Source organism: Streptomyces sp. NBC_00376 (genome assembly GCF_036077095.1).
In the GTDB taxonomy this organism is placed as follows: Bacteria; Actinomycetota; Actinomycetes; order Streptomycetales; family Streptomycetaceae; genus Streptomyces.
The window spans coordinates 1-57,545 of record NZ_CP107962.1; the positions used below are offsets into that span (position 1 = coordinate 1).

Sequence of the window (57,545 nt, forward strand, 5' to 3'; positions counted from 1 at the left end):
CCCGCAGACACGACGCGCCGCCACTACGCGGCGGAAAAGCGGGCACCGCGCTCCGCGCGGTATCGGCCTGCGGCCCGAGTTGCCGGGTCACTTCGTGACCCTTGGTCGTGGTCGGAGCTCCGCACCGACCACGTGAGCATCCACTCCGTGGCTGCTCAGGGCCCGCTACGCGGGCGGCTAGCTAGGAGGGGTGGCCTCGGTCGGAACGGGATGTGACGGAACGTGAGGAACGGGCCGGACACCCGAAACCCTCCCCCACCATGCCCACCCAGACAGTGCGTCAAAACCTGAACCCAGATGAGATTGGGAATCAGGACGCGCCCCCCTAAGCCACCTCACGGCCCCTCAAAAATCCCACTCCCCCGAACTCACCCACCATCAAAATGACAACTCTTGGACACCCGGAAAAGCAACTGAATGCAGCTCAACTAACCAGCAATTCCGCTCCCGAAGGTGCGTCAAAAAAAACCTGCTATCGGGCTCTTCGGACTTACGCTCGCGTGAACCCGTGACTCGAAGTGGTAGCGCCGCCGCAGTCGATCACCGACTTCACCTACGACGATCACCAGCACAGCACTCGCCGCACACCCCCGAGAAGTCCGTCGCGTGGCTTGAGCAGAACCAGCTCACACTCTGTCCTGGCCACTGTCGCGGCGGCGGCGGTACAGCGCATGCAGGCTAAGGACAACCATCGCACCGGCTATGACGGGCCACCACAAGGAAGCACCGTGCTGTGCCAGCGCTATGCCCTTTATCAGCAGTGTGGCCGAGACCAGGACGCCGAGCCATCCCATCGCGATGTCGACCGGACCGCCATTCCTGAGTAGATTCTGCATATTTTGCCTACCTCTACGCTGTGGCACCACACGATCACGGTCCGCGCGAGTGTACCCATCACGCGTCTCACACCAACACCTGGGCCGAGGTTGAGAAGCAGGTACTTATCAGGTCTTCCATGCGTGCGTTGGTCTCGCTGTAGCCGCTCTGGTCCTGGGTTCGCACCGCAGTGAAGACAGCCACGTAATAGGGGGGTTCATAGGCCTCGACGGGCGCGACAGGCGCTTCCGAGTGATCGCTCATGGCGCCACCGTAGGGCCGGATGTGCCCAACGATCCAGCGTCCTTCCTGAACGGGATACATGAGGGATCGGGTCGATGACCGAAGCCGTCTGAGCGAAACGGCCGGGCACCAGGCCCGGCCCGCGCGCGGCCCCGCCGACGCACGAGAAGGGACTGGCCGGCCGCCGATCCCCGAAGCGCTCCCGCCCGCCCCGCCCCCACCCTCTCCATTTCGGCAGTTCGGGCGGCAGGGGGTACGCAGAGGGGATGTCAGCACCCCGACCACACCTATACAGGCGCGGCGACCTGCGCAAACGCCCGACGCCGTGGAGAGAGGGTCCAACAGATACCGCAGGAGATGCTGCACGAGATCGTGCAAGGGATGACGCAGGAGATCCCAGGCCCGAGGATCCCGCCGGCCCTTTCGCGCGGGCAGCTGCTCGGCGTCAGCAGTGCCCAGGAGCGCATCGTGCTCGATCCGCTCGGCGGGCAGCAGCCGCGGGCGCGGTGCCGCCCTGGTCGGGGGTGTACGGGGTGTCGGGGCCACGCACGGGACGGGGCTGCGCTTCCGGGGACAGCGAAATAAAGACTCAGGGCGCTAGATCACTCCTTCGCCCAGTGCTGAGTCGACTTCGACGGCTCGCAGGACCCCACGACCGGCCAGCCGGACCTCTCCTCGAGACACAGGCTGCTGTCCAGGTTCACGACGGTGCTGCTGGTACCCGTGCGCCAGTTCTGGCGGCTGGAGCCGCAGTCGGCCATGGACAGCAGATTTCTGTTGACATGCAGGCATTGGTCGGCGGACTCGTTGTACAGCACGTAGGAACCGTCCGAACCGGCCTTTGCGGTCCAGTTGGTCGCCGGGGTGTCCGCGCAGGTGTCGAACACGACGCTGTAGGACACGGCCAGGCACTTGCCGTAGCCGACGTCCCTGAGCCGGAAGCGGCCGCTGGACGCGGGCGGTGTCGCCGGGTTCGACGCCCCACTGGAACCATTGCTTCCGTGGGAGCCGCCCGCGTCACCCGACCCGCCGGCTGCGCCTTTGGTGGGGTCCGTGCCGGCCCCGCCGCTGTTCGACGAGCTGCCGCCGTTCGACGAGCCGCCGCCTGTGGAGCCGCCGCTGGCTGTGGAGCCGCCCGCGGTTTGGTGAGGTGTTGCTGTGACGGAGGTGTGGGGGGAGCGGCCCGGTGAGGCAGAGCCGCCTGTTGAAGGCTTGTGGGTGGACGTCTGGTCCGGCTTGCCGTCCGCGTTGCCCTTGTGGTCGTTCTGGTCGCCAGGCAGCTGGGTGCCGGCGTAGACAGCGAGGGAGACGACCACGACACCGACCGCGATCAGGGAGAGGACGAGTCGCCGCCGCCGCTTGGTGTCACGGCCAGGGGGCGGCGGGAGCGGCGCAGGAGCGGGTGGGCGGGGCTGGTTCGTATGCGAACCGTCCTGCTCAGGGTCCGGTTGCTGCTTCTCCAGTTGCTGGTCGCGCTTGTACGCCGTGAGGTCGGGACGGATCCGGTCGAGCTTGGCAAGGGCTGTCTTCTTCTCCGCGGCCCGGTCCTGGTTCTGGCTCTTCAGCGAATCGATCTGCTGTTCCAGAGCGATCCGGTGCCGGCGTTCCTCATCCCGGTCGCCGCGCAGGGTCTCCAGTTCCTCGGTGAGCTCGACGATCTGTTTCAGGGCTGCGTTCGTCGCGTTGTTCAGCTCGCGGATCAGGAGGGTGTTCTGGTAGTCGATGAGCATCTGGCGGTGGACGTTGTGCGGGTTCGCCCGCGCGCAGTACAGCTGCAGCAGCTCGCCGTACTGGCGCAGGAACACCGCTGCGGCCCCGTCCTGCAGATTCGCGTGTTTCCGTGCCTCCTCGATCAGCGCCTCGACGAATTGCAGGGGCGGAATGTTGGGCTGTTCACGCTTTGCGTTCTGCCAGGTGCTGACCTTCCCCTTCCCGAAGCCGTATGTGTCCGCCAGTTCATTCGTCGACAGTCCGGTCATTTCGACGAGGCCGCGAACCAGCTTCTTGAAGCTGCTGAGCGCCTCCCACAGCCGCTCCTCCTCGTCCTCGCCGCCGAAAACGTCTAACTGCTGGTCAGCCACTGGTTCTCACATCCGAAGAGGGGACGGCATTGTGCCGCGCGTGCGTACCAGGATCCTCCTGGTCTCTAGTACTTCTCGTGACCGCATTCCGCTGGTCGCCCCCGCACCCTGTGCGGGGACAAGACGGGGGACGTCTCTCCTGGTGCTCGGCCGGTTCCAGGAGCGCGGACCAGAGTGTGAAAGGTCCTCACATGCACGGCCACGACCCACTGCTCATCGTCCTGCTCCTCGCCCTGGTCGGTCTGGGCATCGGCTGCGTCCAGCACCGCTGGCCCGCGATCGGGGAAGCGATCGACATCGCTACCAAAGTCCTCATCACGCTCATCGGCCTGCTCATCTTCGCCAGCAGCGGCACGACCGGACAGAACTCGCCCACCAGCCCCGTACCCGCGCCGTCCGTGTCAACAGCCCCAGCAGACCAGGGCCAAAGCCCCGGGGATGGGCAGTAGTTCACGTCCATACCTCGCACCCTGGCCCACCCACGCGCACCGCCGCCCTCCACTTGGGCCAAATCTGAGCATCGGAAACCGGTGCTGGTCGCGCTGCTCCAGTGGGCGGCGTCCGCGAGGACCAGGCTGATGGTCGCGCCGTACCAGGCCCCGGCCCGAGCGCGGCCCCGCCGACGCGCGAGAGGGACTGGCCGGCCGCCGATCCCCGAGGCGCTCCCGCCCGCCCCGCCCCACCCCTTTCTCTTTCGGTAGTCAGGCGGCAGGGGGTGCGCAGAGGGGATGTCAGCACCCCGACCACGCCTCTACAGGCATGGTGACCTGCACAAACACCCGACGCCATGGAGAGAGGGTGCAACAGGTGCCGCAGGAGATACCGCAAGGGATCGCGCAGGGGATGACGCAGGAGATCCCAGGCCGGGGCGGCCGTTGAGGCGCTGCAGCGTCTCAACGGGCTGGGAGCCCCACCCTCATCTACGTGGGCGGCGCCCTGCGCGTCCCAGCGGCCCGGGATGCGCTACCGAGACTTCCGTTGCCGCTCGCTCTACGTCATTTGCGGGAGGGTGCTGCCTCGGGCGCCAGGGCCGGTCGCGGGAGAACGGGGTCACAGGCAGTCGTTGGTGACGTCCCAGCAGGTCTCTTCCGGGAAGGGGTCCTCACTGGGTGACGGGGAGGGTGTGAAGATCGGCGGCGGAGGTTCGTAGACGGTCGATTCCCGATGGGATGGTTGCGGCCCGGGTCTGTTGGAAGGCTGCTTGTTCTTGGTCGGGGCCGAAGGCGTGGCTCGGGGGGTGGTGCCGGGCGGGGTGTGGTCTGCCGGGGCCTGTGCCTGCCTGTCTGGGGAGGCTGCGTTTGTGGCTGGGGTGCTGGGTGCGAGGGCCGGAGGTGTGCTGGACTTTGTTGACGGGGTTGGTGTGTGTGTCGCGGGCGTGTGTGGCTTGCTGATGTCATCGTCGGGGGCCAGAGATATCCCCGTTATGGTGGCTGTGACGAGAAGGATTACGGCACTTGCCCCGAGCACGAGCTTTGGCCGCCGGTGAAGGGGTGCCGCCCGCGCGGGAGTGGTTTCTTCCTCTGCTGGTTTCGAGGCCTCCGGTTGCGGGGGAGCCAGGTCGCCGTCGTCCGTTGAAGGAGCCGGTGCCGCTGCCGTGGCAGCAGACCCGTTCTTCCCGGTCCAGGAACGCTCTTGCGGGATCCTGCCGGGACTTGCTGCGGCGGGTGGGCCGCCGTTCTTGTCCTCCATGGCTGTGTCACTGAGGGCTTCGTCCACGCTGTACGCGGGCTCGCCTGCCGTCGCCGGCCTGGTGGACGTGGCGGCGGAGGAGTTCTCGGTCTCGACAGCCAGGCGTCGGCGGGCTTTCGCCCACGCGTCCACCATGTCCTCGTCACCGCCGCAGGCCCGGACGAAGGAAGCCAGGAGCTGTTCCCTGGGTAGTTCCGGCCGGTTCAGGGCGCCGGCGAGCGTGGTGCGTGGCAGTACATCCCCCGCGGTATCGGCCCGGCGCTCCAGCTGCCGGTAGCTCAGCCCCGCCCACAGACGTAACTGCCGCATTGCTGCCACGAGCTGGGCGGGATCCGTCGCATCCTGCGGCTGGGGTAATCCGTCGTCTGCCGTCGTGCCCCGGTGGTTTTGTCTGAGCTCCGTCACCTTCGGCAGCTTAGGACAATCTGAGAGCGTGGCGCCCTGTGGGTCAGGAGGCTCTCCGCTGTCGCGCGATGTCGTTCAGATCGCCGGAACAAGGCCTTCTCCGAGGCGCCGGCTGGCGTCACAGTGGCGGACATCGCTTGGTCACCGGCAGCGAACCCGGGCCCCGGGCCTGGATGTCCAGGCCCGGCGTCGGTCCGCAGGCTCAGGCTGCCGAGGCCTTGACGCCGCCCTTGCCCCGGTAGTCCGGAGTCTGCGTCTTCTTCTGGGACTGCTTGTGCTGCCCAGTAGGCGTCGTGGTCGTGGCGGAGGCTGTCTTCTTCTGGTCCCGAAGCTTGGCGACGCGGTCGGTGACGCAGGTGTCGTACCCGCCGCACTCGGTACGCGCCTGCTGATACAGCGGGTCCGCGTTCGACTTCTTCGCCTTCTTCGTCGACTCCGCGATCGCCTTCGCGTTCTGAGTCCTGCGCTCGTTCATCTGGCCGGTCTTGGCGGTCGTGGTCTTGTTCACGTCCGTGGTGCGGGGCTGAGTGCCCTTGGCGGTGGTCGCCTTCTTCTGGTCCCGGAGCTTGGCGACCCGGTCGGTGACGCAGGTGTCGTACCCGCCGCACTCGGTACGCGCCTGCTGGTACAGCGGGTCCGCGTTCGACTTCTTCGCCTTCTTCGTCGACTCCGCGATCGCCTTCGCGTTCTGCTTGCGGAGCTTGGCGGTGCGGTCGATGACGCAGGTGTCGTACCCGCCGCACTCGGTACGCGCCTGCTGATACAGCGGGTCCGCGTTCGACTTCTTCGCCTTCTTCGTCGACTCCGCGATCGCCTTCGCGTTCTGCTTGCGGAGCTTGGCGGTGCGGTCGATGACGCAGGTGTCGTACCCGCCGCACTCGGTACGCGCCTGCTGGTAGAACGGGTCCGCGTTGGACTTGTCGGCGACCGCTTTCGCGGTGTCGAGCGCTTTTTGGGACTTGATCAGCTCAGGAGCGACCTGGCGGGTGGCGTCCTGCGTGAATCCCTTGGAGGTGTCGAAGCCGCGGAAGAGGACCTCGATCTCGTTGTTGTCCTTGATCTCGTTGTAGTCGTCGATGATCCGTTTCGCCAGAGCCGGGTCCTTGCGTGCCTGCTCCAGCAGCTGCTGGTTCCTGCGGTCCAGGTGGGCTGCGTAGTCCTGGCTGATGCCGTCGGCGATGACCCCGGCGATGGCGTCAGCCATCTGGTTGGTGCCCGTGCTGCCCCGGAACCCGGCCTTCGGGGTCTTGAGACTGCCCCACCCCTTCCAGGACGTCATGGGGTCGGGGGCGGTCGAGCTGGTGGTCTTCTTCGACGTGACCGTGGGTCCGGTCACGGTCGTGCCGGTGGTCTTCTTCGACGTGACCATCGGCCCGGTCACGGTCGTGGTCGTAGTCCCCTTCGGCGTGGTCGTGGGCCTGGTCGCCGTCGTGCCCTTGGTTCCCTTCGATGTGGTCGATGTGGTCGATGTGGTCGGTGTGGCGGTCGGGTTGGTGGAGCCCGGTCCCTTCGGAGGCTGCTTCGGGTCGCGCGGTGTTGTACGCGTGCCGCCGGTGTCGCTGTCGTCGTCCGGCGGTCCCTGGAGCCGGCGGCGGTCGGCCTCGGCCTGGGCGAGGTGCGCGCGGGCCGTGTCCAGCTGCCGCAGCTTCTCCCGGCGGTCCGGACGGGACTTCTTCGTCTCTTCCTCGAGACTGGTGATCTTGTTCCTGAGGTCGGTGATCTTCGTGTCGAGGCCTTGGATCTTCGCCTTGACGCTTTCCGCGTCCGGCCGGGTTTCCATGAGCTTCCGGTACCGCTTGGCCACGTCCTTTTCCTGCTTGCGGGCCACCTCCCGGTCACTCTCGAGCTTCTCCCGCTCGGCGAGGGTCTGGGCCCGTTCGATCTTCTGGTTCAGATCGTGGATCTCGTTCCCGGCCTTGGTGAGCTGTCGCCGCAGCCCGTCGGGAGTCTCCTGCGACCGCCGTTTGAATTCCTCTACATCCTGCGCAAATTTCGGCAGATCGTCCTTGAACGAGAAGCCGGAGATGCCCCTTTCCAAGAGGCGCTTGGCTGCGATCTGCCGGGCCAGCTTCCACTGGTAGTACGGGTCGTGACCGTCCAGCGTGGCCGCGACCCAGGACTCGTACATGTGCCACTGCAGCCGTTCCCAGCGGCTGGGCTCACGCCCCGAGGAGTCCGAGGCCGGAGCCGGCGGGGGCGGCGCGGCCGACGCCGTCGCCGCCGGCCCGACCAAGGTGAAGCCGACCACGGCGATGACGGCCACCAGCACCATCCGCACAGACACCGGCCAGCGGCGGGGCTCACGAGCCAGCCACCAGCCGGCCCCTCTCCCCCGGCGGGAAACGGTCTTACGCAAAGAGACGTTCACGGGATTCCTCCTGAGACACGGGGCGCCGGGCGGCCGAACCCGCCGCGGCTTCGCATTCCGGGCCTCACCCCGCGGTCATGAACTGCTGGAGGAAGCCCCCGCACCGGGCACCGACGAACGGCAGCGGAGCGGTACGAGAAGCGTCGCGGGGCCACCGACCCCCGCACAACAGACCAAGGAGTCCGGGACAGTCCGGGCCTGTCCGCACAGGTCAAGGACCCTGTCCGACCGGACGGTCCCAGGCTGTCCAGGGCACTGCAAGATCTGGCGGGAGACTACTGAGCCGGACAGCCGCCTTCCGGCGGTGTGCTGCGGGCTCCGTCCACGTTCGTCATGCCGAAGGACTGCGGCGGGGTCGGCGGGTATCCGCTCGGGAGTGGATCGCCGACCACGCCTACACGGCCAGGACGCTGACGGCCGGGCGGGTGACCGAGCTGGAGCAGCTCGGGATGGTGGGGTCCGAGCAGGAAGCGGCCTGGGCGGACGGCACGGCAGTTCCACGCCCGCGAAGGACACCTACGACACAACGCCGGACCGACCTCGATGAACTCGGCATGCGTCGCCTGCGCGGTGATGGTCTGTAGGCGCTGTTGGAGTTGTGTGGGCCGTCGTGCACATCGGCCTGTCCTCCGTCACTCGCCGCAGGGGCTGGCGACAGCATCGCCGCCGTCGGCCCGTCTGACCTCATGACCGATCCCAGGCCCGACGGGATGGGAGGGGCACTCTTTGCTCAGAGTGTGGCAAGCGTCACGCTTTGCATTCTGTTGACGGAGGGGGCCGATTACTACCTCCAGCCGGGGCGGACAGTCCTGCGATTGGCTGCCCCCGTGTCCGAGGTGGCGAGCATTTGAAGGGATGCGACCTCGATCGCCTTACCCTCATGTGTTACTTACTGGTAGAGACAAAGTAGTTGAAAGTATTTTGGATCTGTCTCCCCATCAGGGGATGTCACTTTCCGTGGAGTTGAGGGTTTAGTCCAACCTCGAGAACACCTGTGTGTTGTCGCAACCCGGTAGAGTCTGTCTATCGCCTTTCCCTTTGGGTGCTTCGGTCGTCTTTCTCGATCGGGGTCGACCGCCCCGGGAGGGAGGTGATGCGAGATGGAAGCACCCCCGCCTACGCGCGGGGAGAGTCGGACCCGCAAGGTCGTTAAGCAGGCTCTCGGTTGGTTGGCGCTTCAGGGGCTCAGTGCCCTGCTGCGCTACCTGCTGGACCTGTAAACGGCGGCGGGCCCCCTGGTAGGACAAGGGGCCCGTGCGGAGCCGAAGCTCCCATTCGCCGGCCTCGTGCCCCCGGTATCGGTCTAGCTAACCACAGGGGGTACGGGGCCATTCTTCTGTGCGGGGTGAGCGCCAGAGTGCGTCCCTCACCGTGCGCTCAACGCAATCAAACTTCGCGTATTTACCTGCGTCCAGCTAGCTGTTTGGCCACTAAAAAATACCAACCAGCAGGTCAGGGGCTTCAACTACTCTTCGGAGTCACCAACTGGTGTAACGCTAATGTACCCCTAAAGGGGACCTGCCGGTAGCTGAGGAGGATGACCATGACTCGTGGCCTGGCGGATTTTGATCCAGCTGCTCTGCTTGCGTTCCGAACCAGCCACATGGGAGTGGACCAGGACGGAAAGGTTTGGGCGGTGCCTCTGACAGCTGCGGCTCTTGCGGCACGAGTTGGCACGACGAAGGCGCAGATCTTGGCCTACGAGAACGGGCACCAGACACCTGACCCCAAGCGCATCCGTGAGCTCGCGGACGCCTTGGACGTGGATCCGCAGATGCTGATGAACCAGAAGCGCAGAAAGAACTGGGACCTGGCAGACATCCGTCGTGCGAGCGGGCTCACGGCACGAGACGTGGTTGAGGCACTGGGCATCTCACCGAAGTCCTACCGCAGATTCGAGCAGCACGGGATCGTGCCCGCGCGGCGCCCCAAGTTCCTTGATGACGTGACAGATGCTCTGGGTGTGGCGCAGCGAGACTTACACGCGGCCATCGACAACGTCCCCGCGGTGAGGGAGCGGCGCCGGCAGACAGCGGTTCTCACCGAGACATTGGCGGACCGGTATGTAGCCCGGCCAGGAACCTGGAAGGGGCCGAACATCGACGACCCCTGTGTTCTACAGCTCTCTGCCTTGTACGGGCGTCCCCCGCAGCGGATACGGCGCCTCATGACACACCTGCTCGGTGAGCTGAGGCAGATGTCAGTAAGGATGCAACGCGAAAAGATCATCGCCGACTTCGATCCCGAGCCCATGCGGCAACAGCGTGCGTGGGCAGCGATAGAACGCTGGGGCGAGGTCTATGACCAGGAGATCGACAGGATCCCCAGACTGCTTGAGGGGTTTCATCGGGCAGCCCAGCCCTCTGACGCATGGCAAGTCCTGGTGAACCTGCACGATGCAGGCACGCAGCCTGACGGATCGTGGGTCTTTTCCGCCTTGCTCGGGAGTTCCGAGACCTTGCGTCTGCTGCCGCGCTCCCTGGCACGGCAGCAGACGTTCAACGAAGTGGCAGCAGCACAGCTGACACCCAGTGGTCACATGCACGTGCGGAGCTTTCAGGAGCTTTATGCGGCTCTCTACCCGGGCCTTCGGCGTCCACGTCCCCAGGTGTCACGGCACCCCCAAGGAGCCAATCGAGCAGCTCGACCTGAAGCGGCCTTCACTCTGCCCGGCCGACAGGAGCGATTCGTCATCCCGCACTATGTGTTGGATGAGCTGCTCCTCGCCGGCAAGAGCTCCCTTGAGCTGACGGTTGCGCCGAACCTTCGCTTCACTTTCGGCCTCAACGGAAGTTCCGTGACGTCTAGTGGTCCAACTCGTCCCTAGAGCGGCGCCCCTGATTCAGGCCCGGCCCGTGGTCGGGGCTGCGATCGGCCCGACCACGGGCCAGCGCCTACTCGCGGGAACGGCGACGAGGACCAGGCGGCTGCGGGCGAAGGCCGGCCACCGGGGCGCTGCCAACACTGAGGGCAGGACCTGTCCAGCGGTGGGACAACTGGAACAGGTGGAACGGCCCGGTTCTCCCGGTGGAACGCTGGAACAGCGATCCTCCCGCTGGGTCGCCTGTTTCAGTGTCCACAGCCGGACATGGGAGTGTCCAGGTATTTCCAGGTCTGGGGTCCGACCTGGCCGTCAGGACTAAGGCCGCTGCAGCGCTGGACGGCGCGTACGGCGGTGTCGGTGCTCTCTCCGAAGTTGCCGTCGACGGTGAGCGTGTAGTCGTAGTTGGAGTTCAGCAGGCACTGGATCTGCTTCACCTTCGAGCCGACCATGCCTTTGGCCATGGTCTGGGTGCGGTCCCAGTTGTAGCGGCAGTTGGCGCGGCCGACGGCGCCGGGCGAGGCGGCCGTACTGGGAGAGGCAGAAGCAGAGGCTGGGGAAGATGCCTCGCCCTTGGCTGAACTGCTGGGGCGCGGTGACTTCGTGTTCGTGTCCTCCCCGCCAGTGGAGTCCTGGTCCTGGTCCTTCTTCTTCTCGCCATCCTTCGGGGCCTTGGTCGGTGCGGTGCTGCTCTTCGAGGGCAGGGGAGTTTCGTCGACCACTGGCTGGTCATCGCCGGGACGGTTGTCGCCACCGGTCCCGGGCTGGGAGACAGCGGAGTCCTTCGTCTCGTGGACCGAGTACCAGCGCCCGACCAGCAGCAGCGCAGCGAGGACGGCGGCGATCAGCGCGAGGATTTTGACCCGGCTCCGGGAGGCAGCTGTTGGCTTTGCTGGTTCGGCAGGGCTGGACGTGGATGGTTTCTGGGGGGCAGCGGCCGGCGTTGCCGGTTCGACCGGGCCGGGCGTGGATGGTGCGGGGTCCGGGCTGGCCGCTGCGGGTTTCGGAGTTGCGGGGGCGGGTGTGGGGTCCGCGGCTGTCGGCGGTACGGGGTCCTGGGCTGTCGGCGGTACGGGGTCCGGTACGCCTGGGGCGGGGTCTGCCGGTGCGGGAGCGGACGTCGCTTCCGGCGGTGTCTCCTCTTGGGTGTCCGCGGCGCGGCGGGCTTGGTCGGCGGTGTCCCAGAGGCCGAGCAGGGTGTTCTTGTCCAGTCCGCGGCGGGAGCAGAGCCGTTCTACCGCTGTCCGGGGTGGGAACGCGGTGCCTTTGAGGACGCGGTTCCAGGAGGAGCGGGAGTAGCCGGTGTCGTGGGTGAAGGCGTCCAGGGAGAGGTTCTTGGACTCCTTGACCTGTCGCAGTGCCTGGAGCAGTGCGGTGACTTGTGGCAGTGGCTGCGCGGGTGGCATGTCGCCTTGTTCGGGTCGCACGGGTCTTCCCCCCTGTACCGATGATCGTCGTGTTCCGTGGCCGTTTCTTTTCGCAGGTCAGGGGCCTTGTGGAACGGCCGGGACGGCGCGGTACGGCTGGAATGGCGATCAGGCTACCGGTGGGACGGCGGTACCCCGAATCTTCATCTCGTCGACGCCGCAAAGGCGCGGCGCAAACTGCCTGCCGGGTGTGTGCCGGTGGGTCTGACGAGGGGTGAAGTCGTGCGGATCATCAGCAAGAAGACGGGTCTTCAGGCGGGTGCCATGGTGGCGGTCGCGGCCGCTGGATTTGGCCTGATCAGCTTCTCCGGGAACGAGCAGGCGCAGGCGAACAGCCCGGCCGCGTACAGCGTGAAGGGCTTCGACACCAGCCACCACAACGCCCACCCGATCCAGTGGTCGGCGTCCGTGAGCGCGGGGTACTCGTTCGTGTTCCAGAAGGCGACGCAGGGCACCGGTTACCGCGACCCGCAGTTCGCCGGCGACTTCGCGGCCGCGTCGCGGGCCGGGCTGATGGTCGCGCCCTACCACTTCTACGACACCGGTTCCGGCGCCGCCCAGGCCGACCACTTCATCCGCACAGCCAAGGCCGCCGGCTACGACGGCAAGCGTGCCGGGCAGCTGCCGCCGGTGGTCGACCTGGAGAAGATCCGCGGCCGGTGCCCGGCCGGGGTGAACAACACCCAGGTCGCCGCATTCCTCACCAAGGCCCGTCAGGCGTTCGGGGTAAACCCGATCGTCTACACGTCGAAGGACTTCGCCGACACCTGCCTGCGCGGCGATGTCAGTGCTCTGGCCAACAGCCCGCTGTGGCAGCCGAGGTACGGGAGCGGGACGCGTGAGCCCGCTCCGGTCGGCGGCAGGTACTGGTCGATCTGGCAGTACACCGAGAACGGGACGGTGCCCGGCCTGCGGGGCAGGGCCGACGTCAACGTCTACAAGGGCACGCTGACCCAGCTCCGCGCCCTCGCCCACCTCTCCCCCGGCCAGTCCCCCACGGGCCCCGGCACGGGTGCGGGGGCTAGCGCGGGCACCGGCACCGGCACCGGCACCGGCACCGGCACCGGAGCCGGTACGGGGGCTGGTGGTGGTGCGTCTGCTCCGGCCGCGGCCGTGTGGCCGCTGCTGAAGAACGGGGCGCGGGGCGTGAACGTCACCACCGCCCAGCACCTGCTGGCCGCGGCCGGCCAGTCCGTCACCGCCGACGGGATCTACGGCCCGAACACCCAGAACGCCGCCGCCGCGTTCCAGCGGTCCCATGGCCTGACCGCGGACGGCATCATCGGCCCGAACACCTGGAACAAGCTGGTCCGCACTGTTGGCCAGGGCGCGAACGGATCCGCGGTGAAGGCCGCCCAGGCGCAACTCGTCGGGTACGGGAACCGCATCGCGGTCGACGGTGCGTTCGGTCCGGCCACCCGGAACGCGACGGCTGCGTTCCAGCGGTCCCACGGCCTGACCGCGGACGGGGTCGTGGGTCCGAAGACGTGGAACAAGCTGGTCAACGGAACCAAGACGACCCAGCCCGCTCCGACCACGCCCGCTCCGGCGAACGGCAGGCTGACCCAGCGCCAGGCCCTGACGCAGCTCGCCGCGGCCGGGATCAAGGCCCCGGTCGGGCGGACCTCTCTGGCGGGTGTCCGTGCCCGCACGGTCCAGGGTGTCATCGCTCTGAAGAAGGCCAGCGGCGGGTGCACCATCGTCATCACCGGCGGCACCGAGTCCGGCCACAGCACCAGGGGCAACCACTCCCACGCAGGCGGTTACAAGCTCGACCTGCGCACCCGTGACGAGGGCAGCTGCGTGACCAACTGGATCAAGACCACCCAGCGCAAGGGCGCTCCCCGGGGCACCGACGCCCGCTGGCACGGCACCCTGGCCGGGATCTCCGCCGAGTACGTCTACGAGGTCCCGCGCAGCGGCGGCGTCCACTGGGACATCACCTTCATCTGATCCCCGCCCCCGCCCCCGGGCCACCGGCGGCCCGGGGGCAGCCGCCACCGCACCATCCCCCTCATCTCCTTCCCGGCCCCCGGGCCGCGCCACGCCCCTGCGCGGCCCGGCCGGCCGGACCCACACGACACGAAAAGGGAACTCCGTCATGAACCGCAGCACTCTCTGGGCCACCCTGACCACGACCGCCCTCGCCATCGCGGCCTTCGCCACGCTCGGTACGCAGGCCCCCGACACCGCCAGCGCCAACAGCAGCGACCCGGCAGCCTCAGCCGCCCGCTCCGCCGCCCCCGCTTCCCGGAACCAGCAGCAGTGGCCCACCCTGCGCACCGGCGCCCAGGGCAGCGCGGTCACCACCCTCCAGCAGCTCCTCACCGCACAAGGGCACCCTCTTACCGCCGACGGCGAGTTCGGCCCCCTCACCGAAGCCGCCGTGCGCGCCTTCCAGGCTCAGCACAGCCTCCAGGCCGACGGCGTCGTCGGCCCCAAGACATGGAACGCCCTGACCACCACCCTGCGCACCGGCGCCCAGGGCAGCGCGGTCACCGCGCTCCAGCAGCTGCTCACCGCCCGCGGACACTCACTGACGGCCGACGGCGCGTTCGGGGGCCTTACCGCGGCCGCCGTCCAGGCATTCCAGAAGAACCAGGGCCTCCAGGCCGACGGCGTCGCCGGTCCGGCCACCTGGAACGCCCTGATCACCGCACCCACCGGCGCCCGGCCCGACACCGGCCAAACCGCCCAGCCCGGCCCCACCGGGTACTCGTTGAAGTTCACCAAGAACCAGAACCACCCGATGTACTCGACCCTCGCTCTCGTCCATAACGGCAAGGCGGTCAAGACCTACCGCGCCGGCTCCGGCATGGGAGTCACCAACGAGTGCGCCAGCGGCGAGGGATGGCTGCCCAGCGGCACCTATCAGGTCAAGGCACACGAGAGGGACCGCAACAGCGGTCTCCAGACAGGGATCAAGGGATACGCCATCCAGCTCGCCGACAAGACCTGCACGCCCAAGGCCGGCCAGAAGCCGGTCAAGCGCGACGCCCTGTTCATCCACAGCGAGATGCTCAGTGATGGCACGCAGGCCATCGACGTCCCGCTCATGGACGACGACTACTACCGGTGGGACGGCGACATCGACTACCAGTCCTGGGGCTGCATCAAGATCACGCCCGCCGACATCAAGGACCTGTTCACCCGCCTCGACCGGGCCGGCTGGCCGAAGAACCTGACCCTCCAGGTCAGCTGACACCAACACCACCCACGCCTGGTGGGCGGCACCCCGTGTGGGGTGCCGCCCACCAGGCGTTTCGCAGGTACGGCACCACTCTGTACCCGCGCCGAGGCGATGTCAGGCGGGATGGCGGGGCTGTTCCTCGCCGGCACGGCCACCGGCCCCGAGGATCCGCCGCGGAGACGGGGGCGCAGCCGGACTGGAACCGAGCACGCCCCGGGCACGCAGTTCATCGAGGTCGGACAGGCGCTCTCCGGGGAGAGCGTCGAGCAGGTCGGCCTGGGCGACATCGAACTCGGCACGGCGGAAACAATCAGCGCCTCCACAGCGCGATCTGCGCCAGTTCAGCCCTTGACCCCGTGTCGGTCAGATGATCGCAAGCCTACCCACCGTGGTCGCCCTTGCCTTTGCCCTTGTCCTTGTCCTTGTCCTTGCCACCGTGGTCGCCCTTGCCACCACCGTGGTCGCCCTTGTCTTTGCCCTTGCCCTTGTCCTTGCCACCGTGGTCGCCCTTGCCACCACCGTGGTCGCCCTTGTCTTTGCCCTTGTCCTTGTCCTTGCCACCGTGGTCGCCCTTGCCACCACCGTGGTCGCCCTTGTCTTTGCCCTTGCCCTTGTCCTTGTCCTTGTCCTTGTCCTTGTCCTTGCCACCGTGGTCGCCCTTGCCACCACCGTGGTCGCCCTTGCCACCACCGTGGTCGCCCTTGCCACCACCGTGGTCGCCCTTGCCACCACCGTGGTCGCCCTTACCACCACCAGCACTGCCCGTCGGACCAGTGGGTCCGGTACTGCCTGTCGGACCAGTGGGTCCGGTACTGCCTGTCGGACCAGTGGGTCCGGTACCGCCCGTCGGACCAGTGGGTCCGGTACCGCCCGTCGGACCAGTGCCGCCCGTCGGACCAGTCGGCCCGGTACCACCCGTCGGCCCGGTGCCACCCGTCGGCCCGGTGCCACCCGTCGGACCAGTGCCACCCGTCGGACCAGTGCCGCCCGTCGGACCAGTCGGCCCGGTACCACCCGTCGGACCAGTGCCGCCCGTCGGACCAGTCGGCCCGGTACCACCCGTCGGACCAGTGCCGCCCGTCGGACCAGTGCCGCCCGTCGGACCAGTCGGCCCGGGCGGCCCGGTCGGCCCGGTCGGCCCGGGCGCCCCGACGCAGGACGGCACGGTGATGGCGTTGTTGTCCAGGGTGACCGCGCTAGTACGCGCCAGGGCCCGGCCCAGGATCTCCGTGCCGTTCTGTACTGTGATGGACTCCGAGGCCAGGATGCTGCCCTTGAAATTGGAGAACGTCCCGATCGTGGCGGAGCTGCCCACCTGCCAGAACACGTTGCAGGCCTGAGCCCCATTGACAAGTCTGACGCTGCTCGCCGAGCTTGTGATCAAGGTCGATGCCGCCTGGAAGATGAAGACGGCGCCGGAGTTCCCCTCTCCGTCGAGGGTGACGGTCCCAGTGAGGGCCATTGAGCTTGTGGAGTTGTAGACGCCAGTCGTAAGTGTCTGGCCTCCGAGGTCGACGCCCGTCACGTCCCCTGTCGGAGTCCGACCCGCCGCGTCGTTGTAGGCGATGCCCAGGTCGTTCTTCGCCGTGAGAGCGGGACCGTTGGCTACGTTCTGAGCGCCGAAGACGAGACCGGGCGGGAAGTTCGTCACAGAACTCCCCGGGCTGAGCCCGAGGTCTCCGTTGAGAACGGTGGGAGTGACCGTGTTGGTGACCGTTGAGCCGGCCAGCACGGCGTAACTGATGCCCGTCCCCAGTCCCACCGGAGCCTCCGCTGCATACGCGGCGGTGGTGAAGAACGTGGTCGTGCTCAGCAGAGTCACACCGGACAGCACAGCGAAGGACGCCCTGCGCCAGATACGCCTGCGTCGGACTCGCTTGCGCCCGTCTTCCGAGAAGGCAGACGGAGCGGCAGCCACAGCCATTGAAGGTGGTCCTTCCTGTTTCGGGGTGAATTGCGTCTGCCGACCTGCAGCCGCTGCACATCAGGTGACGAACGCCCGCCTGAGCACCGAGTCCGCTGGAGCGGGAGACCGCAGAACACGCAGCGAACACACAGTGACGAATCATCACGCAAGGTTCACCAAGTGCGAACCCATGCGAACATAAGATGGCAATAAAGCCAGGAGGCGCGAGGGTGAGTGCGCATCACCTGTCGCACCGTCACGCCACCAGCGGTCGCGCGTAACACCTCCGGCCCAGCGCCCCGGCCGACCGACTCAGCCCCTTCGACGAGCGGACGACCGCGAGTGCCGCCCCGCCGTCCCGCCCATGGACGACGACTACTACCGGTGGGACGGCAACATCAACTACAAGTCCTGGGGCTACATCAAGATCACGCCCGCCGACATCAAGGACCTGTTCTCCCGCCTCGACCAGGCCGGCTGGCCGAAGAACCTGACCCTCCAGGTCAGACACCTGCGCCACCTACGCCTTGGTGGGCGGCACCCCGTGTGGGGTGCCGCCCACCGGGCGTTTCGCGGGTACGGCACCACTGGGGTACCGCACCATCGCCGAAGAAGTGTCAGGCGGGCTGGTCGGGATGGTGGGGCAGTTCCTCGTCGGCGCGGCCGGTTCCGAGGGTCCGCCGCGGAGACGGAGGTGCCGCGGGGCGCGTGCCAAGTACGCCTCGGGCTCGTAGTTCGTCGAGGTCGGAAAGGCGCTCTCCGGGGAGAGTGTCGAGCAGGTCGGCCTGGGCGGCGCGGATGCTGGGCGCGGGAGCCTGGGGGCCTGCGCCAAGGGCACGGCGGACGGTCACGCCGGTCATCGTACGGGCAGCACATCACCGGCCGCCCCGGCCGCCGGGCTCCCGTGCAACGGGGTGCCGGAGCGGCGGCCGGGATCGTGGTCCAGGAGCAGGATGTTGGCCCTGGCCTGCGGTGGTCGGGTCTGTGGTCGGCCTACGCCGGCCCGTGGTCGGGTCTGTGGTCGGGGTGGGCCCGACCACGGGCCGCTAGTTGAGGGCTTGGACCTCTCCAACCGCAGCGGTGAACACGGCCGGCAGATTTGTCGCAGTACCGCTGGCGGGCCAGCACGCTCTTGAACAGACGGAAGCCGGGGGCGGCACGGGAAGTGCGGCACTCGCGGTGCTGGTGTGAGCGCTGTCACCGGCCTCAGACAAGGGTGTCGTGTCCGGCGACGTGTGGCGGTGTCGCGACGGTCGCGCAGGAACCAAGGTGTCGAAGAGTGCGTTTCCTGGTTCAGGCGAAAACTGCACGGGACAATATGAGGTGGCGGGCCGTCAACCATCCGGTGGCGGGCGTGTCGGGGCGAGGGGAATCGCTGTGTCGCAGGGATGGAAGATCACGGTCATCGTGCTGGCGGGGGTGGGGGTTGTGTCCACTCCGTTGATCTGGTTGCTGGACGGTCCTGACGGGGGGCAGTTGGTAGGGGCCTCGGTCCAGGCCGCTGTCGGTATCGCCGCCCTGGTCTGGGCCCTGTTCCAGCATCCGTCCCCCGCCATCGGTCCCAGGGACAGTGTCGGCCGGACCGGGAAGGCCACCCGCGGTGGTGTTGCCGGCATCAAGCGGCCGGGTGGCCGGGGGCGTGGCTCGGCCACGGCCACGCGGACGGGTGAGGCCGACGGGGAGAACTCGGTTTCCGGCATCGACTACTCGAACTAGGACCCACCTGCATGACGAAAGCATCATTACGCACGGCATGGGGCGAGGAGCCTGAGCCGTCAGTGACCGTGAAGGACACCGGCGATGCGAGAGCCGCCGGCGATGAGATGGTTGTGACCGGGTATCGCGGCCCGGCCCCGGGAAACGGTAGTGAGCCCTTCTCCTCGGTCAAGCTGGCCGGGACCGGGGATGCGATCGCGTCCGGCGGGATCTCCAACACCGGCTACATCGGCACGCTGACCGTGCAGCGCGTGCCGCGGGAGCCTGCTTCCTGGCCGCATCAGGTCGGTGTGATCCCGTCCGCGGCGCGGTCGTTCCAGCACCGGGCAGAGGTGGACCGGCTGCGGGCTGCGGTCGATGGCGGAGGTACTGCTGTGCTGTGCCAGGTGCTGACGGGGATGGGTGGGGTCGGCAAGACCCAGCTCGTCGCCGACTACGCCCGCGCCGCCTGGGACGAGGGTGGTCTGGACGTCCTGGTCTGGGTCACCGCCAGCGGCCGCTCGTCCGTGGTGAGCGGATACGCGCAGGCCGGCGTCGAGCTGTGCCGGGCCGACCCCGACGATCCCGAGCAGGCCGCGAGGACGTTCCTGGCCTGGCTGGCCCCCAAGCGCGGGCAGCGGCCGTGCCGGTGGCTGATCGTCCTGGACGATGTCACCGACCCCGGCGACCTGGTGGCCAACCCCGACGATCCCGGCAACCGCTACAGCCTGTGGCCGCCCGCCAGCCCATACGGTCGGACACTGGTGACCACCCGCTGCCGCGACGCAGCCCTGTTCGGCCAGGACCGCCGCCGGATCGAGGTCGGTCTGTTCACTCCCGCCGAATCGGCCGCCTATCTCACCGCGGCCCTCGGCGCCCAGGGCCGGACCGAGCCCGCCGGCCAGCTCACCGCCCTCGCTGCCGAACTCGGACACCTTCCCCTGGCCCTGGCCCAGGCCGCCGCCTACCTCATCGACTCCGGTGACACCGCGGCCGGCTACCGCGATCTGCTGGCCGACCGCGCCACACGCCTCACGGACCTCGCCCCCGAGGCCTTGCCCGACGGACAGCCCACTGCCCTCGCCGCCGCCTGGTCCCTGTCCATCGACCGCGCCGACACCCTGCGCCCCGCCGGCCTGGCCCGGCCCATGCTCCACCTGGCATCTCTGCTCGACGCCAACGGCATCCCCCAGACCGTCCTGACCAGTGAGCCGGCCCGCGCTCACCTCGCCGCACACCGCACCGCAACCAACCCCGCACGAGCGCGGCGACCGAAGTGGTGGCCGGGCAGACGGCGGCACCCCACAGCATCCACGCCACCGGTCACCCTCAAGGAGGCGGTCGACGCCCTGCGTGCCCTGGACCGGCTCAGCCTCATCGACCACCAACCCGGCACCTCTCGCCCGGCCGTACGTATCCACCAGCTCATCCAGCGCGCCACCCGCGACACCCACACCCCCCACCAGCACCACCAGGCCGCGCGCACCGCCGCCGACGCCCTGATGGCCGCCTGGCCCAGGATCGAACGCGACACCGATCTCGCCCAGTCCCTGCGCACCAACACCGCCGCTCTCACCCGCCACGCCGAAGACGCCCTCTACCGGCCGGACGCGCACGCGGTGCTGTATCACCTCGGCCGCAGCCTCGGCGAATCCGGACAGGTCACCGCCGCCCACGGCCACTTCGAGCACCTCGCCGAAACCACCAGCAGCCGCCTCGGTCCCGACCACCCCGACACCCTCAGCGCCTGGGGCAACCTCGCCGCCATGCGGGGGGAGGCAGGGGACGCGGCGGGGGCCGCGCAGGCCCTCGCCGACCTACTCGATCACATGGTGCGGGTACTGGGCGAAGACCACCCCGACACCCTCACCACCCGGGGCAACCTCGCCGCCATGCGGGGGGAGGCAGGGGACGCGGCGGGGGCCGCGCAGGCCTTCACCGACCTACTGACCGACCGGGCGCGGGTACTGGGCGAAGACCACCCCGACACCCTCACCACCCGGAACAACCTCGCCACCATGCGGGGGGAGGCAGGGGACGCGGCGGGGGCCGCGCAGGCCTTCACCGACCTACTGACCGACCGGGCGCGGGTACTGGGCGAAGACCACCCCGACACCCTCACCACCCGGAACAACCTCGCCACCTGGCGGGGACGGGCGGGGAACGCGGAGGGGGCCGCGCAGGCCTTCACCGACCTACTCGATCACATGGTGCGGGTACTGGGCGAAGACCACCCCGACACCCTCACCACCCGGAACAACCTCGCCGCCTGGCGGGGACGGGCGGGGAACGCGGAGGGGGCCGCGCAGGCCTTCACCGACCTACTCGATCACATGGTGCGGGTACTGGGCGAAGACCACCCCGAGACCTTCACCGTACGGGGCAACCTCGCCACCATGCGGGGGGAGGCAGGGGACGCGGCGGGGGCCGCGCAGGCCTTCACCGACCTACTGACCGACCGGGCGCGGGTACTGGGCGAAGACCACCCCGACACCCTCACCACCCGGAACAACCTCGCCACCATGCGGGGGGAGGCAGGGGACGCGGCGGGGGCCGCGCAGGCCCTCGCCGACCTACTCGATCACATGGTGCGGGTACTGGGCGAAGACCACCCCGACACCCTCACCACCCGGAACAACCTCGCCACCATGCGGGGGGAGGCAGGGGACGCGGCGGGGGCCGCGCAGGCCCTCGCCGACCTACTCGATCACATGGTGCGGGTACTGGGCGAAGACCACCCCAACACCCTCACCACCCGGGGCAACCTCGCCTCCTGGCGGGGGGAGGCGGGGGATGCGGAGGGGGCCGCGCAGGCCTTCACCGACCTACTCGATCACATGGTGCGGGTACTGGGCGAAGACCACCCCAACACCCTCACCACCCGGAACAACTTCGCCTCCTGGCGGGGGGAGGCAGGGGACGCGGCGGGGGCCGCGCAGGCCTTCACCGACCTACTCGATCACATGGTGCGGGTACTGGGCGAAGACCACCCCAACACCCTCACCACCCGGAACAACCTCGCCTCCTGGCGGGGGGAGGCGGGGGACGCGGCGGGGGCCGCGCAGGCCTTCACCGACCTACTCGATCACATGGTGCGGGTACTGGGCGAAGACCACCCCCTCGCGCGGATGGTTCGACACAGCCTCGACCGCTGGCGGAAGGAAGCGGAGAGGACGCCGGACGTACGTAGCGACCGTTCGTGAGACACCGAGATCGCCTCGGTGTTACCGCAAGATGCGACTGTCACGCAGGCCGTGTACGTGCCTATGTGATGGTCACCTTCTTCCGCGGCTGCCCGCAGGGCCAGGTCCTCTCGGCCTGGTGAGCTCGCACGGCGTGCCTCGGAGCATCGACCGCCCCGAGGCACGGCAGGGCCGTCCGAAACGGCCTCGGTGTCCAGTCAGCCGTCATTCCTGGGGATCTGTTCCCGCCGGGCGGCTGCCAGGCGGGCGCGGACGGTCGCGGGCTCGGTTCCTGTCACGGTGGCGATCTGGTCGATACTCAGCAGCAGTTTGTGGTGGAGGAGGTGGGTGTCCTCGATGGCGGTGGAGGTGCGGCCGCTGCGGCGTGCGACGGTCTGGGTGAACCGCTGCCATGCCCAGGCCGATGGGCGCTGCTCGGCGACCACGGAGGTCCAGGTGCTGGCCACGGTCTCGAAGAGTTTCGATGTTGCTATCCGGGCTTCCTCCGTGGGGAGGTGGGCGGTGGCGTAGGCGTGGTAGGTGGGTCGGTGGAGGTCGTAGAACGCGTAGTAGGCGTTTGTGAGGACTGTGGGCGACGGCTTCATGGTCAGTACTTCCTTGTTCTGCCGTTCCTGGTCAGCCGAAGGCGTCAGCGGGGAGGCTGCTGACTGGGCCGCGGTCGTGTGTGGCGTTGCGCCACAGGGGCAGGGCGATGTTGGGCTTGCTCTGCAGGGCGGTCGCGAGCCGGTGGTACACGGTCCATTCCGGTACTCCGGGGCCGTGGAAGGCCTGCCGGAGGTCGGCGATGGTGATGCCGCGCCGGGCGGAGCTGATGAGCCGGTCCTCGCGGGGGGAGCCTGCGGCGTAGTTCAGGGCTTGGAAGTAGGTGCGCAGGGTGTGCACGGGGTCGGTGGTGCTGACGGGGTCGTCGGCGGCGATCTTCCAGAGCAGTGTGGCGAACTCGGTCTCGGTGCTGCCGGCGCACTTTCTGGTGATCAGCTCTACGTAGGAGAGGGTGGCGTGCCGCTCGCCGGACAGGATGCGGGAGAGGTAGGAGCGGTGGATGTTCATGTGTTTGGCCAGTTCCCGCTGCGGGATGCCGGACTGCTTCCACATGAGGGTGAGCGCACAGGCCAGGCGCTGGTGCGGGTCGCGCAGCGAGGCTTTCTTCGGCATGGCCCGTTTGGCGGCCCGCTGTGAGCCGAACGCGAGCACGGGGCGTTTGCGGGTCGCGAGCTCACGGTCGACGGCTCGTGGCGGGTACTTCCTGCGTAACCGGTCCGCGCTGACCTTCATCAGGGGTTCGAGGTCGGTGAGTGGTTCGCCACGGGAGCGCTGGCGGACGACGAGTGCTGCGGTCGTGTCCTCCATGAGGCGGGTGAGCTGGACCGTGCATTCGAGCAGGTCGGTGGTGACCGCGCTGGGGTCGGATGCGCGTGCGGCGAAGGTCTCGGCGATCCGGACGGCGTCCACGGCCATGCCGTGTACCGCGGTACTGCAGCGGGCGGCGCGCTCGGGGTCGGTGGCCGACCTTGTGCGGGCCGGCTCGGGACTGGGGGGTGGTTTGTGCGAACTGGTGGGCACGGAGAACTCTTTCGGGGGTGCTGGAGCGGGTTTTTGGACCGCTTCATTCGTCGGGCACTGTGGTGACCTGGACGGCGGTCGCGGCAAGAGGAGCAGCCGCGACCGCGCGGTTGGTCGGGTCAGCGTCGACGCACCCACTGGCGGACCAGGGAAGATCCGTGAGCGGCTGTCAGGAGCAGCATCAGGACGGGCAGCACCTCGGGTGTGAGAACGCCCGGGATCACGAGCAGCGGCAGGGAAATCGCCACGACGGGCATGCTTCCGCGCACGGTGACAGAGGTGACAACCCGGCATGAGGTTTCAACCATGCGCGGGGCAGAAATGATAAGTTCGCGGCTTGTTTCCCCTGCAAAAGCATGTGCGGGGAGACGAGTTCGGCGTCGGTCGGCCATGGAGGGGCTCCTTTCAGGGTTCGACTGGACGTTGAGACAGCGACAAGAGACCCCGGCACCCGGCGACCAACCTGCGGCCGGGGTCTTTGCCTGCCCCGACGGAGAGTCGGGGAAAATGCAACCTACTACTAACGGCTCATGGTTGGTGCCGCAACGTAGTGCTCATGGGTACGCACACCCACCCCGCCCTCCCGGTCAAACAGTCACGTAACTGACCAGTAAGACTTAAAAGCCGACCAAAACCAGTCGGATGAAACGGACAACGGTAGCGAAGGGCTCGAATCCGCTGGAGCGGAACACCCCCGCGCCAACTCGCGCCACCCCCGCCCCCTTCTGCCGCGCCCCGACGGTTTCCACGGAACTTGGCACCAGACGCATAACTCGAACGGGTGAACGGCCTCACCCGCGACCGGCGAACCGGTCACCGACTCCCGGCGGCGCCACAGCCCTCGCCGGGAGCAGCCACTGGCACCATGAATGTGACGATGCGTCAAGCTATGTCGCGCTCTGAAATCATGAGGCTGTATCAGCCCCCGACTTCGGAGCATCGCCGTGACAGCACGCCGCCTCGCCCCCATCGCCGCCCTCTTCCTCGCGGCCTCGCTCGCCGCCTGCAACCCAAGCGGAACGAAGAGCGAGTCCGACTCGAAGCCGTCGGCCCCCGCCGCGGCCAGTGCTTCCGGCGCTCCGGCTGATGGCGCCGCCGCCGCCCCGGGCGCCCCCGCGGGTGGCAGCGACCTGCCCCTCGCCGAGGCCATCGCCAAAATTCCGTCCGGTACCGAGGACCGCGCCGGGTACGAGCGCGATTCCTTCCACCTGTGGGTCGACGCGGACAAGGACGGCTGCGACACCAGGAAGGAAGTCCTGATCTCCGAGGCGGTCAAGGCTCCCGAGCAGGGGGCCCGGTGCGCACTGAGCGGGGGCGAGTGGCTGAGCTACTACGACGAGGTCACCGTGAACGCGGCCACCAAGCTCGACATCGACCACGTCGTACCGCTCGCCGAAGCCTGGGACTCCGGAGCCTCGAAGTGGGACGCGGACCGGCGCGAGCAGTACGCCAACGACCTCACAGCCGACAGGTCGCTGGTCGCCGTCACCGCGAAGACCAACCGGTCCAAGGCCGACCGGGACCCGGCCGAATGGCTCCCGCCGGCCGCGTCCGCACAGTGCACCTACAGTGCCGACTGGGTGGGCACCAAGCTCCGCTGGAAGCTCACCGCGGACTCCAAAGAACGCGCAGCCCTGGAGAAGCTCGCCAAGGGCTGCACGGACACCGTCGTGAAGTACGAAACCGCCCCCTGACCAGCAGTCAGACACGGCACCCTCACCGCATCCGGATCACGGTGAGGGTGCTGTGCCGGCCGGACCCGGCCAGCACCTCCACGACCAGATCCGTCCCCACCCGTGTGTACAGCTCACCCTCCGCCCGCCGCTCCCCCACCGCCGCCGCGCCGCTCAAGGCCTCACCGACACGAGCCGCGAGAACGGGCTCCAGGCGTGCGGACACCCTGGCTGGCCCGCCCTCGTCCCCCACCGCCAGGACCAGATGGTGCGGTCTGAGCCGGGGCCGGTGAACCCCAGCACCAGGGCGTCGACCGTGTCCGCGTGCCGAACTTCGATTCCCTCGATTCCCTGTTCACGCAGGGTGTCGTACCAGAGCACGGCGACGTCCCGGTCGTCGGTGGCCGGGGTGGCCTGGATCGGCGGCCCGACATCGGCGAGGAGCTCCAGGAGGAAGGCGCGGCGCTCGGTGTACGGCAGGCTTCGGCAGTCGCCGATCGCTGGGTCCGGGTGCTGCAGAACGTCCCAGCAGATGTAGGGGCACTGTCAGGTTGAGTGAGTGGTCTCCGGGCTGGAATGGTAGCCGGGTTTGTGGATCGTTCGGGAGGAGCTGGTGGTGGAGGGCGCCGGGGAAGGGCCGTCGTACAAGGGGTTCCGGTTCCCGGCGGAGGTCATCTCCCACGCAGTATGGCTGTACCACCGCTTCCCGCTCTCCTTCCGCGAAGTCGAGGAGCTGCTCCTGGCCCGCGGGATCACCGTCTCCCATGATGCGATCCGCCGGTGGTGCGACCGGTTCGGCCCCCGCTACGCGGCCGCCCTGCGCCGCCGCCGGCCCCAGGCCGGCGACAAGTGGCTCTACCTTCTTGAACGGGTTGGTCCTCCCGTTCGTAGGGTGAGGACACCCAGGGGAGCTGGGTGTGGCTGACAAGTGGCTGCCGTTCGTGGCTTCAGGTGCTTGGCCGCCTGGCTCCCCACGACGACTCGGCCGCCGATTGGGAAGTGCGAACAAGTCGCTGTGTAGAGCAATGCCGGCGAGGTCGTCCGTGGTACGCAAGGCATGTACGACCGAATGGAGCACGATGAGCCGGATATGGGCGGGAACCGACTGCGGCAAGACCCACCACCACTGCCTGGTCCTGGACAGCGAGGGCGACACGCTGCTGTCGCGTCGGGTGGCCAACGACGAGCCGGAACTGCTGAAGCTGATCGGTGACGTCCTGGACCTCGCCGACGGCGGCAAGACGACCTGGGCGCTTGACATGACCGGCGGCGAGCCCGGCCTGCTGATCGCCCTTCTGGTCAACCATGGCCAGGAGCTCGTCTACATCCCCGGTATCGCGGTCAACCGGGCCACCGACAGCTACCGCGGCCAGGGCAAGACGGACGCCCGTGACGCCCGCGTGATCGCCGACCAGGCCCGGATGCGCCGCGACCTCCAGCCGATCCGCCCCGGCGACGAAGCCACGCTCGAGCTGCGGCTGCTGACCGACCACCGCGTCGATCTGGTCGCCGACCGCACCCGCACCACCAACCGGCTCAAGGCCCTGCTGAACAGCATGTTTCCGGCCCTGGAACGGGCCCTCGACCTGGGTAACGTCGGCCCGCTGGTGCTGCTAACCGGTTACCAGACACCGGCAGCGATCCGCCGCGCGGGCAGTCGGCGGCTGACCGCCTGGCTGCGCAACCGCAAGGTCTGCAACGCTGCTGCCCTCGCCGAGAAGGTGGTTGAGGCCGCCGAGCGCCAGCACACCGCCGTCGTGGGTGAGAAGGCCATCGCGAAGATGGTGCACACCCTCGCCAAGGAGGTGATGGTCCTCAACGAGAAGATCACCGAGACCGACAAACTCATCGAGGGCCGGTTTCGCGAACACGAACTGGCCGACGTGATCCAGTCCATGCCCGGCATCGGCACGATCCTCGGTGCCGAGTTCCTCGTCGCCGTCGGCGGCAGCCTGGACGCCTTCCCCACGGCCGACCGGCTCGCGGCCTTCGCCGGCGTGGTCCCCGCCCCACGCGACTCCGGCCAGGTCAGCGGTAACGACCACCGACCGACGAGATACCACCGTCGCCTGCAGCGCGTCTTCTACATCTCCGCGCTGGTCAGCGTCCAACGAGACCCCAACTCACGGAAGTTTTACGACCGCAAGCGCGCCGAGGGGAAACGGCACGTCCAGGCCGTCCTCGCGCTCGCACGCCGTCGCGTCAACGTCCTGTGGGCTCTGATCCGTGACCGACGGTGCTACCAGGTCATACCCTCAGTGACGACGGCGGCTTGACATCGGCATTGGGAAGCACCTGGACGAGGTTGTTCGTGAAGATCAACGGGGTGCGGCACTACCTGTGGCGGGCCGTGGACCAGGACGGCGCTGTCCTCGACGTCCTGCTGCAGTCCATGAGGGATGCGAAGGCCGCGAAGCGGTTCATGGCCTAGCTGATGAAGAAGCAGCGCAGAACACCCAGGGTGCTGGTCACCGACAAGCTCCGCTCCTACGGCGTCGGCCACAGAGAGTTGATGTCCTCGGCCGATCACCGTTCCCACAAGGGCCTGAACAACCGTGTGGAGAACTCCCATCAGCCGACGAGGCAGCGCGAACGCGCGATGAAGGGCTTCCGCACAGTCGGCAGAACCCAGAGGTTCCTGTCCGCGTTCAGCCAGATCTCACCGCACTTCCGGCCCCGCCGCCACCGGATGACCGCCACCGGCTACCGCACCGAGATGCGCCACCGCTTCGGAACCTGGAACGAGATCACTGGCACTACCGCCATGCCCACCGAGGCCTGAACCAGAGGTGGAAACCAAGCCCAGCACACCCCCGCACACCCTCAAGTAACCGCACACCAACAAGTTGGCAATGCCGTCGGCGGGGGCAGGAAGGGGGGCCAGAACTGCGATCTCCCGGCTTCGTGTCGGTGGTGGTGAACGGGCAGATCGCCACGGAGAGTAAAAGCGCCGCTTTTTCTTGGCCTTGCCGGTGAAGGCGGTGTACTCGACCTCGGCGACTTCCGCTGCTCCATCTCCCGGTATGGCATGGGGCCCGGTTGTCTCTGGCTCTGGTCTTTCAGCGACGGGTCCGCCGCCTTGTGGCGACGGACCCGTTGTTCTTCTAGAGCTGACGCCATTCGTCGCCGACCTGGTCGGTCTGGCGGATGATCCGTTCTCCGGCCGCGGGAGCGGGCCACACCTGAAGCAGGTATACCTCGACCGGGTCGTCGTCCGGGCCGAGACTGTCCTTGGCACGTCCCTCGTCACGGCCGCGGGCATGGACACGCACGCGGTAGCTACCCGGTCCGCTGGGGGCGAGGCCGGGCAGGTCCTCGGCTTCGCCGTCCTCCCAGGAGGTGACAAGAGCCGAGCCGGTGGTGGAGATGAACGACGTCTCCACCGCCTCGTCCCAGCCACCCTCGTGGAGCGATGGCTCGGACACGTGCGTGGTGACGGTGACCTCGACCGGTCCGACGGTCAGTCCGGTCAGAATGCTGGCCCCGTCCTCCTCGACGGCGATCAGCCCATTGCCGGCGTCCGCGATGTCCGGTGCCTGGTCGGTACCGAGGTCCGGGTCGACGATGTAGAACTGACGGGCATACACCCACACACGGGTACTCCCGCGTTCTTCCGGCATACCGGGTGCCTCCTCGGCGTCAGGAGATGGCGACCCAGAAGGCGTCGCCGTTCAGGATCCTATTGTCCTTGTACACCTTGAGCAGGTACTTGGATCCACCGGCGGTGCTGTTGTGCTTCTCGTTGATCATCCTGCGGCTGAAGACACCCGTCGCTCCGCCTTCCTTGGTCGAAGCGAAGGGGTACTCGTCGCAACTCTTGCCCGTCGGGCGGGGCAGACTGCTCGGGCAGGCCTTGCCACGATTCTTCTTAATCAGCGCCTTGTCAGTGGTGCGGTGCAGGGGCTTGCCCACGCCGGGCAGCCCCGGATGCCCCTTCAGCTTGCGCTGCGCGTCCCAGACATGCTGCGCCGCTTCCTTGACGTTCTTGTCGGTGCGGGACATCGCGAAGACAGGAACATACCCGGGGTGAACACACCCGCCTGCCTTGGTCGTGATCCCCTTGACAGAGTCACAGCGCACGGTGGCGGCCTGCGCGAGGCTGCCGGTGGCAGGTGACCCGACGGCCGCCTTCAGGGTGACGACGGGTGTTTCCTTGTGCTTGAGCGTCTTCGACCCGGGTGATTTCAGGGCGAACGGGAAGCTGGTTTCCTTCTTGACCGACAGCCCCTTGGCACCGGGAGCGGAGGTCACCGTGCACTTGGTCTTCGCGGACTTGCCGCAATTCAGCTTCAGGCTTGCGACCACGCCCCGCGCCGCCCCGCTGGCGCTGGTCGGGTAGAGACCGATGGTGTGCTTCCAGGTCCGTGAGTCCCTGGCCGCCAGCGACGTGCGCTGAGTGACCCGGATGTTCATCGTGCCCAGAAGCTTCCCGCTGGGCACCTCAATGATGTCGAACCGCAGGCTGCTCACCGAGCACGCCTTGTGCCGGTCATAGGTGAGGTAGCCCGCCCTGCAAGTCAGCCCGGCCGCCGCTGACATCGCGGTAGACGTGACGGCCGTTGTCCCGGTCGCCTGGGTACAGGTGACGGTGTGCTCGCCGCGCGCGGCGGCGGACTGAACGGCCTTGTGGCAATCGGCATTCAGTGCTTGGGCGGTTGGCTGCGCATGGGCGGGTGCTGTGCCGGTCATGAGGGCAGCTGTGATGCCTGCCGCGCCGATGCCCGCCGCGATCCGTTGACGTGTGATGCTCAATTGATTCCCCCTCCTGACGGCCCGGAACGCAGCAGGGCAGGGCTGGAGGTGTCAACTGGCTCCCCCGAGCGATGCGCTGTGCTGCGGCCAGGCACACGTACGACCGACGCAACAACCTTGGCTGCTGCAACGTGAGCAAACGTATAGACAGACCCCCTCCCCATCAAGCGAATTGCAAGTTTCCAGACAATAGGCTTATCGAGCCGACCGAAAGTCACCTGAGGAGCCAGGTCGCAATCGAACTCTAGAAGCACTATTGCAAAGTTGCTGGCGACTCGAACGGCATCGCGGGGTAGGCGGCGAAAGCCTGCTGACGCCGGGCGCCGTGGGCTGCAGAGCGCCGTGCGAGGAGGGCCCTTCCGTACCGCGCCTCGTGTGCCTGGTGCAGATCCACGCACAGGATCCGCCCACCATCCCCAGAGGGCGGAAGGCGGGCGCGGTCTACTTGGAGGCCGCCGCGCGTGGCGGGTACGGCCCCGCCGTACCGTCGGCCGGTGAACCTACTTGAACCAGTAGCGGACGCCGCCGTGGCCGCTGCACGTGCCGCGGAAGGTCTTCGAGTAGCTGGGGGTGCCGTCCTTGCATTCCGCGGTCGCGCCTGCCGGGTGGGGGCTGCCGGCCCTGCACACACCGGTGGTGTGCGGTGCGCATCCGGCGGTCGCCCCGGCACGGGCGGCCGGGACGAGGAACGCGGCGGCGACGGCGAGCACGGTGACCGCGACGCGGGCGATGCCGCCGCGGTCGGGTGCTGTGAAGGTGAGGGACACGGTGTGATGTCTTTCGGGGTCGATTCCCGCGCCCGCTGTCACATGGTCCGGGCCCGGGGACGGGTGGGCGCCGCGGGGGAAACGGGCCGGGGAGCGGGTTCCTGCGTCGCCTCCCCCGCGGCGGGTCAAGCGCGGGCGGGCGCGGCTGGGTCCGTCCGGCGCTTCGGCGGCGGTTCACCGTGGGCCAGGTGCCCGGTCGGTGCCGCCCGGTGTGCGGCCTGGTGGGGTCAGGTGGCGCAGGTGTCGAGCATCTCGGCCAGGGCAGCAGCCTCGGCGGGGTTGGCGGTGAGCTGGTAGGTGGCCTTCACGCTGATCCAGGCCCGGCTGTAGGTGCAGTGGTACGACTGCAGCGGCGGCTTCCAGCTCCCCGGATCCTTGTCGCCCTTCGACCGGTTGCTGGCGGCCGACACCGCGATCAGCTGCGAGTCGGTCAGGTCGTTGGCGAAGGCGCGGCGTTCGGGCGTCGACCACTCGGACGCCCCGGAACGCCAGGCTTCCTTCAACGGGACGACGTGGTCGATGTCGATACCAGAGGCGGACTCAATCGTGCGGCCGTCGTACTCCGAGTACCAGGTGCCGCTGGTGGCGCGGCACTGGTCGTCCTGGACGACGTCCTGGCCGTCGCGCTGGAGCACGACCTCGCGGGTCTCGCAGGTGCCGGACTGGGTGATCCAGTGCGGGAACTTCGCCCGGGAGTACCCGGGGACATCGTCTTCGTCGGCCACCACCAGGTCCGCGAGCAGCTCGCGGGCCTTGACCGCGTCCGGCGGTTCGGGGAGTTCACGCAGGGACGGGGCCTGGCCGGTGGAGGCTTGGGGGCCGGCGTCCGGGGTGGCGGTGGCGGGGGCGGCGGTCAGCGCGAGCCCAGCGAGAGCCGAGAGGGCTGTGAGGAGCGCGGTTCGGCGCAGATGACGAATCACGCTGATCATGCTCCGGCCCCTGATCAGCGCAGAATCGTTGCTGCCTGGCGGGTGTCACCCGCGTGGGTGGGAAGTCGTACCGGGTGCGTGCATGGCGGGCCGCGGGCGGTTCTGGTCCACCCGGCCCCCCTTGGTCCCTGCTCGTACACAAGGCCGCCCACGGCCCCGGCCGGCGTCTTCGTGATGCGATCACTCCCGCCCCGCACAAGGATCGGACTACGGGCGGTGGCCCGGCCGCGCGCTGCCCCCGGTCTCGATCGGAGGCAGCCTTCTCCTGGCGCGCCGGTCCGCTTCCCGGCCATGCCCGTCAGGGGGGCCTGGAGGTGCGTATGCCGCGGCCCTTGTGGACCGGTGCCATTTCGTTTGGCCTGGTCACGATCCCGATCAAGGTCGTCAGCGCGACCGAGGACCGCTCGGTCCGCTTCCACCAGGTCCATCTGGAGGACATGGGCCGGGTCCGCACCCGCAAGGTCTGCTCGATCGACGACGAGGTCGTGCCGCAGGAAGAGATCGGCAAGGGCTACGAGCTCACCAAGGACGACATCGTCGCGGTCACCGACGAAGAGCTCGACGAGATGCCGCTGCCCACCGCGAAAGCGATCGAGATCGTCGCGTTCGTCGACGCCGACAGCATCGATCCGATCCGGATCAGCGACAGCTACTACCTCGCGATCGACGGGCAGGTCGCGGCCAAGCCCTATATCCTGCTCCGCAAGGCGCTGGAGCGGTCCGACAAGGTCGCCGTCGCGAAATTCGCGTGGCACAACCGCGAAAGGCTGGGTCTGCTCCGGGTGCGTGAGGACGCGATCGTGCTGCACGCGATGCGGTGGCCCGACGAGATCCGCAGCCCCGAGTCCCTCAGGCCGAAGGACGTCGACCTGGACGATGAGGAGATCGAGCGGGCCGTCCAGCTCACCGACACCATGGCCATCGACGACATCACCGGTTTCCGGGACGAGTACCGCGACGCCCTGGAGGAACTGATCGAGGCGAAGGCCGAGGGCACCGAGCTCCCGGAGCCGGTCGAGGGCGAGGAGCAGGAGACCGGGAAGGTCGTCGACCTGATGGCCGCCCTGAACGCCTCCGTCAAGGCGGCCAAGGAGAGCCGCGGCGAGCACAGCGGCCAGGACGCCACCGTCCACACGATGCAGCCACGCAAAAAGACCCCGGCCAAGAAGAAAGCCGCCACGGCCAGGAAGACCACCACGAAGACCACAGCCGGGAAGCGCACGGCGAAGAAGACCACAACGAAGAAGACTGCTGCCGGGAAGAAGCGCAGCGCGTCCTGAACGGACGCCCGGGCGGGATGGTGATGGTGGGTCTGCCGCGGATCGCTCCGATGCTCGCGACACCAGGCGGCCTGCCGCCCGCGGTCACCGAGGAGCGGTGGGCGTTCGAGGTGAAGCAGGACGGGCAGCGGGCCATGGTCTACCTGCCGGGCGACGGGACGGTGCTCCTGCGGTCCCGGTCCGGGGCGGACATCACCGCCGTCTACCCGGAACTCGCAGCACTCGGGTCCGTGCTCGGCCGGCCCGCGGTCCTGGACGGCGAGATCGTCGCACTCGACGACGAAGGGCGCAGTAACTTCGAGCGGCTGCAGTCCCGCATGGGCCTGGCCTCTGCGGCGAAGGCCGCCCGGATGGCTGAGGTCGTGCCCGTCCACCTCGTTCTGTTTGATGCCGTGTACCTGGACGGCCACGACCTGACCGGGCTGCCATACACCGAACGCCGCACCCTCCTGGAAGACCTGGGGCTGGACGGGAAGCACTGGTCGACGCCCGCAGCTGTCGTCGGACACGGCACACAGGCACTGGAGATGACCCGGACCGCGGGACTGGAGGGCGTCGTCGCAAAACGGCTCACCTCTGTGTACGAGCCAGGGGTCCGGTCCCGCTCGTGGATCAAGATCCGGCACATCCGGACCGTCGATGTGATCGTGGGCGGCTGGGTGCCCGGCCGCGGACGGCTCACCGGTCTCCCCGGAGCATTGCTGGTGGGCGAGACACACGAAGGCGGGCTGCGGTACGTGGGCAGCGTCGGCACCGGATGGAGCGACACCGAACGCACCACGCTCGCCGAACTGCTCCAGGTTGCTGCGATCGACGACTGCCCCTTCGACAACGCGCCGCACGTGGCCGGGGCTCGGTGGGTACTGCCACGCCTGGTCGGAGAAGTCCACTACGCCACCAGGACGAGAGCGGGCCTGCTGCGACACCCTTCCTGGCACCGGCTGCGCCCCGACCTCGCACCAGACGACATCACCTGACCCCGGCGCGTCCTCTACTGATTCCCAATGTGGTTGTCAAGGTCAGTTGATGACTCGTTGTGAGGGTGTCAGCCCAGTGGGACGGGGCTGGGTGGTGCGGTGATCTGAAAGGTTCGGCCGTCACGTATCAGGGCCCAAAGAACGTTCAGGCGGCGGCGCGCGAGGGCGATGACGGCCTGCTTGTGAGTCTTGCCTTCGGCTCTCTTGCGTTCGTAGAACGACTTGGAGACAGGGCAGCAGCGGGCGGCGACCATGGCTGACATGTAGAAGACCCGCAGCAGGCGCCGGCAGTAGCGTCGTGGTCGGCGCATGTTGCCGCTGATCCGTCCGGAATCCTTTGGGACAGGCGCCAAGCCCGCGACACCGGCGAGGCGGTCGGAGCTCCCGAAAACACTCATGTCGCCACCGGTGTGGGCGATAAACTCGGCGCCCAGGACGGGGCCAATTCCGGGCATGCTCAGGACGATTTCGGCGTGCGGGTGGTCGTGAAACCGGCCCTCGATCAGCAGATCGGCCTCTGCGATCTCCTCGTCGAGGGTCATCACCCCCCTCGCGAGCTTGGCCACCACCGTGGCGGCCAGCTTCTCTCCGGAGACGGCGGTGTGCTGGGCTTCGGCGGCCTGGACGGCGGTGGCCGCAACTAGCCGATAGTTGCGGACCTTGCGGTTCTTCAGCCAGACAGCAAGGCGGCTCTTGCCGATCCGGCGCAGGGCGGCCGGGGTCTGGTAGCCGGTCAGAAGCACCAGGGCCGCCTTCGATGTGCTGTAGTCGAAGGCCCGTTCCAGGGCGGGGAAGTACTCCAGCATCTGGGCTCGCAGTCGGTTGATCGCCCTTGTGCGGTCGGCCGCCAGGTCGAGTCGGCGCGATGTGAGGATGCGCAGGTCCACGGCTATGTCGTCGCCGCGGTGCATCGTCTGCAGATCGCGGCGCATGCGGGCCTGGTCTGCGATGACGAAGGCGTCCTTCGCGTCGGTCTTCCCGTCGCCCCGATAGGAGCCGGAGGCGTGATGGACGGTGCGGCCGGGGATGTAGAGGACCTTCTGCCCGTTGTCGGTCAGCAGGGCGATCATCAGGGCGGCGCCGCCGGCGTTGAGGTCGATCGCCCAGGTCACAGCCTCGCCCTCGCTCAGCGCGAGGACATCGGCGATCAGTTCGAGCAACGCAGCCTCGTCATTGGCGACTCGCCGTGACAGCTTGCGCTTGCCGTCGGTGTCGATCACCGTGCAGTGGTGCTCGGCCTTGCCCGCGTCTGTTCCGGCCCACAGTTCGGGCACGGTCACCTCCGAGATCGTTCCTCTACTTGTCCCAGCAGACGACCTCGCCAGCGTGTCCTTACCAAGCGATCTTGTCGCGCGTATCCCAATCAGTGGCCGAGTCGTCGCGGGGCACCGGGCGGCCAATCAGTAGAAGCCACATGTGCGGCATGAGGTTGACAGCCACACCCAGTGTCCCTGGGCCTCCCGATCCTACGAGTGACCGGAATCGACCCATCAACAACGTAAGGAGGTTGCAGTCCCGTCTGCGGGTTACAGATCTGGCACGGCTCGATGTCCGGCTCCGCCAAGGCGATCAACGCCTCCTCACGGTCGAGGAACCCGCCTTCGACCAGATACAAGGCGCGCAGTCCCCGCGGTGTACCAGAGCCGCCGACGATGACCGCTGCGGTTGGATCTTCCACCGCAGCGCGGCATGCGCCTGCTCCCGACGGCGCTGCTCCTGTTGCTCTTTGATTTCCAGTTCCCGGATCCGCCCCTTGACCTGGCGGAGCTGCCACTCCAGCCACTGTTCCAGTGTCCGGTTCTTGCCCAGGTCGGATATGCCGCCGGGCATGGCTACGCCTCGGCCGGCTCGTGGGCGTGCTTCAACGCCATGCGTGCCGCGACCACGGGAACCCTCAACACCCGGACCAGGCAGGCCACTTGGCTCGAAAAACCAGCGGCCCGCCACCCGCTACGACGTGGGCAAGACCGTGAAACGACCCGAGAGCATCACCGAACGAAACCGACTCAGACCATAAAGAGCAAGCTGAGAACCGATCCGGGTTCCGGACGGTCTTCCCGGCCCGTGAATGATCTTGCTCGGGCAAAGGACCGTTTATGAGAAACACCGCCCGAGACGGTCATCTTGCACAGCGAAGGCGGAAGTCCCCGACGCGCGGATCGGGGACTTCACCAAAAGCCGCCGGAGGGATCCTGTTGCGGCCCCGGGGTGCCGGTGCCGTTTACGCGGCGGAGGTGAGTTCGGCGCGGCCGAACAACAGCGCGTGGCCGGTGGGGAGCTGGTGGAGGATGCGGGTGATGAGGTCAGGGTCGGCGTGGGCGGCGACGGCCGCGAAGACGGAGCCGGTGTCCCAGCGGGTGGCGGCCAGGGATGCGCCGGAGCGGGCGGCGAGGTCCTTGACGAAGGCCCAGCCGGTCAGCGGCTGGGTGTCGGGGATCTGTGCGGTCAGGACACGTGCGGCTTCCAGGGGCAGGCAGGCGGCAAGGTCGACGCGTTCGTCGCCGGTCAGTTGGCGTCCCAGCCCCGCGAGAACCAGGCGGACGGCTTCCTCGGCTCTCTCGCGGGTGGGGTAGGCGCCTTCGTGGCGGACCTTCTCCAGCATCTGCTCATACGCCGTCGAGTACGGCTGCTGGTGCTCAGCCGGTACGCGCACGTCGGTGATCACTGCAGTGCATGCCTTTCGTAGAGCGGTGCGGGTGTGTGGCACCGAGGTAGGGGTCAGGTGGGCTGGGGGCGGCCGAAGAGGAGGTCGTAGCCGGCGGGGAGCTGGAGCAGGATCTGCCCCAGCAGGTCCTCGCCGGCCGTGTCGGCGACCGTGGACAGCACGGCGCTGACGTCCCAGGTCGCGGTCTGCTCGGTGGCGCCCTCGATCCAGGCCGCGGTCGCCCGCAAGAACCGCTCCGGGGGCAGCGGTTCGGCGCTCTGCAGCGGGTTGAGCAGGATCAGGGCGAATTCCTCCGGGAGACGTGCCGCGAGCTGGGCGCGAACCTCGCCGACCAGATGCGCGCCGAGCAGGGCGAGCACCACACGGGCCGCGCGCTCGGCTTCCTCCACAGTGCCGTACTCGCCGCGCTCCTTCACGTGGTCGAGGAACGCTTCGCGTCGCAGGGTCATCTCGGCCGTCACCCCTTCTTGTCCTTCGGACTGCCCACGGGGTGCGGAGGGCGGGTGAGGGGGAGATCAGATGCCCGTCCTCCGCACCTGTCCGGTGTCAGCCGGAGATCTCCTTGTGGCCGGATCCGACGCCGATGGAGATCTTGCGGGGCTTGGCGCGCTCCGCGATCGGGATGCGCAGGGTCAGCACGCCCGCGTCGTAGTCGGCCTTGATGTGCTCGGTGTCGAGGGTGTCGGCGAGCACGATCTGGCGGGAAAACACGCCCAGCGGCCGCTCGGACAGCTCCATCTGCACGTCGTCTGTCTTCGCCACCGGCCTGCGCTCGGCCTTGACGGTGAGCATGTTCCGCTCGACGTCGATGTCGATCGCGTCCGCGCTCACACCAGGCAGGTCGAAGGCCACCACGTACTCGTCGCCCTCGCGGTAGGCGTCCATCGGCATCACCGACGGCTTCGACCAGGTACCCGGCCCCATCAGCTGCTGAGCAATCCGGTCCAGCTCACGGAAGGGGTCAGTGCGCATCAACATCGTGAAACACCTCCAGCAGGTTCGGGCAGTTGCTGCCAATGCGCTGCACTGACACCGTTGTAACATGTCATCCAATGGATGACAAACATGAAGTCGTCCATTGGATGACAACGAGGAGGAGGTGCCGTGACCGCAGCCGACCAGCCGTCCACGCCCAGCACCGGCGCCCACAACCCGGCGACATTCCTCGCCGCCGCGGCCGCCCTGAAAGCCATAGAAGACGCCCTGCACACCGCCCGGCACGAGACCCCCGACACCACCGGCTCTCCCGCTCCCGGACCGGAGGCGGCCCTGGCCTCCCTGATGCTGCTCCGGCAGGTCCGCGAGCAGCTCGCCGGATGGGAAACCGGGCTGATCGAAACGGCCCGCGACGCGGGAGCCAGCTGGGCCGACCTCGCCCAACCCCTGGGCGTCGCCAGCCGCCAGGCCGCCGAGCGCCGATACCTGCGCGGCCGCCCCGGCCCAGTCGGCACCACCGGCGAACAACGCGTCCAGGCCACCCGCGAACGCCGCGCCGCCGACCGCACCGCCGCCGCCTGGGCCCGCCACAACGTGGCCGACCTGCGCCGCCTCGCCGGCCAGATCACCGCCCTCACCGACCTTCCGCCCGCCGCCCGCCGTCCGCTCGGCGCGCTCCACGCGGCCCTCGCCCACGACGACCCCGCCGACCTCATCGCTCCCCTGACCGCCACCCGCCCGTACCTGGCCGCCGCCCACCTCGACCTCACTGCCCGGCTCGACACCCTCACACCTCCCTGACCCCGCCCCGCGCACCGCAACAGCAGCCCGGTCACGTCCGCCCCTGGGAAAACGAGGGGAGACCTGGAGACCGACGCGGCCAGCCTGTTCGCGCCCGCGCCCGCCAGGCCGCCACCAGCTTCCCCGACACGTCCCCGAACAGCTCCGGCGGTAGCTGAAGCCCGCGCACCCGTTGGAGCTTGTTCACCTCCGCCAGCAGGCTGTCCAGCCCCAGCGCATCCGGGTCCGCCTTCAGCTCGGTGAAGAACGTGCCCCCGGCGCCCGCGCTATCCGCGTCCGTGCCGGCGTCCTCGGCGATCAGGTCGTCCAGCCGGGACCGGGTCGCCGCCGACAGCCGGCCCACGGTGGCCGCGCAGAACCGTTCCTCGAAGGTGCTGACCGCCTTGCCCACCAGCCGGGCGATCTGCCCCGGGGCTGGCGGCTCCAGCCGGTCGTTGCGGCAGCGGGCCACCACCGCCTCCGCGAGCCGGTCCCGGTTCAGCTCCACCCCGCACAGCTCGACCTCCAGCCACTCGGCGAGCTGGGCCTGGTCCTCCTCGGTGCACTCACGGAAGCCGAACACGCCCCGGATCTCCATTCGGTGCCGCTTGATCGCCCGCCCCGACCAGTCGTACGCGGCCCACTCCTCGGCGGGCACCCTCACCTGCTGAGCGACGTACGACACCGCCGGTACCGGGATATCCCCGGCGTCCTCCGGGAACCGGGCCTCCACCTCGAAGAACTTCAGCAACAGCGCGAACCCCAACCGGTTCGCCCCCGACTTGTTCCGCAGCCGCTCCTGATCCTCCTCCAGCAGCGTCCAGACCTCGATCCTCCGGCTCCCACTCCTGCCGCACCACAGGCTCCTTCCGGTCGTCATGACCGGACCAACCTCGCCGAGCACGGCCCTCGAAGACCCCAGAAGATCGAAAACGGTGACAAGCGCACCCTGATCCGCTACAGAGAGCTACTTGTCACTCCGCCGTAGCTTCGGGAGAACAGGGCCTAGAGTCAATACCGGTGACTTTGTTGGTGGTGGGTCGTTGGGTGTGGTGTGCCAAGGCCTGGACAGGTGAAGTCGTCGGGTGAGCGGTTGTCGGACCGGATCGCTCTGGGTGTGCTGACGCGGGTGTTTCCGCCCGAGTTGGTGGATGAGGTGGTTGTTGGGTGTGGGCGTCTGGAACAGCGGTCGCGGCTGTTGCCGGCCCGGGTGGTGGTCTATTTCGTGCTCGCGATGTGTCTGTTCTCCGGGCAGGGCTATGAGGAGGTGGCCCGACTGCTGACGCAGGGGCTGGAGCGGGTGCGGCGGTGGGAGAAACCGTGGCAGGTGCCCACGACAGCGGCGATCGGCCGGGCCCGCCGGCGATTGGGGCCGGAGCCGTTGAAGGTGCTGTTCGCGCGAGTGTGCCGGCCGGTGGCCGCCCCGGACACTGCTGGTGCCTGGTATCGGCAGTGGCGTCTGGTTGCGGTGGACGGCACGGTCTTCGATGTGCCGGACACCGGGGCGAACAGCGATTTCTTCGGCCGGCCCGGCTCGGGCCGGGGACAGCAGCGCAGTGCCTACCCGCAGGTGAGGGTCGCTGCGCTGGTGGAGTGCGGGACACACGCGGTGTTCGCCGCGGCGACCGGCCCGCTGTCGGTTCATGAACAGCAGTTGATTCCCGGCCTGCTGGGCCGGCTCGAGCCGGGAATGCTGCTGATGGCCGACCGCGGCATCACCGGCTTCGAGCTGTGGCGGGCCGCCTCGGACACGGGCGCGGACCTGTTGTGGCGCGTCCGGAAGAACATCGTGCTCCCGGTCCTCGAAGCCTTCGACGACGGCTCCTACCTGTCCGAGATCGTTGCGGCAGGCGACCGCAAGCACCGGGACCCGGTCCGGGTCCGCGTCATCGAGTACACCCTCGGCCGCGAGGACGACGACACGGTCTACCGGCTGATCACGACCATCTGTAACCCGCAGGAGGCCCCTGCGGCCGACCTGGCGGGCCTCTACCATCAACGCTGGGAGATCGAGAACACCCTGGACGAGATCAAGACCCATCAGGGCGGACACCGCCTCGTCCTCCGCTCCCAGTACCCCGATGGCGTCGAGCAGGAAATCTACGGTTTCCTTCTTGTCCACCACGCACTCCGGGACGTCATGCACCACACCGCTCACCAGGCCGGCCTCGACCCCGACAGACTGTCCTTCACCCGCACCCTTCGCATCGCTCGCCGCCACGTCACCGACCAGGCGGCACTTTCCCCCCTCACGACTCAGTCGAGCCCTGACCCACACCATCCGTGAGCTGCTGGAACGACTCCTGCCACCCCGCAGGCAACGCTCCAACCCCCGTGTCATCAAACGCAAGATGGCCAACTGGCACCTCAAACACACCCACCACCGCAACCCACCCCGACCACCCGCAGCAGCAATCACACTCATCCCGCCCACCAAACCCGCCAGCAGACGCCAGAAGAGCACCTAAATCACCGGTATTGGGCCTAGAGTCCCGTGTCCTGTCGCACTCAAGTAAACGTATTCTCACTCGATCTCATTCGAGTTGGCAGATTCTTGCCGACCAGGTACCGAGCGACGGACCCGTACGACGCCCTTGTCCAGGTCAACACCAAGTGGCGTCCCCTCTCCGACCCGGACGTTCTTACGGAACCTCTCCTGCTCCATCGCCTGCTTCACCGCCTGCGCGGTTGGAGAGAACCCCTCTACCAGCGCGGAAGTACGCCCCTTTGTCTTGCGGTAGTAGATCCACCCACGGCGCTCTGCCCACAGCAAAGCACGATCCACCAAAATCAGGCAGACGCCGGCGGCGACGCCGACTGTCACCACGATCACAGCGCTTCTCATACTGCTGAAACGTAGCAACCCTCTGCCGAGTTACTCCAGCAGCCGCTACGGCGACCGGGCGGGCCGGCGCTGTCGTCAACGCAACCCGGCGCAGCGCGGCACCCCCTATGTGTGGGGCGGCGGCAGCACCACGGGCCCCACCAAAGGCGGTTACGACTGCTCGGGCCTGATGCTCTACGCCTTCTACCAGGGCGCCCGGATCGCTCTCCCCCGCACCTCCCAGCAGATGCGGCGCTCCGGCGCCCGAGTCCCCCGCTCGCAGATCCGGCCCGGCGACCTCATCGTCATCAACAACGACGGGAACTGGGGACACGTCGGCCTCTATGCCGGCAACAACACCATGATCCACGCACCCCGGCCCGGAAAGACCGTCGAGACCACTTCGACGTCGGGGTACTGGAGCGGTACGACTGGGACGTACGCCGAGTGCTCTGACGCCGTGTAGGTTCCGAATAGAGATGTCGGTGTCCGGCCATCCTGTCGTCGGCATGTCGGCTGCTGGGACAAACCCGCAGGTCGACCGTTGTCCCGTCGCACTCCAGCTGACAGGTTCTCAATGCTCTGCAGACCGACCTTGTGAATTCTCATTCGCCGCGGAGCCGGACCAGACGCCGAGGTCGCCTCCCGGCAGGGACACGAACCGCCATCCTCCAGGTCCTGTGATCTGCCACGCCTCGAACGCTGCATCGGCTGGACGCGTCAGATGCGTGCCATCCTCGAACACCATCCGGAGCGTGCCGGACTTGAAGGCGACCGCAGAGACGACCTTCGTCCCGAAGAGCGGAAGGATTGCGGCTACGTCCTGAGTCTCAGGCGCCAGAAGCACGCCTGGGGCGGCCCGGATGAGAGCCGAGCAGGCGTTTCGAGTACGACTTCCCAACCTTCATCGCCAGAGTGAGGCGGTAGTCGACAGTGATCCCAGCAACGCCCCACCCTCGGAGATCCAAGAGCCACCGGTCATCGTGTTCGACCGGCTCTGCTTCAGTGCTCATCACCTCAGCATGGTGCACGGCCCAGCCGAGGGCGATGGACGGTCATCACGGTTCCACCGAAGCCGCGTCTGTTGAGAATCCGGCGAGGTGTGTTCTCGATCCACTTGGCGAACCAGCAGCTCAGGGCAAGATCCGGAGACAGCTCCGATGCGACGGGACATCCCGCGGGTTCACGCAAACTGAAGGGCTCTTGGTGGGAACCCAAGGGTCCGTCGCCGTGCCTCACGGTGCTGGTTCCGCGAGTTTGACTCCAACTCACGACCACGCCGTTTCCTGGCTCTCTGGGCGCCCGAGAGCGGGTTAACCAAGAGGGTGGCCGTAACGCAACTTGTTGAGAGCGGCCCCGCCGGTCGTGTCCACCACGGCCGCGCCGTCGGGGCGCCAGCCGGCGGCCTCGTAGAAGCGCCGGGCTCGTTCGTTGTCTTCGAGTACCCACAAGACGGCCTGTGCGTAGCCAGCCTGTCCGAGAGTCGTCAATGCTGCCGCCATCAACTGCTTTCCGACCCCTGTGCCCCAGGCCTCGGGCATCGCGTAGAGCGTGCCGATTTCCGCGGTGACAGAGATGTCCTGAGACGGGCCGAAACTTGCGAATCCGATGATCCCGGCCTCGGTTTCGGCTACCAGTACCCCCGACGACGGCCACCGTGTTTCCGCGATCCGTGTCTTCCACTCGGACTCTTCGCGGCTTGGGTCCATGGCGTCGAGGTAGTGCTGGGGAACAAGACCGGCAAAGGCCGCCTGCCAGGAGCGCACGTAGACACCGGCGACCACTGACGCATCATCAGGCCATGCCTGTCGAATCTGCATGGCCGTCATTCTTCAAGTCCCGTCAGTCCGGGCCAAGTTCTTTTCCCGAGGGCGACGGTGAGTGCTCGGCTGTCTGTTCCAGCAGTGCCCGCGCCGAGTCCGCGTAGCGGATGGCGGTCTTCTCGTCGATGCCGAAGACCAGTGCGAGGTGGAGCGGGTCGGCGCCGTGGGTGAGGGCTTCTTCGAGCTGGCGGTCGACGCGGAGCCGTTCGAGGGTGGCGGTGAGGTTGCGGGTGGCCCGGGTGGTCCAGAGCTTGCCGGCCGGGCCGAGTTCAACGGCGGTCTTCTGGGTGATCAGCAGGTGGGGGTTGGCCGTGTTCGGCCAGCGGCTGCGGCGGTAATCGAGCCAGTCCAGGACAGCACGGCAGGTGAGGTCGTCGAGCGGGCGGACGTGGCCGTCGACGGTGATGCGCCGGTTGCCCAGGTCGACGTCGTCCAGCTGCATGGTGCGGATCATCTTCGGCCGTGCCGCGTGGACGGCGGCCAGGGCGACGATGAGCCGGATGTCTGGGGTGGTGGCGGTGGCGACGGCCTCGTCGATGTCCGCCTGGACGAGGGCCTGGAGGACGCCGCCGGCCTGTTGTCGGCGTACGGGCCAACGTGCACCGCCGCGTACGGTCGAACGTGCATAGCGTCTTGTATGGAGCAGCGACTTGTAAGCGACGTCGATGCTCCCGCGTCCTCTCGGTTGACGGACTGGCAGACATGGGAAGCCGGGGCGTCGCTCGTCATAATCGGTAGCTGACAGCAGCCCACCCTCGACGAGGCAGGCATCCGCGTCTGACGAGGAACATGGCTCCATCAAGTACAGACGCCAACGCTGCCAACGCCGGGTCGGCCCACAGGCAGGCGCCTGCGGACGAGGCTGCATTATGGTGAGCCGATCTTCGGACCCGTACGCATGGAGGCGCAGCAGTGACGACCGACGTGACGCCCGAACTGGCCGAGGCGATCCAGCGTGGCTACGACCAGCGCGACCGGGCGAACATGGCGCCGACGATCGCCTACTTCCAGGCACTGCTTGCCGAACACCCTGGTCACCCAGTCCTCGTATACGAGGTGGGTGGCGCCTACGACACGGCGGGCCAGGAGGAGACCGCTCGCGGCTACTACGAGCGGGCGCTCGCCCTTGGCCTCGACGGTGACGTGCTGCGCCGGTGCCTGTGCCAGTACGCCAGCACCCTGAGGTGGCTGGGCGAGCTGGACGAGTCGCTAGCGGTGCTCGACCGCGCCCGCAGGGAGTTCCCCGACTCGGACTCCGTACGCGTCTTCCGCGCGCTGACCCTCAACGACGCCCGGCAGCCGGACGAGGCGGTGGCCGAGTTGCTGACCGTCGTCACCGGGCACGCCGAGGTCACCGACCTCGGGCGGTGGGCATTCGGGCTGCGTGGCCTCGCCCAGTGGCTCGCCGACGGCCGGCCCGAATAGGAAGCAGTTGCCCCGCACCAGGCCGGCGCAGAAGGGCCTTGGCCGGTGGGCGTGTCCGCGACCGGCATGGACACGGCAGTGTCTGATGGGAGATCGGCTTTCTGCAGCGATGAGCGTGGTTGGGAGGGCGAAAGCTTCTTTCTCACTCTGAGTAATGGTCGCTCCGCACGACGACATGGCACACCCGAGGTGCCACACCGATCGTGAAAGTGGGCCGACCTGTGGTTTCACTGATGGGGCTGGCTTCGAGCCTGTGCACGCTCAGCCGTACGCGGCGGTGCACGTTGACCCGTACGCCGACACCTGTCGGGGGACAGGGATGCGGATCGTGGGGTTGCGGAAGATCTGGCCGTTCTTCTTCGCGTGCCGGAATAGCGACCGCAGTGCCACGATCCGGCTCTCGCGCTGTTTGCCGGTGACAGCGTCCCGGGCGGCGATGATGTCCTCCCGGGTGACCTCGCGCAGGTGGTCGTAGCGACTGGACCACTCCAGCAGCACCGGCTGGATCTCACCCAGGTAGGCCCATGTCGTATGCCGGGAGCGAGGCTCGGACCGCGGGCCACCGTCGAGGAGAGTACGAATCCAGGCTTCCTCGGGGCGGTGGATGCCCGGGGACATCCCGCCGAGCTTTCGCTCCAACCACCGGTCGACGGCGGGGGCCCGGTCGTCGGCGAACAGGCCGAAGCCCAGCGGCCAGTCCGACCCGGAACCTGTATTGCCTCAGACTGCACCGACGGCCTCCGAAATCGCCCTCGCAACCTGCCCCGGATCACCGGCACCTGAGGGATCGATACATCCCGCGCTTCCCGTGGGCCGGCGACTCGCCGAGGCCGGCCAGCGATGAACCCGGTGGTGGCATCGGCTTCGAGGTGAGGTCACCACCGGGCGGGAGCGGCCCCACACGAAGGGTAGACGGCCTGTCACCGACTCGGCCCCACCCAGCCGGAGCACATGACCGGGCGCGGCAGCAGGCTGCACAGGAATTCGGCAGCAACGCGGGCCCCTCGCGACTGCACCGGTGTCCGGGGAACACGTATGCATCAGCTCGCCGGGCGGTGAACCACTGCTGCTCGTACGGTCGGGCGTGAGTGCCCTGACAGGACGGTGCTCCCGGGACGGCCCTGCGGCCACTTCGCACGTTCCGCAGGGCCAACCCATCTTCCAGATGTGACCACCCGCCAGCCCGGCAGCCGACACCCGCAGCCCCTGAAGACGCGGGCCTCGGTGCTGGTCGACGTGATCAACGGGACGTGGCCATATCGCATCGCTGCCCGTACGCGCGAAGCTGCCCCGGGTGATAGCGGATCGAGACCGGTACGTTTTGGCTACTTGGGTGCCCTGCTCTGCAGATTTCGCAGGGCTGCGAGGACGGCATCCTCGTCCTTGTCGTAGGCAGGCACCCGAAGGTCCAGTTCATGCTCGGTGTCGCCCAGTGCGCGAAAGCCCTGCCGCAGCGCCCAATGGGCCGCCTCAGGTTCGTGTTCCGTCAGGTGCAGGCGAGCCAGACGCACAGACGCGTCGACCAATGCCTTCGTAATGGACGCCTTCATGTCCACCGCCCACTCGAACCGCCCTGGCGGGGTATCCGCGAAAGGTCGCCCACGGACCAGCTGCAGGGCCGCTCGCAGGTGACCAGCCGCGCCCTCACTGGAACCCTGACTGGCCAGGTGATGGTCCTGGAACTGCTTCCAGTCGCTGGTCACACGCTCGGAGAACCGGTATCCCCGGTTCTGCTCGACACGGGGAAACGCCTCAGCTCCAATCCAGGCCCTCAGTCGGGAGGATCGCGAGTTCCGCGTTTGCTTGCTCCCTTTCCCTTTGGGGTGGAGACCCTTTTCGAGGTCCTGCGGGCCGGCCCCGGGGTGAAGGTAGATCCAGCAGGCCAGTTCGGTCAGCGAGTTACGGAGGCGGCTCTCCCTTGTTCCCGGAGCGTTGGCGACTTGAACCGGGCCAAGCAGAAGAAGACAGACCGCGCTGTCGCTCGCCTCCCGTTCGTGGGGCTCGGGACTGCTCTCAGCAATTCGCCCGACCAGCGGCACGGACTCCGAGGCAGGGACGCTCTGGTGAGGAAAGTGGAGCTGCCCGGTCTGACGGAAGAGCTCCCCTTCCAGGGCGCCGAGAAGTGAGCCCCAGCCGCGTGCGAATTCCTGCTCAGCGTCCTGCGCACCGTTGAGGACCCATTCCGAGGGCGGCAGGTCAACGACCGGTTTCGTGGTGAGCGTGTCCAACACACAGAGCGGTCGCTCTCCAGCGCGCCAACTCATGGGGTGACGAAGCCGTGGTCAGCTGCCACCCCCGCTCGATCAGCGTCCGCAACGCGGTGACCCCTGATCCGTCGGCCCCTTCGGGAGCGAAACCACTCATCGTGCACACCTCCATGCAGTGACAACGACAAGGAAGCGGCCGGGGCACTCGCCCGTTCACCAGCCTGATCGGCTCACCGGAGGCGTCACCCCCCTTTACGGCGTCTCGGCCGAGTGGGGCTACGCGGCGAAGCCTATGTTGGTGACGTACTCGTACTGGCCCCACTGAGAACCGAGGTCGGGCAGGACGTCGGTCCACTCGTCTTCCAGGCCCTGGACGTCGCCCGCGGCCCAGGCCTCGACGATCCGGTCCCAGCGGCGGACGTTCATCGTGCGGTACTCCACCACCCGCTGCAGGGGCCTGGCCACCTGCGACTGATTCAGCGGGTGGATCTCCACCCTGGTCCCGCGCCCCTCACGGTTGAGACGGGCCAGGAGATGCCGGGCCACATTGCGACGGCGCACCGCCCGGTAGGCGGCGTCGATGCGTTCCAGGTTGGCCTTCGACGGCCGGCGCGTGCCCTCCAGCCAGGCCTGCAGTGTCCGGTCGGTCACCGTCAGGCCGGCGTCCTTGGCCGCGGCGAGGCTGTGGTCGGTCTTCGTCAGGTAGTGCAGGCGGGCCATCAGGCCGCGCTTCGCGGTGACCGGGGTGACGATGCCGCCCGCGAGGACGTCGAGCTGCCGGATGACGGCATCGCTTCCCTTGATGCCCCGGGCGCCGAACTTCCCGAAGTCGATGTTCCTCTCCGGCACTTCGCACCCTTCTCCATCGAACTCCGTTGCCTGAAACGATAGTTGAGATTCTACCTTATGCAGGCCTATCAGAGGTTATGTGATGCTTTCCTCCGGCGATCAACACCTTGCCCGGCAGCTGAAGCGCGCCCAGAACACCGCACGACTCCCTCCTCGATGGCGCAGCCCTTCCCTGCTGTCCTACCCCGGCCTGAGAAAGGGAGCTGAGATATGCGGAGCTCTACGGGACGGGGTACGGAGGTACCGGAGCCGAGCGGCCCCCCAGGGCCGGGCGGCGGCACCGGCCACAGGCACCGGCCACGCTTACGCGCTTTTGGTCGTCACGGTCGGTACAACCCGAGACGCAGCTCCGCTGATGCCGCCTACGGCCCGCAGTTGACTCATGGAGCCGCACGCGAAGCTACTTGGGCCCCGACGGTGCCCGGTGTGCGCCTTCCTGCGAGACATCAGATAGGGAAGAGCTTGCGTTTTCGCAGGTCACAGCGTTGCAGTGGGGATGCTTGTGACTCCCGAGAGGGGACATAAAGAGGCTCGAATGTCACTTCTGAGTAGGCATAACGTCTCCGAAAGGTCAGTAAGGCTGACTACTTGGCATGCGAGAGGTCAGGAATACTGACTTCTTTGCCCGCAGAAGGTCAGTCTTGCTGACTTTCCGCCACGGGGGTCCAGTCCGCGCACCACCCCCATACCTGCCCGGAGCGCGCAGGAGTTCGTGCAGGAGATGTGTCACCCCTGGGGGGACACAAGACGCGCCGGAGGTCAGAAATGCCGACCTTGAGGTCAGAAGTACTGACCTTCTGCTACGTTGCTGGACGCCCGGGATCTTGGAACTTTGGAGAGCTGCTCGTGTCCGAGTCACAGCGCCGGCGGCGCACCGCCAGTCCCGCGCAGAATCCGGGGCTGGCTCCGGACGATCCACTGCGTGCGTTCGGAGAACGGCTACGGAAGATCGAGGGCCTGGACGACTTGGCGCGGTCCTACCCGGGCCGGGAGATCACCGTCGGCCGTCAGCGGCAGCAGCTGGAGTTCTTCTCCGATCCCGAGCGCCCCAACGCCTTCGCGATGGTGGCGCTGGAGTTCTTCCTCGTGATCGCCCAGTACTACCGTGAGGCACTGCCGCTGCGGTTGATCCTGCTGCTGATCGCCGGGCAACGGGCCAGCGGGCGAATCCCGCTTACTCAGGACGACATGGCGCAGATCCTGGACGTCCCGCGCCAGAAGGTCAACGAGTCGCTGCGGGAGATCATGGGCCACGGCATCGTGATCAAACGCGGGCGCGGCGTGTACCAGTTCAACCCGCCGTACTCCTACGTTGCGGCCGAACTGGTGCGGCTGTCCGATGGCAGGACCGAGTATGTTCAGGTGGACCAGGCCGATGCTCTGGCGGAGCTCCGGGCCGCAGCACTGCCAGACCTTGTTCGGTTCCCGTCACTGCAGCACATGCGCGAGGCAATCGAAGAGTTCCGCAAGGAGCGCGCTCAGAAGCGCCGGGAACGGCGGGAGCGGTTCCGGGCAAGGACGAGTCAGAAGGAGGGCGAGCGGTGAGCAGGGGCATGTTGTTCACGCCGGTCAACGCGGAGGGCGTGGTCGCGGCCCTGGACCTGCCCGGGCCGGCCTATCGCGTTCTGTTCGCCCTGCGTTCCCGCAGCGAGCCCGGCGGCCGTGCCGAGATGGGCCAGAACCAGATCGCCGCCCTGCTCGGGCTCAGCCGCCCCAGCATCACCTCCGGCCTGCGCGAACTGATACTGGCCCGCCTCGTGACAAAGCAGCGCAACGGCGTCTACCGAATCAACGCGATGCTCGCCGCGTACGAGACACCGGCCGACGCCCGGGCCGCTATCGATGCCATGGACCCAGCCGACCGGCTGGACGACCCACACTTCGTCGCCCGCTACCACCAGGCCGTTCAGGATTACCGCGAGCAGCTCGCCCTCGAACGCCGCAAGAAGCTGCGCGTTGCTTGACCTCGCCCCGGACACGCACCAGGGCGCGGCGCCGTTTCTGTGTCGCTGACGGCACGGTTGTCCAAGCAGACTGGGCGAACTTGCCCAAGCAGTCTTGGACAACCTGGTGCACACCGTTCCCTCCAGGGACATCACAGCCCAGCGGTGCGTGACAAGGCAGTGGGAGGAGGGTGCGAGATCCTCTACCGAGAGGCCGCCGACCATAGCGATGCGAGCGCGGTTTTGGCTCTGGCCGTACGGTTTGAACCCTGAGGGTACGACCACTGTGCCCTGGCGCTGATCCACGCGTCCAAACAGGAAACGTGAAACGTCAGACCGGTACTGCCGCTCCGGACGGGACACCAAGCTGGGTGTGAACAGGCGCGGCTACAGGTGGGTCAGGGGTTCGCGGGCGGGGCTGGCGAGTTGGGCGTAGAAGTCGGTGCGGTCCTGGGCCTGGAGGACCTGGGCGCACACGGTCAGCAGGCCGGTGCGTGCCTCGGGCCGGTTCAGGACGGGGGCCAGCTGGGTCCGGATGCGGGTGGCCGCTTCGGGGGACAGCAGCGCGTACCGACCGGCGCCGAGCCCCGATTCCACGCCTGCTCGCCCATCAGCACGGAGAGCCGTCGTGCGCACGCCCTCATCGTGCACACCACGCCGCGCGTGGACTTCACCTACGAGAGCTCGGCGGGTCCGGATTGCCGTCGAGTGCCTCCTGTTGTGCGTCGGGATGGTTGTCCAGGAGGAACTTTTGAGCGTCCGCAAAGGCACGCTCGTATAGGGCAAGTGCCCGCTCTGGGTTGTTTGCCTCCTCGTATACACCAGCAAGTGTGAATCTCAACTGAGTCCCGGCCGGGTGGTCGACGGGAAGGAACTGCTCCACATCCGCCAGGTTCTGCTCGTAGAGAAGGATCGCCTCCTCCAGGTTGCCTGCAGCGTGGTGCGCGTCAGCCAGGTCTTTCCGCGAGACCAGCGTGTGGCTGTGGCCTGCGCGAAGAACTCGCTCCCGGCCTGTCAGAGCTTGTTTGTAGTGGTGGATCACCTTCTCCAGATCACCTTTGGAGCGGTACACGTCAGCCAGGCTGCTGTGCAAAGTCAGAGTGAGAGGGTGGTCGATGGGAAGGGCCTGTTCCGCATCCCTCAGGCCCTGCTCGCAGTAGAGGATCGCCTTTTCCGGGTCACCTGCAGCGTGGAACGCGCAGGCGAGGTTGTGCCGCGAAGTGAGCGTGTCGATGTGGGCGTTGGAAAGCACCCGCTCCTGGGTTTGCAGAATCTGCTCGTAGAGTGGGATCGCCTTCTCCAGGTCGCCTTCATCGTGGTAGCAACAGGCGAGGTTGTGCCGGGAGGCCAGCGTGTGCTGGTGGTCGACAGGGAGCACCCGCTGCCGCGCCTCCAGCGTTGACTTGTAGAGGGGGATCGCCTTCTCCAGGTCACCTGCAGCGTGGAACGCGCAGGCGAGGTTGTGCCGCGAGGTCAGGATGTGGGGGTGGTCAGCAGGAAAGATGCGTTCCCTGGCTGCCAGGGCCCGTTGACGGTATGCAGTGGAAGGGGCGATAAGACCTTGTTCCGCAAGGAAGAGTGCAGTCTGATTGAGTACGACCGCGGTGCGCTCAGTATCGGTGCCCGGCGGGGCGTGGTCGACGATGGCGTCGATGTGAGGAACGAGCTCCCGCCAGGCGGGCCAGGAAGTCGGGTCGTCCCCGTTGTCCAAACCTCTTGAGACCAGGCCAGTGGTGGCGTCGCTGAGGGCTCGGCTGATGTCGCGGGGCTGGCGGTGGGGATCATTGGAATCGGGAGTGCGGGCGACGGCCTGGACAAGCCGGTGCACGGTCACCGTGTCCGGGGCTGCGGTGATCATGCTGTAGGCGGCAAGACGCCGCACGGCGTCATGCACGGCGGGCTGCTCTCCCAGGGATTCGAGCAGAATGCGGGGAACGCGGTCGGGGGCGTACCAGGCCAGCGTGCGTAGGAGATGGCCTGCGAGAGGTGTGTCGGCGAGGCGCTCAAGGGTGATGTGCCAGATCCGGGCGATGGTCTGATCAACAGCGCGGCCTTCTTCCCCTCGGCGGTACATGTCCGCCGGGAGGTCGGCAAGCAGGTCCAGATAGGCGCGTGGGGTGAGGCCGGCTTCTGTGATGTAGGCACCAGCCTGTTCGATGGCCAGTGGCAAATGCCCTAGTTCATCGCAGAGTTCTTGCACGCCGTCCGCATCCGGACCCCCTTCGCCATGGGGTCGGGTTCCGGTGGCGAGCAGGCTGTGGGATTCGGTGGGGGCGAGTACGTCGAGGCGCATGGGCGTTGTCATGCCACGCCAGCCGCTGGAGCGCCGGGTGGTGATGAGGAACCGGCCGCCAGAAGCGCGGGCCAGCAGCGGGGCGATGTCAGCGGGATCCTTGACGTTGTCCAGTACCAGCAGCCAGTCTCGGTGGCTGGCGAGCCACTGCAAGGCGAACTCGGCCAGCACCTCTGCGGTCGGAGCAGCCACCAGGGCTGGCTGGAGAGCGGTGGCGAGGTCTACCAGACCCTGCCGGATGTTTGTGGGGCTGTCAGCGGTGATCCAACGAACGGGAATACAGCCGTGGGGGCGGGTGGCAGCCCAGTGCGCAGCCAAGGTGCTCTTGCCGACGCCGCCCAATCCGAACACGACTTGCGCCGCGCTGGTGGTGCTGAATGCCGAGTCGAGTTGTTCCTGTTCAGCGGCACGCCCGACGAAGTGGTCTGTTCGGAAGGGGAGGTTATCCAGGCCTGCGGGAGCGTCCGTCTCAGCAGCCGCGCGTAAGACGTCCGGAGACAGGGCCGCAGGAGATGACTTCGACTTACTGCTGGCGGTCGGCTGTGGCTGGGCTTGGGCGGACTTCCACCAGTCTTCCCACGTTTTCTCGTGCAGCAGTCCTGGGGTCAGGTTCCGATCATCTGGACGAACATCCAGAGCCCGTGCACGTTCGATCAGCACCCGGACCAGCAACCTCGCCGTTTCCCACCGCGGCAGGTGATCGCCAAGCTCCCATGAACTGATCCCCTTATCGGTGAGAGTCACTGGCTTGCCGGGGGAGACGGGCCGTGCCGACCTGGCCTTGTCGTTCGCCTTTCTCGCGGCCGTTTTCTGATCCAGCCCCGACACGGTTCGCAGCTCCTTCAGCCTGTCCCCGAACCGCTTGCGTGGCCCTTCAACTCTCTGCGTCCCAGCCATGTGCCTCCCCCGTTTCTCTGGTCCGGATCCGGACCGGATAACTCACCGTAGCCCGCCCACCAGCACGGATTCCCTTGTTCCAGCCAATCCGGAGTGGCCCGGCCGTATCCAGCTCGCGGATCCTCATCGTGCCAGGCACCCGGCCTGGCCTTAACTTCCGGAGGAAGTGATGGAGCTGACGACCATTCCAGTCGTGATCGGCGGAATCGTGATCATCTTCGGCGCTGCCGCCCGTGTCCCGAAGGCGGTGGCGGAACTCATTCAGGCCTGCATCCCTGTGGTGCACGCACTCAGTGAGCTGAGGGTAGCGATCAAGCGCAACACCCAGAAGGTGAGCCGCGCAGAGGCCGAGAACGCACCTGAGCTGGAGAGGGGGGCACCGGACGAAGCGCGGGTAGATGGCGTGCATAGCCCCACTGCTCGGCAATGACGATTTGCCTAACACCGTTGTATCGAAGAGAGATGCCTCGAGCGACACCCTTGGGGGCGGGATCCCCCGCCCCCAAGGGGCCCTTCACCCGAATCTCACCTTCGCATGCCCTAGTCAGGGCCTTGTCGGCTTGTGGTCCTGCCACAGCTCGACGTCGATCCGTTCCACGCGGCGGCTGCGGGCGGTGAAGCAGGAAGCCGTCCCACTGGGCGGCAGGGCCTCGGTGATGTCGCGGATCAGGGCGTCACCGGTCGAGCCCGATGCGACGGTGAACCTGAAGAGTGTGGGCCGACCCCGCGCTGCACGGGCAGCTCGACCACACCGGCCCCGCCGCCTGGCCGGGCCTGGCCACCGCGCCGGGCCCCATCCCGCCACCCCGGCACGGCACGCCGGGCGGGCGGCAGCACTTGGTCGGCGACCTCTCCCCCGAGGACTGCGACGACCACCTCGCCCGCCGCCTGGTCAAGGACGGCCGGCCCCTCATCGGCCGCGAGACCCGGGCTTCACCGCCCGCTCCCACGGCCTGCCCCTCCACCTCGACCTGGCCGCCTCCCGCTACCTGGAGATCCGCCGCCTCCGCGAGCCGCAGCCCGCCGACTTCGACCACACCTTCCCCGCGCTCCTGGCCCGCGCCCTGTCCGACCTCACCGCCGACGAACGGCACGTCCTGCGCTCGGTGTCCCTGCTGGACGCCTTCGACCTCGACCTCGCCACCCGCGCCGCGGGCCTCACCCACCAGGCACCCGCCCGGCGCCTGACGGAGCGGCCCATCGTCACGTCGGACGCGAGATGGATCTTTGTGGTCAGTCCTCCGCGGGAGCGGCCGATTGGCATGGTCATGCGGCTCGCCGGCCGGGGCCCCTTTCTGCGGGCCCTGGTAGCGTGCTGGTGAGCGCGTTCATACGCCGATCTTCCCCGGCCGCGCGCCCCGCAATGGGCCGAACGACGAAATCCAGCAGCCCACACCTTCTTCGACAGGCCTCGGGCCAGACGGCAACCGTCTGACATGCCGGACGCTGGTTGAGGCAGCTCAGCCAGACGATGGCTGGTCTGGTCGGCTACTGGGGCGGCGGGTTCTCCGGTTGGGCCCGTTGGGTCTGACGGGCCCAACCGGGTGTGAACAGGCGCGGTTACAGGTGGGCCAGAAGTTCGCGGGCGGGGCCGACGAGCTCGGTGTAGAAGTCGGCGCGGTCCTGGGCCTGGAGGACCTGGGCGCACACAGTCAGCAGGCCGGTGCGTGCCTCGGGCCGGTTCAGGACGGGGGCCAGCTGGGTCCGGACGCGGTTGGCCGCCTCGGGGGACAGCAGCGCGTAGACGTACAGGGTGGCGGCGTCGTAGCCGTACGGGGCGCGGCCCCACCCTTCCCAGTCCAGGATGTGCGGGCCGCGGGTGATGTTGCCGTAGTGGAGGTCGCCGTGGGCGGTGGTCCAGGTGACGGCGTCGATCTGGTGTCCGGTGTACTCGGGGATGACGCGGCGCAGGTACTCCTCCCGTACGGCCTCTCGGCCGGTGGGCGGCGGGACGTCGGCGAGCGTCTCCAGGGCGGCCGTCATCTCCTTCCACCACGTCTCGGGCAGGTCGGGGTCGTCGTCGAGGACGGGCCGCGGGGAGACGATCGGGTCCGGGGCGAAGGAGTAGAGCTCGGCCCGGTAGGCGTGCGTGTCGGTGGTCCAGTCCCGGATCCGGAAGAGGTCGGGGCGCGGCACGGAGGCCGGGAGGGTGCGGGAGGCGGAGGGGCCGTCCCACAGGGTGCCGCCCTCGGTTCCGGCCTCGGCGCTGACCACGCGGAGCCAGTGCGGTCCGGCGGCTGCCGACAGGGTCCGGCCCTGGTACCCCCACACCCGGCTGCTGGTGGCTCGCAGGCCGAACTGGTCGGCGGCGTGCCGCTGAGCGGCCAGCATCCGGTCGGCGGTGGCGGGTGCGGGGGTGTCGAACATGCTGGTCCTACCTCGGGTGGGAGACGGTGGCCGCGTCCTTGGATACCAGCTCGGTGGCGAGGCCCGCGACCTGTTCGACGGTGAGGGCGGAGTGTTCGGCGAGTTCGCCGAAGGTGAGGCGGGCGCCGGACACCAGGGCCTCCAGCGCGGGCCGGACGCAGGGGTGGAACTCCCATTCGTGTCCGGCGGCGCGCAGCACCACAGCTCCGTCGGCGTCCTCGATCGCGGCCCGGGCGGTCGTGAGGGCCAGGACCAGGGTGGGTTCGGCGGGGACGTCGCCGATGTGCGGCAGGGACGGGGCCGGGCGCCCGGGATCGCGGGCGTCCAGGGAGGCGGTGAACTCAGAGACGATGTGGGGGTGGAGGGCCTCGGACACCTCCTTGCGCAGTTGCTCGGCGTAGGCGGTGCGCTCGGCGGGGCCGGCCACGGTCGGGACGCCGGCCCGCAGGGTGGGTGAGTGGAGGAGCTGTCCGGCCAGCCAGACCAGGAGGTGGTGTCCGGTGGCCGGGGTCAGGCCGCATGTCAGGTGCAGGGACCTGCCCTCGGTGGCGGCCACCGCGTGCCACCAGCCCCGCGGCAGGTAGAGCATGTCCCCGGCCTGCAGGACCACTTCGGCGACCGGCAGCCCTTCGGGCTTGGCGGGGGCCTCGACGTCCAGGCGCAGCGGGTCCGTGCGGGTCGCCCCGTACAGGTTCCACCGCTTGGATCCTTCGAGCTGCACGACCACGACGTCGTGGTCGTCCCAGTGGATGCCGAAGGCTTCGGTGGGGTGCCAGGACGCGTACAGGTTGGCCTGGACGTCGGTGCGGAAGTGCCGCTCCAGCGCCTCGGCCAGGTCCTGGACGCCGGGGTGGAGCTTGTCGACGGCGTCCAGGACCAGGGAGGCGCCGGCGGCGATCTGCCGGTGCAGGCCCGAGGGTTCGACCCGGTGGCGGACTTCGGAGCGCTTGGTGACCGAGGTGTGCAGGTACTTGTACGGCGGGACCTGCTCCCCGTCGTTGAACAGGCGCAGGCGCGGGGCGTCCAGGCGGTGGCGGGCCACCAGGTCGTTCAGGTCGTCCCACGTGAACAGGCCGCGCAGCCCTGCGGCGGTCTGTGACCAGTGCTTGAAGGAGCGGCCGAAGGCCTCGGCGAGGAAGTCCTCGCCGAGGCTACGGACCGCCGCGTCGATCGCGGTGGTCATGGTCGGCGATCAGTCGTTGCCGTCGCCCTTGCCGGTGCCCCCGCCGTCGCCGTCGGGGGTCCGGGGTGCGGCTCCCTTGATGGAGCGGCTGGAGAGGATCAGACCGTTCATGACGTACTCCTTCTCTCGTGTCGGATGGAGCGCTGGACGGCGCCCGCCGCCCCCAGGCACGGCGGGCGCCCAGTACGGGACCGGCCGGAGGGGGAGCCCCTGGAGGCTGTTCCGGCCGGTTCCGTTCGACCATTGAAGGTCCGGGGAAGACCACAGGGGAGGGCCGGATCGGGGTGCCGATTCCCCCTGCGGGGTGCCGCGTCGGGGGGCCAGGATGGTCTTTTGACACCCGGACAGGGAGGCCCGGCATGGTGAGCCCGGACGGAATCGGCGAACTGCTCCGCACCATCAGGGAGCGGGCGGACCGGACCCGAGAACAACAGGCCAAGCTCATGACCGACGCCGGCCTCATGTGCACGGTCGAGAACATCAAGCGGTGGGAGACCGAACGCCGCTTACCAACCCCGGTCTGGCGCACGGCGATCCGCGCCGTCTACGGCCTGACCGACGAGCAGCTGGACCAGGCCCTGGACATCACCCGAAAGCACCGCCGGCAGCACAGGAAGGAGAGCGACGACATGAAGCGACGCAATCTGTTCACCCTCGCGGCGGCCACGGGGTTCGCCGTGCTGCCCGGGATCGCGCAGGCCCGGGAGGGCATCGACACCGGCCTGGACGCCGACGGCGCCGGGGACCTCGCCTACCTGGAGGGCGCCTTCGAGCGTCACCGCGGCGGCTACAACGGGCGCGCCCCCGAGGCGGTCCTGGGCGAGATGCGCGAGGACCTGGCACTGCTGGCCGCCGTCCTGCGCAGGCCTCACCCGGCGCGGGACCGCACCGATCTGGCGCGCACGGCGGCGGGGATCTCCGGCCTGGTGGCGATCGTCCAGCACGACCGGGGCGACCAGGCCGACGCGCACCGCTGGTTCACCACCGCGGCGAAGGCCGCCCGCGAATCGGGGGACCGTCGGATGACGGCCTGGGTCCTGGGCCGCCATGCCATGGTCGGCCTGAACTACGGCGCCCCCGGCCAGGCCGCCCGCATCGCCGCCCAGGCCCGCCGGGAGGCCGGCACCCACCCCTCCGGCGCGGCCGCACTGGCAGCCGCCGTCAACGCCCGCGCCCTGGCCGCCATCGGCGACCTCCCCGGCGCCCGCCGGGCGGTGAACGACGTCCGCACCCTGGCCGAACAGTTGGACGGCCCCGAATCCGCCGACACCTGGTTCGGGTACCCGGCCCAGAAACACCACGTCCACCTCTCCCAGGCATACACGCTGCTCGGCGACACCCGCGCCGCCTACCAGGCACAGGACGACGCCCTGGCCCTGACGACCTCACCGTCGGTCATGACCCGCGCCCTGATCTCCATGGACACCGCCGCCTGCCAGCGGGTCGACGGGGACCCGGGCGCGGCCGCCGAGATGGCCGCCGCCGTCTACGACCGGCTACCAGCGGCGTACCGGAGCGGCCTGGTGCACTCCCGCGCCCAGCTGCTCCACCGACACCTGGCCGGTGCC

At 68.1% G+C, this 57,545-nt stretch carries 50 protein-coding genes and 4 pseudogenes (1 of these 54 running past the window's edge); 22 read left to right on the forward strand and 32 right to left on the reverse strand.

Features of this window, described 5'->3' with window-relative positions; genetic code table 11:
* Nucleotides 1-903: 903 nt before the first annotated feature.
* On the reverse strand, nucleotides 904-1,080 hold the full coding sequence (locus OG842_RS42935) for a hypothetical protein (protein ID WP_443064098.1): 177 nt from the start codon (nucleotides 1,078-1,080) through the stop codon (nucleotides 904-906).
* 581 nt (nucleotides 1,081-1,661) lie between these two features.
* Nucleotides 1,662-3,140 (reverse strand): ricin-type beta-trefoil lectin domain protein, encoded by a 1,479-nt coding sequence (locus OG842_RS42940; RefSeq protein ID WP_266738685.1) that lies wholly within the window; start codon nucleotides 3,138-3,140, stop codon nucleotides 1,662-1,664.
* 191 nt (nucleotides 3,141-3,331) lie between these two features.
* On the opposite strand from OG842_RS42940, the gene OG842_RS42945 reads away from it, so the two are divergent.
* On the forward strand, nucleotides 3,332-3,589 hold the full coding sequence (locus tag OG842_RS42945) for a hypothetical protein (RefSeq protein WP_266738684.1): 258 nt from the start codon (nucleotides 3,332-3,334) through the stop codon (nucleotides 3,587-3,589).
* 1,847 nt (nucleotides 3,590-5,436) lie between these two features.
* Here the strand turns inward: OG842_RS42945 and OG842_RS42950 are convergent.
* Complete coding sequence (locus OG842_RS42950; protein ID WP_328512738.1) at nucleotides 5,437-7,506, reverse strand: hypothetical protein; 2,070 nt, start codon at nucleotides 7,504-7,506, stop codon at nucleotides 5,437-5,439.
* Nucleotides 7,507-9,145: 1,639 nt separating this feature from the next.
* Here OG842_RS42950 and OG842_RS42955 point away from each other — a divergent pair.
* A complete protein-coding gene (locus tag OG842_RS42955; protein ID WP_266738680.1) occupies nucleotides 9,146-10,429 on the forward strand; it encodes a helix-turn-helix transcriptional regulator in 1,284 nt (427 codons plus the stop codon).
* A gap of 242 nt (nucleotides 10,430-10,671) precedes the next feature.
* Here OG842_RS42955 and OG842_RS42960 read toward each other — a convergent pair whose 3' ends face one another.
* Nucleotides 10,672-11,850: a peptidoglycan-binding protein gene (locus tag OG842_RS42960; protein ID WP_328512739.1), complete on the reverse strand. Its 1,179-nt coding sequence runs from the start codon at nucleotides 11,848-11,850 to the stop codon at nucleotides 10,672-10,674.
* A 222-nt stretch (nucleotides 11,851-12,072) separates the two neighbouring features.
* Between OG842_RS42960 and OG842_RS42965 the strand changes: the two genes are divergently transcribed.
* Both OG842_RS42965 and OG842_RS42970 read left to right on the forward strand, forming a co-directional pair.
* The gene (locus tag OG842_RS42965; RefSeq protein WP_266738469.1) at nucleotides 12,073-13,803 is read left to right on the forward strand and encodes a GH25 family lysozyme; all 1,731 of its coding nucleotides are present in this window, start codon (nucleotides 12,073-12,075) and stop codon (nucleotides 13,801-13,803) included.
* A gap of 148 nt (nucleotides 13,804-13,951) precedes the next feature.
* Complete coding sequence (locus tag OG842_RS42970; RefSeq protein WP_266738467.1) at nucleotides 13,952-15,052, forward strand: L,D-transpeptidase family protein; 1,101 nt, start codon at nucleotides 13,952-13,954, stop codon at nucleotides 15,050-15,052.
* Nucleotides 15,053-15,419: 367 nt separating this feature from the next.
* On the opposite strand, the gene OG842_RS42975 is transcribed toward OG842_RS42970, so the two are convergent.
* Complete coding sequence (locus tag OG842_RS42975; protein WP_328512740.1) at nucleotides 15,420-16,862, reverse strand: ice-binding family protein; 1,443 nt, start codon at nucleotides 16,860-16,862, stop codon at nucleotides 15,420-15,422.
* Nucleotides 16,863-17,563: 701 nt separating this feature from the next.
* A complete protein-coding gene (locus tag OG842_RS42980; RefSeq protein WP_266695672.1) occupies nucleotides 17,564-17,797 on the reverse strand; it encodes a hypothetical protein in 234 nt (77 codons plus the stop codon).
* Nucleotides 17,798-18,323: 526 nt separating this feature from the next.
* Here OG842_RS42980 and OG842_RS42985 point away from each other — a divergent pair.
* Both OG842_RS42985 and OG842_RS42990 read left to right on the forward strand, forming a co-directional pair.
* A complete protein-coding gene (locus tag OG842_RS42985; RefSeq protein ID WP_266738463.1) occupies nucleotides 18,324-18,662 on the forward strand; it encodes a hypothetical protein in 339 nt (112 codons plus the stop codon).
* Between the two features lie 107 nt (nucleotides 18,663-18,769).
* Nucleotides 18,770-21,844: a tetratricopeptide repeat protein gene (locus tag OG842_RS42990; protein WP_328512806.1), complete on the forward strand. Its 3,075-nt coding sequence runs from the start codon at nucleotides 18,770-18,772 to the stop codon at nucleotides 21,842-21,844.
* A gap of 197 nt (nucleotides 21,845-22,041) precedes the next feature.
* Here OG842_RS42990 and OG842_RS42995 read toward each other — a convergent pair whose 3' ends face one another.
* From OG842_RS42995 to OG842_RS43005, 3 genes are all read right to left on the reverse strand, one after another.
* Nucleotides 22,042-22,428, reverse strand: a complete 387-nt coding sequence (locus OG842_RS42995; RefSeq protein WP_266733909.1) for a hypothetical protein — start codon at nucleotides 22,426-22,428, stop codon at nucleotides 22,042-22,044.
* A 31-nt stretch (nucleotides 22,429-22,459) separates the two neighbouring features.
* Entirely contained in the window at nucleotides 22,460-23,302 is an 843-nt protein-coding gene (locus OG842_RS43000; protein ID WP_266733911.1) for a helix-turn-helix domain-containing protein, read from the reverse strand.
* Between the two features lie 224 nt (nucleotides 23,303-23,526).
* Nucleotides 23,527-23,655: a hypothetical protein gene (locus OG842_RS43005; protein ID WP_266733912.1), complete on the reverse strand. Its 129-nt coding sequence runs from the start codon at nucleotides 23,653-23,655 to the stop codon at nucleotides 23,527-23,529.
* A 696-nt stretch (nucleotides 23,656-24,351) separates the two neighbouring features.
* Between OG842_RS43005 and OG842_RS43010 the strand changes: the two genes are divergently transcribed.
* A complete protein-coding gene (locus tag OG842_RS43010; RefSeq protein ID WP_266733913.1) occupies nucleotides 24,352-25,101 on the forward strand; it encodes an HNH endonuclease family protein in 750 nt (249 codons plus the stop codon).
* 22 nt (nucleotides 25,102-25,123) lie between these two features.
* Here the strand turns inward: OG842_RS43010 and OG842_RS43015 are convergent, their stop codons facing one another.
* Nucleotides 25,124-25,306: a hypothetical protein gene (locus tag OG842_RS43015; protein ID WP_266733915.1), complete on the reverse strand. Its 183-nt coding sequence runs from the start codon at nucleotides 25,304-25,306 to the stop codon at nucleotides 25,124-25,126.
* 98 nt (nucleotides 25,307-25,404) lie between these two features.
* Here OG842_RS43015 and OG842_RS43020 point away from each other — a divergent pair, with 98 nt between their 5' ends.
* From OG842_RS43020 to OG842_RS43035, 4 genes and pseudogenes are all read left to right on the forward strand, one after another.
* Nucleotides 25,405-25,635 carry a hypothetical protein gene (locus OG842_RS43020; RefSeq protein ID WP_266733917.1) on the forward strand — a complete coding sequence of 77 codons (231 nt, stop codon included), beginning with the start codon at nucleotides 25,405-25,407 and terminating at the stop codon, nucleotides 25,633-25,635.
* 61 nt (nucleotides 25,636-25,696) lie between these two features.
* Nucleotides 25,697-25,933, forward strand: a pseudogene (locus OG842_RS43025) (IS6 family transposase); the annotation flags it as partial.
* Between the two features lie 226 nt (nucleotides 25,934-26,159).
* Nucleotides 26,160-27,356 (forward strand): IS110 family transposase, encoded by a 1,197-nt coding sequence (locus OG842_RS43030; RefSeq protein WP_266726579.1) that lies wholly within the window; start codon nucleotides 26,160-26,162, stop codon nucleotides 27,354-27,356.
* Nucleotides 27,343-27,862: pseudogene (locus OG842_RS43035) on the forward strand (IS6 family transposase); the annotation flags it as partial. The gene OG842_RS43030 and the pseudogene OG842_RS43035, both read left to right, overlap by 14 nt.
* 322 nt (nucleotides 27,863-28,184) lie before the next feature.
* Here OG842_RS43035 and OG842_RS43040 read toward each other — a convergent pair.
* The 4 genes from OG842_RS43040 to OG842_RS43055 all read right to left on the reverse strand — a co-directional run bounded on the left by OG842_RS43040 (nucleotide 28,185) and on the right by OG842_RS43055 (nucleotide 31,528).
* Entirely contained in the window at nucleotides 28,185-28,667 is a 483-nt protein-coding gene (locus tag OG842_RS43040; RefSeq protein WP_328512741.1) for a hypothetical protein, read from the reverse strand.
* Nucleotides 28,668-28,719: 52 nt separating this feature from the next.
* Nucleotides 28,720-29,832: a NucA/NucB deoxyribonuclease domain-containing protein gene (locus OG842_RS43045; RefSeq protein WP_266738381.1), complete on the reverse strand. Its 1,113-nt coding sequence runs from the start codon at nucleotides 29,830-29,832 to the stop codon at nucleotides 28,720-28,722.
* A gap of 500 nt (nucleotides 29,833-30,332) precedes the next feature.
* Nucleotides 30,333-30,599 (reverse strand): DUF3761 domain-containing protein, encoded by a 267-nt coding sequence (locus OG842_RS43050; protein ID WP_266738355.1) that lies wholly within the window; start codon nucleotides 30,597-30,599, stop codon nucleotides 30,333-30,335.
* A gap of 227 nt (nucleotides 30,600-30,826) precedes the next feature.
* Complete coding sequence (locus OG842_RS43055) at nucleotides 30,827-31,528, reverse strand: HNH endonuclease family protein (RefSeq protein ID WP_266738379.1); 702 nt, start codon at nucleotides 31,526-31,528, stop codon at nucleotides 30,827-30,829.
* A 320-nt stretch (nucleotides 31,529-31,848) separates the two neighbouring features.
* On the opposite strand from OG842_RS43055, the gene ku reads away from it, so the two are divergent.
* Together ku and ligD are read left to right on the forward strand one after the other, a co-directional pair.
* A complete protein-coding gene (gene ku / locus OG842_RS43060; RefSeq protein WP_328512742.1) occupies nucleotides 31,849-32,808 on the forward strand; it encodes a non-homologous end joining protein Ku in 960 nt (319 codons plus the stop codon).
* Nucleotides 32,809-32,831: 23 nt separating this feature from the next.
* Complete coding sequence (gene ligD, locus OG842_RS43065; RefSeq protein WP_328512807.1) at nucleotides 32,832-33,785, forward strand: non-homologous end-joining DNA ligase; 954 nt, start codon at nucleotides 32,832-32,834, stop codon at nucleotides 33,783-33,785.
* 68 nt (nucleotides 33,786-33,853) lie between these two features.
* Here the strand turns inward: ligD and OG842_RS43070 are convergent, their stop codons facing one another.
* The gene (locus tag OG842_RS43070) at nucleotides 33,854-35,059 is read right to left on the reverse strand and encodes an IS110 family transposase (protein ID WP_443064105.1); all 1,206 of its coding nucleotides are present in this window, start codon (nucleotides 35,057-35,059) and stop codon (nucleotides 33,854-33,856) included.
* 89 nt (nucleotides 35,060-35,148) lie between these two features.
* On the reverse strand, nucleotides 35,149-35,568 hold the full coding sequence (locus tag OG842_RS45515; protein ID WP_443064099.1) for a DUF6233 domain-containing protein: 420 nt from the start codon (nucleotides 35,566-35,568) through the stop codon (nucleotides 35,149-35,151).
* Nucleotides 35,569-35,610: 42 nt separating this feature from the next.
* On the opposite strand from OG842_RS45515, the pseudogene OG842_RS45520 reads away from it, so the two are divergent.
* Nucleotides 35,611-35,802, forward strand: a pseudogene (locus OG842_RS45520) (NF041680 family putative transposase); the annotation flags it as partial.
* A gap of 204 nt (nucleotides 35,803-36,006) precedes the next feature.
* Here the strand turns inward: OG842_RS45520 and OG842_RS43080 are convergent.
* The 3 genes from OG842_RS43080 to OG842_RS43090 all read right to left on the reverse strand — a co-directional run bounded on the left by OG842_RS43080 (nucleotide 36,007) and on the right by OG842_RS43090 (nucleotide 37,428).
* Nucleotides 36,007-36,450, reverse strand: coding sequence for a DUF2267 domain-containing protein (locus OG842_RS43080; RefSeq protein WP_328512745.1), 444 nt, complete (start codon nucleotides 36,448-36,450; stop codon nucleotides 36,007-36,009).
* Nucleotides 36,451-36,503: 53 nt separating this feature from the next.
* The gene (locus OG842_RS43085; RefSeq protein WP_328512808.1) at nucleotides 36,504-36,899 is read right to left on the reverse strand and encodes a DUF2267 domain-containing protein; all 396 of its coding nucleotides are present in this window, start codon (nucleotides 36,897-36,899) and stop codon (nucleotides 36,504-36,506) included.
* 97 nt (nucleotides 36,900-36,996) lie between these two features.
* On the reverse strand, nucleotides 36,997-37,428 hold the full coding sequence (locus OG842_RS43090) for an Hsp20/alpha crystallin family protein (RefSeq protein ID WP_328512746.1): 432 nt from the start codon (nucleotides 37,426-37,428) through the stop codon (nucleotides 36,997-36,999).
* Nucleotides 37,429-37,554: 126 nt separating this feature from the next.
* Here OG842_RS43090 and OG842_RS43095 point away from each other — a divergent pair, with 126 nt between their 5' ends.
* Complete coding sequence (locus OG842_RS43095) at nucleotides 37,555-38,187, forward strand: type III effector protein (protein ID WP_328512747.1); 633 nt, start codon at nucleotides 37,555-37,557, stop codon at nucleotides 38,185-38,187.
* A gap of 31 nt (nucleotides 38,188-38,218) precedes the next feature.
* On the opposite strand, the gene OG842_RS43100 is transcribed toward OG842_RS43095, so the two are convergent.
* A complete protein-coding gene (locus OG842_RS43100; RefSeq protein ID WP_328512748.1) occupies nucleotides 38,219-39,046 on the reverse strand; it encodes a DUF4158 domain-containing protein in 828 nt (275 codons plus the stop codon).
* 174 nt (nucleotides 39,047-39,220) lie between these two features.
* On the opposite strand from OG842_RS43100, the gene OG842_RS43105 reads away from it, so the two are divergent.
* Entirely contained in the window at nucleotides 39,221-40,453 is a 1,233-nt protein-coding gene (locus OG842_RS43105; RefSeq protein ID WP_328512620.1) for an IS4 family transposase, read from the forward strand.
* Nucleotides 40,454-40,690: 237 nt separating this feature from the next.
* Here the strand turns inward: OG842_RS43105 and OG842_RS43110 are convergent, their stop codons facing one another.
* On the reverse strand, nucleotides 40,691-40,999 hold the full coding sequence (locus OG842_RS43110) for a hypothetical protein (protein WP_328512749.1): 309 nt from the start codon (nucleotides 40,997-40,999) through the stop codon (nucleotides 40,691-40,693).
* Between the two features lie 121 nt (nucleotides 41,000-41,120).
* Between OG842_RS43110 and OG842_RS43115 the strand changes: the two genes are divergently transcribed.
* On the forward strand, nucleotides 41,121-41,456 hold the full coding sequence (locus OG842_RS43115) for a C40 family peptidase (protein ID WP_328512750.1): 336 nt from the start codon (nucleotides 41,121-41,123) through the stop codon (nucleotides 41,454-41,456).
* A gap of 108 nt (nucleotides 41,457-41,564) precedes the next feature.
* On the opposite strand, the gene OG842_RS45525 is transcribed toward OG842_RS43115, so the two are convergent.
* The 3 genes from OG842_RS45525 to OG842_RS43125 form a co-directional block, all read right to left on the reverse strand.
* On the reverse strand, nucleotides 41,565-41,837 hold the full coding sequence (locus OG842_RS45525; protein WP_443064100.1) for a DUF6188 family protein: 273 nt from the start codon (nucleotides 41,835-41,837) through the stop codon (nucleotides 41,565-41,567).
* A 466-nt stretch (nucleotides 41,838-42,303) separates the two neighbouring features.
* Nucleotides 42,304-42,810 (reverse strand): GNAT family N-acetyltransferase, encoded by a 507-nt coding sequence (locus OG842_RS43120; RefSeq protein ID WP_328512751.1) that lies wholly within the window; start codon nucleotides 42,808-42,810, stop codon nucleotides 42,304-42,306.
* A 22-nt stretch (nucleotides 42,811-42,832) separates the two neighbouring features.
* Entirely contained in the window at nucleotides 42,833-43,255 is a 423-nt protein-coding gene (locus OG842_RS43125; RefSeq protein WP_328512752.1) for a hypothetical protein, read from the reverse strand.
* 470 nt (nucleotides 43,256-43,725) lie between these two features.
* Between OG842_RS43125 and OG842_RS43130 the strand changes: the two genes are divergently transcribed.
* Nucleotides 43,726-44,238, forward strand: a complete 513-nt coding sequence (locus OG842_RS43130; protein ID WP_328512753.1) for a tetratricopeptide repeat protein — start codon at nucleotides 43,726-43,728, stop codon at nucleotides 44,236-44,238.
* 261 nt (nucleotides 44,239-44,499) lie between these two features.
* On the opposite strand, the gene OG842_RS43135 is transcribed toward OG842_RS43130, so the two are convergent.
* The 3 genes from OG842_RS43135 to OG842_RS43145 all read right to left on the reverse strand — a co-directional run bounded on the left by OG842_RS43135 (nucleotide 44,500) and on the right by OG842_RS43145 (nucleotide 47,294).
* Nucleotides 44,500-44,856, reverse strand: a complete 357-nt coding sequence (locus OG842_RS43135) for a hypothetical protein (RefSeq protein WP_328512754.1) — start codon at nucleotides 44,854-44,856, stop codon at nucleotides 44,500-44,502.
* A gap of 707 nt (nucleotides 44,857-45,563) precedes the next feature.
* Nucleotides 45,564-46,466 carry a hypothetical protein gene (locus OG842_RS43140; RefSeq protein WP_328512755.1) on the reverse strand — a complete coding sequence of 301 codons (903 nt, stop codon included), beginning with the start codon at nucleotides 46,464-46,466 and terminating at the stop codon, nucleotides 45,564-45,566.
* A gap of 255 nt (nucleotides 46,467-46,721) precedes the next feature.
* Nucleotides 46,722-47,294, reverse strand: coding sequence for a transcriptional regulator (locus tag OG842_RS43145; protein WP_328512756.1), 573 nt, complete (start codon nucleotides 47,292-47,294; stop codon nucleotides 46,722-46,724).
* A gap of 846 nt (nucleotides 47,295-48,140) precedes the next feature.
* Between OG842_RS43145 and OG842_RS43150 the strand changes: the two genes are divergently transcribed.
* Nucleotides 48,141-48,839 (forward strand): hypothetical protein, encoded by a 699-nt coding sequence (locus tag OG842_RS43150; RefSeq protein WP_328512757.1) that lies wholly within the window; start codon nucleotides 48,141-48,143, stop codon nucleotides 48,837-48,839.
* Nucleotides 48,836-49,258, forward strand: a complete 423-nt coding sequence (locus OG842_RS43155) for a MarR family transcriptional regulator (protein ID WP_328512758.1) — start codon at nucleotides 48,836-48,838, stop codon at nucleotides 49,256-49,258. Before OG842_RS43150 ends, OG842_RS43155 begins: the two co-directional genes overlap by 4 nt.
* 366 nt (nucleotides 49,259-49,624) lie before the next feature.
* Here the strand turns inward: OG842_RS43155 and OG842_RS43160 are convergent, their stop codons facing one another.
* Complete coding sequence (locus tag OG842_RS43160) at nucleotides 49,625-49,873, reverse strand: hypothetical protein (RefSeq protein WP_328512759.1); 249 nt, start codon at nucleotides 49,871-49,873, stop codon at nucleotides 49,625-49,627.
* A 34-nt stretch (nucleotides 49,874-49,907) separates the two neighbouring features.
* Complete coding sequence (locus tag OG842_RS43165; RefSeq protein WP_328512760.1) at nucleotides 49,908-52,358, reverse strand: tetratricopeptide repeat protein; 2,451 nt, start codon at nucleotides 52,356-52,358, stop codon at nucleotides 49,908-49,910.
* 238 nt (nucleotides 52,359-52,596) lie between these two features.
* Here OG842_RS43165 and OG842_RS43170 point away from each other — a divergent pair, with 238 nt between their 5' ends.
* A complete protein-coding gene (locus OG842_RS43170) occupies nucleotides 52,597-52,857 on the forward strand; it encodes a hypothetical protein (protein ID WP_328512761.1) in 261 nt (86 codons plus the stop codon).
* A gap of 777 nt (nucleotides 52,858-53,634) precedes the next feature.
* Here OG842_RS43170 and OG842_RS43175 read toward each other — a convergent pair.
* The 3 genes and pseudogenes from OG842_RS43175 to OG842_RS43185 form a co-directional block, all read right to left on the reverse strand.
* Nucleotides 53,635-53,754, reverse strand: a pseudogene (locus OG842_RS43175) (IS5/IS1182 family transposase); the annotation flags it as partial.
* Between the two features lie 233 nt (nucleotides 53,755-53,987).
* Nucleotides 53,988-54,794: a hypothetical protein gene (locus OG842_RS43180; protein ID WP_328512762.1), complete on the reverse strand. Its 807-nt coding sequence runs from the start codon at nucleotides 54,792-54,794 to the stop codon at nucleotides 53,988-53,990.
* Nucleotides 54,795-54,801: 7 nt separating this feature from the next.
* Nucleotides 54,802-55,977 (reverse strand): cupin domain-containing protein, encoded by a 1,176-nt coding sequence (locus tag OG842_RS43185; RefSeq protein ID WP_328512763.1) that lies wholly within the window; start codon nucleotides 55,975-55,977, stop codon nucleotides 54,802-54,804.
* A gap of 359 nt (nucleotides 55,978-56,336) precedes the next feature.
* Here OG842_RS43185 and OG842_RS43190 point away from each other — a divergent pair, with 359 nt between their 5' ends.
* Nucleotides 56,337-57,545, forward strand: the 5' portion of a protein-coding gene (locus tag OG842_RS43190) for a helix-turn-helix domain-containing protein (protein ID WP_328512764.1). 63 nt of this gene lie beyond the right edge of the window; only the first 1,209 of its 1,272 coding nucleotides appear in the window; the start codon lies at nucleotides 56,337-56,339; its stop codon lies off the right edge, out of view.

Excerpts from the sequence above, each read along its gene's own strand:
- OG842_RS43180 (WP_328512762.1), bottom strand. The coding sequence starts at position 54,794 with ATGTTCGACACCCCCGCACCCGCCACCGCCGACCGGATGCTGGCCGCT.
- ligD (WP_328512807.1), top strand. The coding sequence starts at position 32,832 with ATGGTGGGTCTGCCGCGGATCGCTCCGATGCTCGCGACACCAGGCGGC.
- OG842_RS42970 (WP_266738467.1), top strand. The coding sequence starts at position 13,952 with ATGAACCGCAGCACTCTCTGGGCCACCCTGACCACGACCGCCCTCGCC.
- OG842_RS43170 (WP_328512761.1), top strand. The coding sequence starts at position 52,597 with ATGGAGCTGACGACCATTCCAGTCGTGATCGGCGGAATCGTGATCATC.
- OG842_RS43030 (WP_266726579.1), top strand. The coding sequence starts at position 26,160 with ATGAGCCGGATATGGGCGGGAACCGACTGCGGCAAGACCCACCACCAC.
- OG842_RS42955 (WP_266738680.1), top strand. The coding sequence starts at position 9,146 with ATGACTCGTGGCCTGGCGGATTTTGATCCAGCTGCTCTGCTTGCGTTC.
- OG842_RS42990 (WP_328512806.1), top strand. The coding sequence starts at position 18,770 with ATGGTTGTGACCGGGTATCGCGGCCCGGCCCCGGGAAACGGTAGTGAG.
- OG842_RS42995 (WP_266733909.1), bottom strand. The coding sequence starts at position 22,428 with ATGAAGCCGTCGCCCACAGTCCTCACAAACGCCTACTACGCGTTCTAC.
- OG842_RS43085 (WP_328512808.1), bottom strand. The coding sequence starts at position 36,899 with ATGACCCTGCGACGCGAAGCGTTCCTCGACCACGTGAAGGAGCGCGGC.
- OG842_RS43000 (WP_266733911.1), bottom strand. The coding sequence starts at position 23,302 with ATGGCCGTGGACGCCGTCCGGATCGCCGAGACCTTCGCCGCACGCGCA.
- OG842_RS43090 (WP_328512746.1), bottom strand. The coding sequence starts at position 37,428 with ATGTTGATGCGCACTGACCCCTTCCGTGAGCTGGACCGGATTGCTCAG.
- OG842_RS43100 (WP_328512748.1), bottom strand. The coding sequence starts at position 39,046 with ATGACGACCGGAAGGAGCCTGTGGTGCGGCAGGAGTGGGAGCCGGAGG.
- OG842_RS43055 (WP_266738379.1), bottom strand. The coding sequence starts at position 31,528 with ATGATCAGCGTGATTCGTCATCTGCGCCGAACCGCGCTCCTCACAGCC.
- OG842_RS43135 (WP_328512754.1), bottom strand. The coding sequence starts at position 44,856 with ATGTCCCCGGGCATCCACCGCCCCGAGGAAGCCTGGATTCGTACTCTC.
- OG842_RS43120 (WP_328512751.1), bottom strand. The coding sequence starts at position 42,810 with ATGCAGATTCGACAGGCATGGCCTGATGATGCGTCAGTGGTCGCCGGT.
- OG842_RS43185 (WP_328512763.1), bottom strand. The coding sequence starts at position 55,977 with ATGACCACCGCGATCGACGCGGCGGTCCGTAGCCTCGGCGAGGACTTC.
- OG842_RS42950 (WP_328512738.1), bottom strand. The coding sequence starts at position 7,506 with ATGGTGCTGGTGGCCGTCATCGCCGTGGTCGGCTTCACCTTGGTCGGG.
- ku (WP_328512742.1), top strand. The coding sequence starts at position 31,849 with ATGCCGCGGCCCTTGTGGACCGGTGCCATTTCGTTTGGCCTGGTCACG.
- OG842_RS42935 (WP_443064098.1), bottom strand. The coding sequence starts at position 1,080 with ATGAGCGATCACTCGGAAGCGCCTGTCGCGCCCGTCGAGGCCTATGAA.
- OG842_RS43125 (WP_328512752.1), bottom strand. The coding sequence starts at position 43,255 with ATGCAGCTGGACGACGTCGACCTGGGCAACCGGCGCATCACCGTCGAC.
- OG842_RS42945 (WP_266738684.1), top strand. The coding sequence starts at position 3,332 with ATGCACGGCCACGACCCACTGCTCATCGTCCTGCTCCTCGCCCTGGTC.